The organism is Pseudomonas ceruminis (genome assembly GCF_021602025.1).
In the GTDB taxonomy this organism is placed as follows: Bacteria; Pseudomonadota; Gammaproteobacteria; order Pseudomonadales; family Pseudomonadaceae; genus Aquipseudomonas; species Aquipseudomonas ceruminis.
Map to the genome: position 1 here is coordinate 171023 of NZ_BQHW01000005.1, position 57082 is coordinate 228104.

The 57082-nt window shown below is 63.4% G+C and carries 51 protein-coding genes and 1 riboswitch (2 of these 52 cut by a window edge); of the genes, 22 read left to right on the forward strand and 29 right to left on the reverse strand.

Going from position 1 to position 57082, the window contains the following annotated elements; genetic code table 11:
• A protein-coding gene (locus L6D80_RS08290) for a DUF6543 domain-containing protein (protein ID WP_176512570.1) crosses the window boundary here: on the reverse strand, positions 1–3290 show its 5' portion. 1438 nt of this gene lie to the left of the window's left edge; the window shows 3290 of its 4728 coding nt (coding positions 1–3290); it begins with the start codon at positions 3288–3290; the stop codon falls past the left edge of the window.
• Positions 3291–3472: 182 nt separating this feature from the next.
• On the opposite strand from L6D80_RS08290, the gene L6D80_RS08295 reads away from it, so the two are divergent.
• Positions 3473–3892: a phasin family protein gene (locus L6D80_RS08295; RefSeq protein WP_054900335.1), complete on the forward strand. Its 420-nt coding sequence runs from the start codon at positions 3473–3475 to the stop codon at positions 3890–3892.
• 10 nt (positions 3893–3902) lie between these two features.
• The gene (locus L6D80_RS08300; RefSeq protein ID WP_176512569.1) at positions 3903–4673 is read left to right on the forward strand and encodes a phasin family protein; all 771 of its coding nucleotides are present in this window, start codon (positions 3903–3905) and stop codon (positions 4671–4673) included.
• A gap of 118 nt (positions 4674–4791) precedes the next feature.
• Here L6D80_RS08300 and L6D80_RS08305 read toward each other — a convergent pair whose 3' ends face one another.
• From L6D80_RS08305 to gshB, 14 genes are all read right to left on the reverse strand, one after another.
• Positions 4792–5406 carry a TetR/AcrR family transcriptional regulator gene (locus L6D80_RS08305; protein WP_054900333.1) on the reverse strand — a complete coding sequence of 205 codons (615 nt, stop codon included), beginning with the start codon at positions 5404–5406 and terminating at the stop codon, positions 4792–4794.
• Positions 5407–5419: 13 nt separating this feature from the next.
• Positions 5420–7102, reverse strand: a complete 1683-nt coding sequence (phaC, locus tag L6D80_RS08310) for a class II poly(R)-hydroxyalkanoic acid synthase (protein WP_176512568.1) — start codon at positions 7100–7102, stop codon at positions 5420–5422.
• 54 nt (positions 7103–7156) lie between these two features.
• Positions 7157–8008 (reverse strand): poly(3-hydroxyalkanoate) depolymerase, encoded by an 852-nt coding sequence (gene phaZ / locus L6D80_RS08315; RefSeq protein WP_054900331.1) that lies wholly within the window; start codon positions 8006–8008, stop codon positions 7157–7159.
• Positions 8009–8067: 59 nt separating this feature from the next.
• The gene (phaC, locus tag L6D80_RS08320) at positions 8068–9747 is read right to left on the reverse strand and encodes a class II poly(R)-hydroxyalkanoic acid synthase (protein ID WP_176512567.1); all 1680 of its coding nucleotides are present in this window, start codon (positions 9745–9747) and stop codon (positions 8068–8070) included.
• 351 nt (positions 9748–10098) lie between these two features.
• Positions 10099–10476, reverse strand: coding sequence for a gamma-butyrobetaine hydroxylase family protein (locus L6D80_RS08325; RefSeq protein WP_054900329.1), 378 nt, complete (start codon positions 10474–10476; stop codon positions 10099–10101).
• 136 nt (positions 10477–10612) lie between these two features.
• On the reverse strand, positions 10613–11956 hold the full coding sequence (hslU, locus tag L6D80_RS08330) for an ATP-dependent protease ATPase subunit HslU (RefSeq protein WP_054900328.1): 1344 nt from the start codon (positions 11954–11956) through the stop codon (positions 10613–10615).
• A gap of 86 nt (positions 11957–12042) precedes the next feature.
• Positions 12043–12573, reverse strand: a complete 531-nt coding sequence (hslV, locus tag L6D80_RS08335) for an ATP-dependent protease subunit HslV (protein WP_054900327.1) — start codon at positions 12571–12573, stop codon at positions 12043–12045.
• A gap of 172 nt (positions 12574–12745) precedes the next feature.
• On the reverse strand, positions 12746–14017 hold the full coding sequence (locus tag L6D80_RS08340) for a dihydroorotase (RefSeq protein WP_054900326.1): 1272 nt from the start codon (positions 14015–14017) through the stop codon (positions 12746–12748).
• On the reverse strand, positions 14014–15018 hold the full coding sequence (locus L6D80_RS08345; RefSeq protein WP_008099987.1) for an aspartate carbamoyltransferase catalytic subunit: 1005 nt from the start codon (positions 15016–15018) through the stop codon (positions 14014–14016). Before L6D80_RS08345 ends, L6D80_RS08340 begins: the two co-directional genes overlap by 4 nt.
• A gap of 13 nt (positions 15019–15031) precedes the next feature.
• Positions 15032–15550 (reverse strand): bifunctional pyr operon transcriptional regulator/uracil phosphoribosyltransferase PyrR, encoded by a 519-nt coding sequence (gene pyrR / locus L6D80_RS08350; protein ID WP_176512566.1) that lies wholly within the window; start codon positions 15548–15550, stop codon positions 15032–15034.
• Positions 15551–15600: 50 nt separating this feature from the next.
• Complete coding sequence (ruvX, locus tag L6D80_RS08355) at positions 15601–16026, reverse strand: Holliday junction resolvase RuvX (RefSeq protein ID WP_054900324.1); 426 nt, start codon at positions 16024–16026, stop codon at positions 15601–15603.
• Positions 16026–16595, reverse strand: coding sequence for a YqgE/AlgH family protein (locus tag L6D80_RS08360; protein WP_054900323.1), 570 nt, complete (start codon positions 16593–16595; stop codon positions 16026–16028). The genes ruvX and L6D80_RS08360 overlap by 1 nt, the downstream gene beginning before the upstream one ends.
• Before the next feature lie 86 nt (positions 16596–16681).
• Entirely contained in the window at positions 16682–17587 is a 906-nt protein-coding gene (locus L6D80_RS08365) for an energy transducer TonB (protein WP_176512565.1), read from the reverse strand.
• 147 nt (positions 17588–17734) lie between these two features.
• Positions 17735–18688 carry a glutathione synthase gene (gshB, locus tag L6D80_RS08370; protein WP_054900321.1) on the reverse strand — a complete coding sequence of 318 codons (954 nt, stop codon included), beginning with the start codon at positions 18686–18688 and terminating at the stop codon, positions 17735–17737.
• Between the two features lie 241 nt (positions 18689–18929).
• Between gshB and L6D80_RS08375 the strand changes: the two genes are divergently transcribed.
• The 7 genes from L6D80_RS08375 (at position 18930) to trhA (ending at position 28489) form a co-directional block, all read left to right on the forward strand.
• A complete protein-coding gene (locus L6D80_RS08375) occupies positions 18930–19331 on the forward strand; it encodes a response regulator (RefSeq protein WP_054900320.1) in 402 nt (133 codons plus the stop codon).
• 47 nt (positions 19332–19378) lie between these two features.
• Positions 19379–19744, forward strand: a complete 366-nt coding sequence (gene pilH / locus L6D80_RS08380; RefSeq protein ID WP_054900319.1) for a twitching motility response regulator PilH — start codon at positions 19379–19381, stop codon at positions 19742–19744.
• Positions 19741–20295 (forward strand): chemotaxis protein CheW, encoded by a 555-nt coding sequence (locus tag L6D80_RS08385; protein ID WP_054900318.1) that lies wholly within the window; start codon positions 19741–19743, stop codon positions 20293–20295. Before pilH ends, L6D80_RS08385 begins: the two co-directional genes overlap by 4 nt.
• Before the next feature lie 47 nt (positions 20296–20342).
• Positions 20343–22367 (forward strand): methyl-accepting chemotaxis protein, encoded by a 2025-nt coding sequence (locus tag L6D80_RS08390; protein ID WP_220462373.1) that lies wholly within the window; start codon positions 20343–20345, stop codon positions 22365–22367.
• Between the two features lie 10 nt (positions 22368–22377).
• Positions 22378–27267, forward strand: coding sequence for a hybrid sensor histidine kinase/response regulator (locus L6D80_RS08395; RefSeq protein ID WP_176512564.1), 4890 nt, complete (start codon positions 22378–22380; stop codon positions 27265–27267).
• Positions 27260–27733, forward strand: a complete 474-nt coding sequence (locus tag L6D80_RS08400; protein ID WP_176512563.1) for a chemotaxis protein CheW — start codon at positions 27260–27262, stop codon at positions 27731–27733. The genes L6D80_RS08395 and L6D80_RS08400 overlap by 8 nt, the downstream gene beginning before the upstream one ends.
• Positions 27734–27871: 138 nt before the next feature.
• A complete protein-coding gene (gene trhA, locus L6D80_RS08405) occupies positions 27872–28489 on the forward strand; it encodes a PAQR family membrane homeostasis protein TrhA (RefSeq protein WP_176512562.1) in 618 nt (205 codons plus the stop codon).
• Here trhA and L6D80_RS08410 read toward each other — a convergent pair.
• Together L6D80_RS08410 and L6D80_RS08415 are read right to left on the reverse strand one after the other, a co-directional pair.
• On the reverse strand, positions 28486–29205 hold the full coding sequence (locus tag L6D80_RS08410; RefSeq protein WP_176512561.1) for a 16S rRNA (uracil(1498)-N(3))-methyltransferase: 720 nt from the start codon (positions 29203–29205) through the stop codon (positions 28486–28488). The genes trhA and L6D80_RS08410 overlap by 4 nt on opposite strands.
• A gap of 90 nt (positions 29206–29295) precedes the next feature.
• Complete coding sequence (locus L6D80_RS08415; RefSeq protein WP_176512560.1) at positions 29296–30702, reverse strand: adenosylmethionine--8-amino-7-oxononanoate transaminase; 1407 nt, start codon at positions 30700–30702, stop codon at positions 29296–29298.
• 281 nt (positions 30703–30983) lie between these two features.
• Here L6D80_RS08415 and L6D80_RS08420 point away from each other — a divergent pair, with 281 nt between their 5' ends.
• The 3 genes from L6D80_RS08420 to L6D80_RS08430 all read left to right on the forward strand — a co-directional run bounded on the left by L6D80_RS08420 (position 30984) and on the right by L6D80_RS08430 (position 34228).
• Positions 30984–32858 carry a flavin monoamine oxidase family protein gene (locus L6D80_RS08420; RefSeq protein WP_176512559.1) on the forward strand — a complete coding sequence of 625 codons (1875 nt, stop codon included), beginning with the start codon at positions 30984–30986 and terminating at the stop codon, positions 32856–32858.
• A gap of 205 nt (positions 32859–33063) precedes the next feature.
• Complete coding sequence (locus L6D80_RS08425; RefSeq protein ID WP_054900310.1) at positions 33064–33615, forward strand: cytochrome b; 552 nt, start codon at positions 33064–33066, stop codon at positions 33613–33615.
• 34 nt (positions 33616–33649) lie between these two features.
• The gene (locus tag L6D80_RS08430) at positions 33650–34228 is read left to right on the forward strand and encodes a YceI family protein (protein WP_054900309.1); all 579 of its coding nucleotides are present in this window, start codon (positions 33650–33652) and stop codon (positions 34226–34228) included.
• Between the two features lie 60 nt (positions 34229–34288).
• Here the strand turns inward: L6D80_RS08430 and L6D80_RS08435 are convergent, their stop codons facing one another.
• The 5 genes from L6D80_RS08435 to ahcY all read right to left on the reverse strand — a co-directional run bounded on the left by L6D80_RS08435 (position 34289) and on the right by ahcY (position 40813).
• Positions 34289–36184: an RNA helicase RhlE2 gene (locus L6D80_RS08435; protein WP_176512558.1), complete on the reverse strand. Its 1896-nt coding sequence runs from the start codon at positions 36182–36184 to the stop codon at positions 34289–34291.
• A 219-nt stretch (positions 36185–36403) separates the two neighbouring features.
• Positions 36404–37192 (reverse strand): substrate-binding periplasmic protein, encoded by a 789-nt coding sequence (locus tag L6D80_RS08440; protein ID WP_054900307.1) that lies wholly within the window; start codon positions 37190–37192, stop codon positions 36404–36406.
• Positions 37193–37238: 46 nt separating this feature from the next.
• Complete coding sequence (locus tag L6D80_RS08445; RefSeq protein WP_176512557.1) at positions 37239–38315, reverse strand: hypothetical protein; 1077 nt, start codon at positions 38313–38315, stop codon at positions 37239–37241.
• 94 nt (positions 38316–38409) lie between these two features.
• On the reverse strand, positions 38410–39255 hold the full coding sequence (gene metF, locus L6D80_RS08450; protein WP_054900305.1) for a methylenetetrahydrofolate reductase [NAD(P)H]: 846 nt from the start codon (positions 39253–39255) through the stop codon (positions 38410–38412).
• A 148-nt stretch (positions 39256–39403) separates the two neighbouring features.
• Positions 39404–40813 (reverse strand): adenosylhomocysteinase, encoded by a 1410-nt coding sequence (ahcY, locus tag L6D80_RS08455; RefSeq protein WP_054900304.1) that lies wholly within the window; start codon positions 40811–40813, stop codon positions 39404–39406.
• A 20-nt stretch (positions 40814–40833) separates the two neighbouring features.
• A riboswitch (S-adenosyl-L-homocysteine riboswitch) is annotated at positions 40834–40929 on the reverse strand.
• A 179-nt stretch (positions 40930–41108) separates the two neighbouring features.
• On the opposite strand from ahcY, the gene L6D80_RS08460 reads away from it, so the two are divergent.
• Positions 41109–41510, forward strand: a complete 402-nt coding sequence (locus L6D80_RS08460; RefSeq protein WP_054900303.1) for an acyl-CoA thioesterase — start codon at positions 41109–41111, stop codon at positions 41508–41510.
• A gap of 33 nt (positions 41511–41543) precedes the next feature.
• Here the strand turns inward: L6D80_RS08460 and L6D80_RS08465 are convergent, their stop codons facing one another.
• Positions 41544–42776: a cation:proton antiporter gene (locus L6D80_RS08465; RefSeq protein WP_054900302.1), complete on the reverse strand. Its 1233-nt coding sequence runs from the start codon at positions 42774–42776 to the stop codon at positions 41544–41546.
• A 198-nt stretch (positions 42777–42974) separates the two neighbouring features.
• Between L6D80_RS08465 and L6D80_RS08470 the strand changes: the two genes are divergently transcribed.
• Positions 42975–43808, forward strand: coding sequence for an EamA family transporter (locus L6D80_RS08470; RefSeq protein ID WP_176512556.1), 834 nt, complete (start codon positions 42975–42977; stop codon positions 43806–43808).
• Positions 43809–43840: 32 nt separating this feature from the next.
• Positions 43841–44227, forward strand: coding sequence for an MAPEG family protein (locus L6D80_RS08475; RefSeq protein ID WP_054900300.1), 387 nt, complete (start codon positions 43841–43843; stop codon positions 44225–44227).
• A 109-nt stretch (positions 44228–44336) separates the two neighbouring features.
• Here L6D80_RS08475 and mltA read toward each other — a convergent pair whose 3' ends face one another.
• Positions 44337–45488, reverse strand: coding sequence for a murein transglycosylase A (gene mltA, locus L6D80_RS08480; protein ID WP_176512555.1), 1152 nt, complete (start codon positions 45486–45488; stop codon positions 44337–44339).
• A gap of 116 nt (positions 45489–45604) precedes the next feature.
• Here mltA and L6D80_RS08485 point away from each other — a divergent pair, with 116 nt between their 5' ends.
• Positions 45605–46051, forward strand: coding sequence for a c-type cytochrome (locus L6D80_RS08485; protein WP_054900298.1), 447 nt, complete (start codon positions 45605–45607; stop codon positions 46049–46051).
• A 54-nt stretch (positions 46052–46105) separates the two neighbouring features.
• On the opposite strand, the gene L6D80_RS08490 is transcribed toward L6D80_RS08485, so the two are convergent.
• The 5 genes from L6D80_RS08490 to L6D80_RS08510 form a co-directional block, all read right to left on the reverse strand.
• The gene (locus L6D80_RS08490) at positions 46106–46498 is read right to left on the reverse strand and encodes a DUF1090 domain-containing protein (protein ID WP_054900297.1); all 393 of its coding nucleotides are present in this window, start codon (positions 46496–46498) and stop codon (positions 46106–46108) included.
• A gap of 124 nt (positions 46499–46622) precedes the next feature.
• Positions 46623–47018: a DUF1090 domain-containing protein gene (locus tag L6D80_RS08495; protein ID WP_054900296.1), complete on the reverse strand. Its 396-nt coding sequence runs from the start codon at positions 47016–47018 to the stop codon at positions 46623–46625.
• A gap of 120 nt (positions 47019–47138) precedes the next feature.
• On the reverse strand, positions 47139–48845 hold the full coding sequence (ligB, locus tag L6D80_RS08500; protein ID WP_176512554.1) for an NAD-dependent DNA ligase LigB: 1707 nt from the start codon (positions 48843–48845) through the stop codon (positions 47139–47141).
• A 143-nt stretch (positions 48846–48988) separates the two neighbouring features.
• Positions 48989–50179 carry a methionine adenosyltransferase gene (gene metK / locus L6D80_RS08505; RefSeq protein WP_054900294.1) on the reverse strand — a complete coding sequence of 397 codons (1191 nt, stop codon included), beginning with the start codon at positions 50177–50179 and terminating at the stop codon, positions 48989–48991.
• A gap of 19 nt (positions 50180–50198) precedes the next feature.
• Positions 50199–51191 (reverse strand): ArsR/SmtB family transcription factor, encoded by a 993-nt coding sequence (locus L6D80_RS08510; protein WP_054900293.1) that lies wholly within the window; start codon positions 51189–51191, stop codon positions 50199–50201.
• Between the two features lie 247 nt (positions 51192–51438).
• On the opposite strand from L6D80_RS08510, the gene tkt reads away from it, so the two are divergent.
• The 6 genes from tkt to fba form a co-directional block, all read left to right on the forward strand.
• Positions 51439–53436, forward strand: a complete 1998-nt coding sequence (tkt, locus tag L6D80_RS08515) for a transketolase (RefSeq protein WP_054900292.1) — start codon at positions 51439–51441, stop codon at positions 53434–53436.
• Between the two features lie 152 nt (positions 53437–53588).
• A complete protein-coding gene (gene epd / locus L6D80_RS08520; RefSeq protein ID WP_054900291.1) occupies positions 53589–54650 on the forward strand; it encodes an erythrose-4-phosphate dehydrogenase in 1062 nt (353 codons plus the stop codon).
• A gap of 12 nt (positions 54651–54662) precedes the next feature.
• Positions 54663–55826 carry a phosphoglycerate kinase gene (locus L6D80_RS08525; protein WP_176512553.1) on the forward strand — a complete coding sequence of 388 codons (1164 nt, stop codon included), beginning with the start codon at positions 54663–54665 and terminating at the stop codon, positions 55824–55826.
• 32 nt (positions 55827–55858) lie between these two features.
• Positions 55859–56077: a hypothetical protein gene (locus tag L6D80_RS08530; protein ID WP_054900387.1), complete on the forward strand. Its 219-nt coding sequence runs from the start codon at positions 55859–55861 to the stop codon at positions 56075–56077.
• Between the two features lie 110 nt (positions 56078–56187).
• Positions 56188–56517, forward strand: a complete 330-nt coding sequence (locus L6D80_RS08535) for an MliC family protein (protein ID WP_054900289.1) — start codon at positions 56188–56190, stop codon at positions 56515–56517.
• 100 nt (positions 56518–56617) lie between these two features.
• Positions 56618–57082, forward strand: partial view of a class II fructose-bisphosphate aldolase gene (fba, locus tag L6D80_RS08540; protein ID WP_008093958.1) — the beginning only. It continues 600 nt past the right edge of the window; 465 of the gene's 1065 nt are visible here — the first part of the coding sequence; its start codon is at positions 56618–56620; the stop codon falls past the right edge of the window.

Sequence of the window (57082 nt, forward strand, 5' to 3'; positions counted from 1 at the left end):
TGAACGCTCTCGTGATCCGATTGCTCCAACAGCCGGCGGAGCAGGAGGATGTCGTTTTCGATCAGCGTTTCGGACAGCACCCCCAGGCTGCGTCGGGCGGACCCTAGCGGGTCTAATCTGGCGAACTTAGGCTCCATCAACTGACGCAGGAGAGAGGCATTGCGCTGCAGCAGCGATGACTGTTTTTCCAGGCAGAGCGATATTGTCCGAATCTGCGGCAGAAGCACGATGCGCTGGGCAGTCAGATCCCGGCTCTGTTGGCTGAGCGCCTCGTCCATGGCTGCCGGGCCGCCCACCCTGGCCAAAGCCTGCCCGAAGGCATTCGCCTTGGCATCGTACTCGGCCATCAATTGCTGGTTCGCTTCCAGCAGCGGTTTAAGCTTTTTCAGTGCGGTGTGATTGGCCGACACGGCTTGGTTCAAACTGTCGAACTGCTGCTGGTTCTGCGCGATGATCTGCTGCCTGCTCCTCGGCATGCCCCCTGCCAGGGTGAGGTCCAGGACCCAGGTGTCGTTCCAGCGTGTCAGCCATGGGCCGTAACTGCGTTGACGGCCAACGATATGGTAGCCGTCCGGGTTGCCACCCCAGCGGGTTTGCCATTCATCCGCGCTTTGCGGCGGGCCGATGATGCGCAAGCCTGTTTCGCTTTCCAGCACCTCATAGGCGGCGCCATGCAATTTTACGTAGTAGCGGCCATCGATGGCATACAACCCGCGTAGCCGGCCCTGGCGTTGCGCCGTACGCCCCTCCAGTGAAATGGTGGCCTGCAGCTGGCCCAGTGCTTGCCGTGCAGGCGCTGGCAGGTTGCTCAGGCGTTGGTTGTCGCTCCAGTTCAGCAGGGTGACGTGGGTTTGGGTCGGTATCGGCGATCGCCATTCACCTTCGTTGGGTGCCTTGAGCAAGACGGTGGTAGGTGCCGGCCGGGTTTCCAGGCCCTCCAACCGTGGTAGCGGGCCTTGCAGCCGGGCCTGAGGTTGCTCAGGCGTGACGCCGCCCACCTCATGAATCAGCAGCATGGCGACACTGGCCAGCAAGTCAGTGACTGCCAGGGCCTGCTCTTGGGGTGTGCCTTCAGTGAGTGCGGACAGATCGTCGCTCATCTGTGTCACCGCAGCCACCACCCAGGCCACGACCGCAACCGGGCCCCGCAGCAGCGGCGTGGTGGCGTTGAACAGCATCCAGCCGAGCTGCCTGGCTAGCGCCCAGCGCTGTTGTGAGTTCGAGACTGTCTGGCGCGAGGCAAGCAGTAACAGCGCCTTGACTCTGGCTTCATGCAGCGCAATGTCCAGGTCGCCCTGCCAGGGTTCATCGGCAAGGGTCACCGGGGCACGCAGGGCCTCCAGCGCAGCGTCTGTCCACGCGGTGTCACCGCCCAGCCAACGCGCCAGCTTCGACATGCGCGGGTGCAGGTGAGGGCGGAGGAAGCCGCCGTTCTGGTAAATGGGCCGGTTTTCATCGTCTATCCAGTCAAGCACGTCTTGCTGCAGTTGCTGATTGGTCTGGATCTGCGCCATCAGGGCATCCAGGCTGGCTTGTTCGATCAAGGGTTGGTCGGCAAAAAATGGGCGGTAGAGCAGATAGCTGGCGCTGGCCCGGACATGTAGCAGGAACATGCCGTGCACCGTGTCGCCTTCGCAGCCTGCGAGCGGTTTGAGCGTCAGCGCCGAGAAGGTCAACGGCTGCGATGACCGCACGTTACCCAGGCAGAATTCGACCACCGCCTGGCAGGCAACCTCGCCAATCTGGCCGTCAATCTTCGCCTTGAGGGCCGAGAACGCCAGATTTCCACGCCATTCACTGGCAAAGCGCTGGACTTGTTCGGGCTCATGCTCGAATGCCCGCAACTGGGCGGCCACGTACAGGGGGTACTGGCCACCGATGTCCACGTCTGCGATCAATGCCTGGATGTAGTCGAGTGTCATCCAGGCCGGGTCCGGCTTGCGCCCCTGGTAGGTCAGGCCGGAGGCCACTTCGTTCATCTCGGTGTGCAGGCGTGCTACCGCCATTTCGGTAAGGGACATGCTCTTGAGGTAGGACAACTCGGCGGGCCCTGTCGAAGACAGCGGCACCACGACGGAGATCTCTATCATCAGCACATCAGGGTCGAGCGGTGCCTGGCCTGGGTGGGCGGCCTGCATTTGCTCGCGCAGGCGCCGCCTGGCATAAGCGTCCAACGACTCGATATCGTCCAGCGAGCCTTTGCTCGCCGCCTGCGCCTGGCGTGCGCAAAGCCGCAGTAACGCAGCGCTGTAACGCAGGCGGTCACCGGCAGTTGCCGACACCAGCCAGGCCGGTAGGGCGATGCCCGGTTGGCCATCATTCACCAGCGGTTGGCCAGAAATGCCGACGCTGGGGTCTGTCATGGCATTGAGCGTGTGTTCCAGCGCCTCGACGGTGCTGAGTGACGCGATATTCAGGCGGCCGAGGCGCTCAAGCACACCATTGAGCATGGCGGTGGCCTGGTATTCGAAGGGGTCGCCGACCACTGGGCGCTGTGCCCAGCTGAAGGCGTCGAAGTGATACCCGTGCGCCAGCTCGTCGCGCAGGGCGCTCGCGAAGGTGGCGGTGTCGCCGTAGCTGCGGACTGTGCCGCAAGGGCTGCACCACAGCACCTGACCCGGCTCGATGAGCAAAAGGTCGGCCAGGATGAACGATTGGATGTTGCCCGATGTGCTCAGTGCTATCTGCAGGCCGCTGACGGCTGGGGCTTCGACCCCTTCCAACAGGCGATAGAGCCTCTCTCTGGCGGTTTCATTCAGGCCTTGGCGTTCCACCCCGTTCAGCAGCGATGCTTTCAGCGTATGTGCCAGCCAGCGCAAGTTAGACACTTCGGCATTACCATCGCAGCCCGCCCAGAAGCTGATCTGCGCTTGCTGGAAAGCATCGCCGAGGGCGGGCAGCAGCGTGTCGAAGCCGTCGTTGAGTATTGCCATATCCAGCGCGATGCTGGGTTGCCTGCTGGGATCGGCGCCTTGCTCCTGGGGGTAAAAGGGCTCCGGTGGGGCGAGGCTGAGCTGATCCTCTGCGCTCAGCGCCTTGGGTTGGCCGCTCAGGTAGTGCTCCAGCAGCAACTGCACCAGTGGCTGTTGCGGCGGCTTGGACGGTTCTGCGTGGAGTACGGTGAAACGGTCGAGACCTTGAAGGTTCGGGTAGTTGCGAACGATCCAGGGGTAGCGGTCGGCGAGCACGCTGAAGCCTTCTTTAGCCAGCAGTTGCCGTAGCGTGGGGCGTGTGGCGAAGCGGGTGGCCACCAGCTGCCGATAGGTGGTGGTCGAGGAGGAAACCGCCATGTGCGTCGAGCTCCGGTTAGCAAGTGAGCGCGAACAATAGAAGTCGTGAGGGAGGCTGGTGGGGTAAATAGGTCATGAAGCGCGTTCTTAGGGTGTGGTTTCTAATTTTGTTCCCTACCTTAGGCATCAGCCCAGCTTCCATGGGCGCATCCTCCTCCACTGACGAATATGAGGCACAGAACATGGCCAAAGTGACTGTGAAGAAAAAGGAAGACGCCCTGGGCACGCTGGGCGAAGTGCGCGGCTACGCACGCAAGATCTGGCTGGCGGGCATTGGCGCTTACGCCCGTGTCGGGCAAGAGGGTTCCGACTACCTCAATGAGCTGGTCAAGGCCGGCGAAGGCGTTGAAAAACGTGGCCGCAAGCGCATCGACAAAGAGCTCGACGCCGCCAACCACCAGCTTGACGAAGCCTCCCATGAGGTAAGCCGCGTACGTGGCAAGGTCGAAGTTCAACTGGACAAGATCGAAAAGGCTTTCGACGCACGGGTTGGTCGCGCCTTGAATCGCCTCGGCATTCCGTCTAAACATGACGTTGAGGCGTTGTCCATCAAGCTTGAACAGCTGCATGAGCTGCTCGAGCGTGTCGCGCACAAACCATAAGGAGAGCAGGATGGCTGGCAAGAAGAATTCCGATAAAGAAGGCAGCTCCTGGGTCGGCGGGATAGAGAAGTACTCCCGCAAGATCTGGCTGGCAGGGCTGGGTATCTACTCGAAGATCGACCAGGACGGCCCGAAGCTGTTCGACTCGCTGGTCAAAGATGGCGAGAAGGCCGAGAAGCAAGCGAAGAAGACGGCTGAGGATGTGGCGGAAAACGCCAAGTCTTCGACCACTTCACGTGTGTCCGGCGTGAAGGACCGTGCGCTGGGCAAGTGGAGCGAGCTCGAAGAGGCCTTCGACAAGCGCCTGAACAGCGCCATCTCGCGCCTGGGTGTACCAAGCCGCAACGAAATCAAGGCGCTGCACCAGCAGGTCGACACCCTGACCAAGCAGATCGAGAAGCTTACCGGTGCTTCGGTCACGCCGATCTCGTCGCGCGCCGCGGCCAAGCCTGCCGCCAGCAAGACAGCGGCCAAACCGCTGGCCAAGGCGGCGAAATCTGCTGCGAAAACGGCGGCGGCCAAGCCGGCAGCCAAAGCTGCTGCGAGCAAACCTGCTGCCAAGACTGCTGCGGCGAAACCTGCAGCGAAACCGGCGGCCAAGCCTGCAGCGGCCAAACCCACCGCGGCGAAAAAACCTGCGGTGAAAAAGGCTCCAGCCAAACCCGCTGCCGCCAAAGCGGCACCGGCAGCCAGCAACGCACCGGCCGCTACTGCGGCGCCAAGCGCAGCGCCCGCCAGCAGCGCGCCGTCGGCACCGGGGAATTCGGCCTCTCAGGCCTGATACCGCGTCGGCCCTTCGCCGATGAGCCCGCGCCCACACCTACACGCTGCCTTGAAGGCAGCGCTGGCCAGGTGGAGGCGGGCCCATCGGCGAAGAAGGCATTGCCAAACCGGTAGGCTCACCCCTCCAGATACCGCTGCGCCAATTGCTCGGCCGCCCCCCGTGCCTGCGCCTGCAGATGCGGCGTCACCAGCATCATCACCTGATAAACCACGACCCCCACATCCCCCTCGCGCCCCAGGACCCGCTGGTAATCCAGCGAGAACATCAGCGTCAGGGTGATCTGTTCCACCAGTTGCCCCAATGCCTGCGTTTCACTGACCACCTGCCCCTGGCCCTTGAGGCTGGCCAGCAACGCCGCCAGCGTGCGCTTGAGCGCATTGATCAGGCTGCGCATGCCACGCGCCAGTTTCGGCAGGCGCCCGGTGAGGTTCGACAGGTCCTGGAACAGAAAACGGTACTGGGCCATGCGTTCGACGATCAGGTGCAGGAACAGCCAATAGTCCTCGGCGTCCAGGCGCACGTCCAGCGGCGGGTCAAGCAAGGGCATCAGCCCCTCCTCGAAGCGCTCGAACAGGCCGAGCACCAGTGGCTCCTTGCCGTGGAAGTGGTAGTACAGGTTGCCGGGGCTGATGCCCATCTCATTGGCAATCTCAAGGGTGGAAACATTGGGCTCGCCTTGCTGGTTGAACAGCTGCAGGGCGCATTCGAGGATTCGGTCGCGTGTCTTCATCCAGTCACTGCGCTCATCGGGTCAGGACATAGGTGCCTGGCGCGGGGCCCAGGGGTGGATACGTTGCGTTGCCCAGTTCCCGCCGCGGTGCCTTCAGCGGGCCGGAGCGTGGTGTGATCCACGCCAGCCACAACGGCCACCAACTGCCGTCGCTGCGTTGCGCATCATGGAACCAGGCGCGTGGGTCGCTGGGCAGCCTGGGGTTGTCCAGGTAGTACGCCTTGGGGTTGCCAGGCGGGTTGATGATGCTCTGGATATGCCCGCTGTTGGACAGCACGAAGCGCCGGTTCCCGCCCAGCAGCAGGGCGGAACGGTACACAGCATCCCACGGGGTGATGTGGTCGTTGCTGCCGGCCACGGTGAAACTGTCGAGGTCGACCTGGGTGAGGTCGACAGGTGTGCCACACACGTTCAGCCCAGTGGGGTGGGTCAGCGGGTTGAGCTTGAAGAAATCCAGCAGGTCACCGTGCAGGGCGGCGGGCAGGCGCGTGCTGTCGGCGTTCCAATAGAGGATGTCGAAGGCAGGTGGCGTCTTGCCCAGCAGGTAGTTGTTGACCCAGTAGTTCCAGATCAGGTCGTTGGGCCGCATCCAGGCGAAGATGCGCGCGACTTCGCCGCCGTCCAGTACCCCGCGCTGGTAGGACCGGCGTTTGGCCGATTCGATGGTCTGCTCATCAGCGAACAGGCTGGCGGGGCTGTCGAACGTGCTGTCGAGCAGGCTGACCAGGTACGTGGCGCTGCGCACTCGGCGCAGTTGGTGCTTGGCCTGCAGGTGGCCCTGCAGCGCGGCCATGGTCAGGCCACCAGCGCAGGCCCCCATCAGGTGGGGGTCGCGGCTGCCACTGATGCTGCGGCAGGCGTTGAGAGCCTCTTCCAGGGCCTGGACATAGCTGGACAAGCCCCATTCGCGGTGGCGTGGGTCGGGGTTGCGCCAACTGACCATGAACACCTGCAAGCCATGCTTGAGCATGTACTGGACGAAGCTGTTGGCCGGTTGCAGGTCGAAGATGTAGTACTTGTTGATCTGGGGTGGCACCACCAGCACGGGCCGGGCGTGCTGTTTCTCGCTCATGGGGCTGTACTGGATCAGCTCCAGCAGTTCATTGCGAAACACCACGGCGCCCGGCGTCGTCGCCAGGTTGCCGCCGACTTCGAAGGCGCGCTCGTCCACCTGGCGCGGCAGGCCGTCGTTATGGCGCAGGTCGTCGAGCAGTTGGGCCGCACCGCGCACCAGGCTTTGCCCGCCTGTGTTGAACAGCTCCTTGACCGCCAGGGGGTTGAGCAGTGAGTTGCTCGGCGCCAGGGCGTCGTTGATCAGGTTGAACAGGAAATGCGCACGGGCACGGTCATCGTCATCCAGGTGGCTTTCCTCGATCCACAGGCGGGTCTGCTTTTGCCAGGCCAGGTAGGCCTGCAGGCCGCGGCGGTAGAACGGGTTCTGGCTCCAGGTGGGGTCGGCGAAGCGGCTGTCACGCGGGTTGGGCTGGTAGGGGGTATCACCCAGCATCACGCGCCCCAGCTCGCCACTGAGGGCCAGCAGGTGGCGGGCTGTGTGCAGTGGGTTGCGCAGGCCGTGGCGGCCCACGTTGCGCAACGTGGAAATCAAGTCGCGTCCGCGCAGGCCAAGCATGGCGTTCTGCGCGTTCATGCGGGTGGCGGGGACCGTTGTCGTTCCTTTGCCTGGTTTGTCTTTCATGGCAACACTCCCTCGTCAGGCCATGGTCTGGTCAGCACAGCAACAGGCAGCACCCTAGCCGCCAGAGGCCGGGCGCGGGTGCATGACCGCGCGCTGACGCTCTTGCTGGAGGAACTTCATGATGATCGGGGCAACGGCCTCGGCCCGGGTGATCAGGAACAAGTGACCGTCGTCGATAATGTGTAGCTGGGCATTGGGAATTCGCCAGGCCAGCAGGCGCATGTTGATCAAGGGGATGAGCGGGTCATCATCGCCGGCCAACACCAAGGTTGGCTGCTGGATCTTGTGCAGCCAGTGGATGCTGGTCCAGCCCAGCCCGGCAAACAGTTGCCAGTAATAGCCCAGCTTACCGCCCGACCGCACCTTGGATGCGTGATGCATGGCCAGATCCGGGTCGCGGCGAAAGCCTCCGCCATAGATCAGCGGGGCAATGCGGATGACGTGTGACGGCTGCACGTAGCGCCGGGGGCTGGCCATCATCCACAGCACCTTAGGCTTGCCCGGCACCATCACCGCGCCGGCGGCAGTCGCTGCCAGCACCAGCTTCTTGCAGCGCTCTGGGTAGTCATGGGCGAACTGCTGAGCCAGGGCGCCACCCCAGGACACGCCGATCACGTTGACCTGGCCGTAATCCAGGTAATCGAGCATGCGCGCGGTGAGCTTGGCCAACCCGGGGAAGCGATAAGGGTGGCGTGGGGTGGACGAGCCCCCCACACCAGGCACATCGAACGCAATGACTTCCAGGTCCGGGTCCAGCGCTTCGATGAACGGGAAGACCAGCTCCAGGTTGGCGCCGATACCGTTGAAGATCAGCAGCGGCGTGAGGTGTGGTTTACCCGGGCGGACGGCGGTACGGATGGATTGGTCGTCCAGCTCGACGGTGCGGAAAACATAGGGTTGCGACATGCGCGTGGCTCTTTAGTGAAAAAAGCACCGTGGCGCACGAGTACGCCACGGCGTTGCAACTAGCGTTCGTGAACGTAGGTTCCAGGTGCAGCCTCGCCGGCCGCATAGGCGCGGTTGCCTAGCCGGGCGGGAGCCTTTTTCAGGTCGCCGGCGCGCTCGCCCAGCCAGCTCTGCCAGTGCAGCCACCAGGAGTCGGCATGCTTGTCGGCGTTCTCCTGCCAGGCCACTGGGTCGCCCGGCCGGTCCGCCCCGGTCATGTAGCGGGACTTGGGGTTGCCGCGCGGGTTGAGGATGCTCTGGATATGGCCGCTGTTGGACAAGACGAACTCGATCTTGCCGCCGAACAGGTGCGCCGAGCGGTAGCACGATTGCCAGGGAGTGATGTGATCGGCGGTGCCGGCGACACTGAAAATGTCGCACTGGACTTTCTTCAGGTCGATGGCGGTGCCGCACACCTCCAGCGCATCGGCGCGGGTCAACGGGTTGTTCTTGAACATCTCGATCAGGTCGCCATGGAAGGCTGCGGGCAAGCGCGTGGTGTCGTTGTTCCAGAACAGGATGTCGAACACCGGCGGCGCGTTGCCGAGCAGGTAGTTGTTCACCCAGTAGTTCCAGATCAGGTCGTTGGGGCGCATCCAGGCGAACACCTTGGCCATGTCGCTGCCTTCAAGCACGCCTGCCTGGTAGGAATGGCGCTTGGCGGACTCGAGGGTCTGTTCGTCGACGAACAGCGCTACCTGAGTGTCCAGGGTGGTGTCCAGCACGCTGACCAACAGGGTCAGGGCATTCACTTTCTTCTCGCCCAGCGCGGCATAGTGGCCGACCAGCGCGGTGCAGGTAATGCCGCCGGAGCAGGCGCCGAGGATGTTCAGGTCCTTGCTGCCGGTGATCGCCAGCACGGCATCCACCGCTTCCTTGAGCGCGTCGATGTAGGTCGACAGGCCCCACTCGCGCTGAGCCTTGGTCGGGTTGCGCCAGCTGATGATGAACGTCTGCTGCTGGGAGCGCAGGCAGAAGCGCGCCAGGCTCTTTTCCGGGCTAAGGTCGAAGACATAGAACTTGTTGATCTGTGGCGGTACCACCAGCAACGGGCGGGCATGCACCTGCTCGGTGATCGGGCTGTACTGGATCAGCTCGAGCACGTCGTTGCGGAACACCACCGCGCCCTCGCTGGTGCCGAGGTTCTTGCCTACCTCGAAAGCGTCCATGTTGACCTGGCTGGGCATGCCGCCATTATTGACCACGTCCTTGGCCAGGTTGGCCAGGCCATCGAGCAGGCTTTTGCCGCCGGTTTCAAAGAAGCGCTTGACCGCTGCGGGGTTGGACAGGGTATTGGTCGGTGCCATGGCTTCGGTCATCAGGTTGATGACGAACTGCCCGCGGCTGATGTCCTGAGGCGACAAGTCGCTGCTGGCGATCCACTCCTGCAGTTCCTTGCGCCAGGCCAGGTAGGTCTGCAGGTAGCGCCGGTACAGCGGGTTGTTGCTCCAGGCAGGGTCGGTGAAACGGCGGTCATCACCCTCAGGGGCAAGGCTTGATTTGCCCAGTAGCACATTTTTCAGCTCCAGCCCGAAGTGCGCCACGTGCTTGGCGCTGTGCAATGGCTGGCGCACGGCCTGGCGCAGCACGGTCCGCGCGGTACTCAGCAGGTCCTTGCGGCGGATACCAATGACCGGGTTAAGGCCCAGGGTGTTGTCCGAGGCTTGCCGCTGCAACTCATCGTTGTTCTTGTTACTCATCTACGACGCTCCGTTGTCCTGAGACGAGTACCGGTTTGCTGTGGCATAGGCACAGTCGACAGCCCGGTACTGTTACTCGGGTGACCAGTGATAAGGAACAGCGGTGCTGCGGCCGGATGCATTCGGCGATGAGCTGCGGGGAGTTCTGCGTGTGAAGACAGCCTGCTTTCGCTCGCGACCTCTGCAAACCAGCCATGCCCTGATGGCCTTAATGGCGATGCAGGGAACTTGCCAGCTCCATTGGTTACCCGACTTTCATGTAATGCGCAAGACAGCCCATCAATGAGCTGTCTGTAGGGCATTCAAGCAGATGAGATTAGAAAATGCGCTCTAAAGGCTGGAAGGGTTGCGCTAGAGCATCAGCTTGACGACCGACTCGGCCGGGTCGCGAGATTTGCCCGCCTTGTGCAGTTCGTCGAGGTACTCGGCCCACAGCTGGTCCTGGCGCAGGCAGAGCTGTTCGAGGTATTCCCAGGTGAACAGGCCGCTGTCATGGCCGTCGTCGAAGGTCAGTTTCAGTGCGTACTGGCCGGCGGGTTCGAGGCCGGAAAGCCCGACATTGACCTTGCCAAACTGCAGGATGGGGTTGCCGTGGCCTTGAACCTCGGCGGAGGGGGAGTGCACACGCAGAAACTCGGCGGGCAGGTGGTAGACCTCATCGGGTCCGTAGGTGAGGCTGAGGGTTTTCGAGGCTTTGTGCAGATTGATGGCGGTGGGCAGGCGGGCCATGGCTGGAATCTCTTCAGGGCGACAAGCTGCAAGCTTCCAGCTACAAGAAGTGATATTCAAGCCATGGTGGAAAAATCATGTATCGCAGTGCTGCAAGCGACGCTCAACAGCGTGTCGCTTGCAGCAGGCTTGCCGCTTACAGGATGTAACGCGACAGGTCTTCGTTCTGCGCCAGCTCACCGAGGTGGCCGTTCACATACGCCGCATCGATCTGGATCGGTGCTTCATCGTGGGCACTGGCCAGGTCACCGGCACTGAACGATACCTCTTCGAGCAGGCGCTCGAGCAAGGTGTGCAGGCGGCGAGCACCGATGTTCTCGGTCTTCTCGTTGACCTGGTAGGCGATCTCGGCCAGGCGCTTGATGCCGTCGCCGAGGAACTCGATGTTCAAGCCTTCGGTCTTGAGCAGCTCGCGGTACTGTTCGGTCAGCGAGGCGTGCGGCTCCTGCAGGATGCGTTCGAAGTCTTCCGGGGTCAGGGCCTTGAGTTCGACGCGGATCGGCAGGCGGCCTTGCAGCTCCGGCACCAGGTCACTCGGCTTGCTCAGGTGGAACGCACCGGATGCGATGAACAGGATATGGTCGGTCTTGACCATGCCCAGCTTGGTGTTGACGGTGCAGCCTTCGATCAGCGGCAGCAGGTCGCGTTGCACGCCTTCACGCGAAACATCGGCGCCGCCAACGTTGCCACGCTTGGCCACCTTGTCGATTTCGTCGATGAACACGATACCGTGCTGTTCGACCGCCTCCAGGGCCTTGGCCTTGAGCTCTTCCTCGTTGACCAGGCGGCCCGCTTCTTCGTCGCGAACCATCTTCAGCGCTTCCTTGACCTTGAGCTTGCGCGCCTTGCGCTTGCCCTTGCCCATGTTGGCGAACAGGCTCTGCAGCTGGTTGGTCATTTCTTCCATGCCCGGCGGCGCGGCGATTTCGACGCCTACCGAGTCGGCCACTTCGATCTCGATTTCCTTGTCATCCAGCTGGCCTTCGCGCAGGCGCTTGCGGAACAGCTGGCGGGTGTTGGAATCGCTGCTGGTCTGCGCGGCTTCCTCGCTGAAGCTGGTCACCCGGGCCTGGGGCAGCAGGGCATCGAGGATACGGTCTTCGGCGGCGTCTTCGGCGCGGTGGCGCACGCGGATGATTTCCTGCTCGCGCAGCATTTTCAGCGCGGCGTCGGCCAGGTCACGGATGATCGACTCGACATCGCGGCCAACGTAGCCGACTTCGGTGAACTTTGTCGCTTCGACCTTGATGAACGGCGCGTTGGCGAGCTTGGCCAGGCGACGGGCGATTTCGGTCTTGCCGACGCCGGTGGGGCCGATCATCAGGATGTTCTTCGGGGTCACCTCGGCACGCAGCTCGGCCGGCAGTTGCATGCGCCGCCAGCGGTTGCGCAGGGCAATGGCCACGGCGCGTTTGGCGTCGTCCTGGCCGATGATGTGGCGGTTGAGTTCGTGGACGATCTCGCGGGGGGTCATGGACATGATGAAAATGGTCCTCGAGCGGAGTGATCAGTGTGGAAAAGCCCCGGCTGGCTCTACTGAAGCAGGCGGGACGCCAAAACAACTGATCAGTCGGCCAGGTCCTGCTCCTCGATGGTCAGGTTGTGGTTGGTGAACACGCAGATGTCACCCGCGATGTTCAGGGCGGTCTCGGCGATTTCGCGGGCCGAGAGGTCGGTCTTGTTCAGCAGGGCACGGGCTGCGGCCTGGGCGTAGGCGCCGCCGGAACCCATGGCGATCAGGCCGTCTTCGGGTTCTACCACGTCACCGTTGCCGGTGATGATCAGCGATGCGTCCTTGTTCGCCACGGCCAGCATGGCTTCCAGGCGGCTCAGGGAACGGTCGGTTCGCCATTCCTTGGCCAGCTCGACAGCGGCACGTACCAGATGACCGGAGTGTTTCTGCAGTTGCGCTTCGAAGCGTTCGAACAGGGTGAAGGCGTCGGCGGTGGCACCGGCGAAACCGGCGATGACTTCGCCGTTGTACAGGCGACGAACCTTTTTGGCGTTGCCTTTCATGACGGTGTTGCCGAGGGATACCTGGCCGTCGCCGCCCATGACGACTTTGCCGTGACGGCGGACAGAAACGATGGTGGTCAAGGGGAGAGTCTCCACGCAGCGGGGCGAAAATGCCTGATGCAGACTCATATGGGGGTGGGGGGAAGGATTTCAACCGGGGGGGATGAATGGTCGTGCTTGGCGCGGCAAATTGTGCGGGCCCATTCGCGGGCTCGCCCCCGCGAATGGGCCGCCAATCGGCCCCTGGGTCTGTTCAGCCTTCGTGGCAGAGGTGCCCATCGACAAAGGTATACCGCACCGCGCCTGGCAGGCAGTGGCCGATGAATGGGCAGTTCTCGCCACGTGAGAACCACTGCTCGCCAGCAACGGTGGAGGCTTGCGGGTCGAACAGCACAAGATCGGCCGCGCCACCGACTTTCAGCTCACCGGCGGGCAGGCGCAGTGCCGCCGCCGGGCCGCTGCTCAGACGGGCCAGCAAGGTCGGCAGGTCCAACAGGCCATCGTCGACCAAGGTCATGGCCAGCGGCAGCAGCAGTTCGACGCTGCTGATGCCTGGCTCGGTGGCACCGAACGGGGCCAGCTTGGCATCGCGCTCGTGGGGCTGGTGGTGGCTGGAAATCGCCTGGATCACACCCGATTTCACGGCTTCACGCAGGCCATCGCGATCGGCTGCGCTGCGTAGCGGCGGCTGGACGTGGTAGAGACTGGAGAACTCACGCAGCGACTGGTCGGTGAGAATCAGCTGGTACAGCGCCACATCGGCAGTCACCGGCAGGCCGAGCTGCTGGGCCTGGGCGATCAGCCGTGCGCCGCGGGCGCTGGTGATCTGGGTGAAGTGCGCACGCACGCCGGTCTGCTCGACCAGCAGCAGGTTGCGCGCCAGGGCCACTGTCTCTGCCGTTTCCGGGATGCCGGGCAGGCCGAGGAAGCTGGCCATCGCGCCTTCATGGGCCAGGCCGCCCTGGGCCAGGTCACGGTCCTGGGAGTGGAACACCACGGTCAGGTCGAAGGTAGCGGCGTATTCCAGGGCGCGGGCCAGGGTGCGGTTGTTGGGGATTTCCTTGAGGCCGTTGCCGAAGGCAACGCAGCCGGTATCGCGCAGGGCCACCAGTTCGGCCAACTGTTCGCCTTCCAGGCCCTTGGTCAGGGCGCCGATCGGGTAAACCTTGCTGTTGCTGGCTTCACGGGCGCGGTCAAGGATCAGTTCGGCCACCGCTGAGGTATCGAGTACCGGCTTGGTTTGCGGCGGGCAGCACAGGCTGGTCACGCCACCGGCCACTGCGGCTCGGGTTTCGCTGGCGATGCTGCCCTTGCGGCTGTAGCCCGGTTCACGCAGGGACACCCCGAGGTCGACCAGCCCAGGTGCGGCGATCAGGCCGTCGGCCTGGATCGTGCGGCTGGCACGCAAGCCAGCCGGTGCGGCGCCGATGGCGGCAATGCGGCCGCCGTCCAAATGCAGGTCGGTTATCTGGTCCAGGCCACTCTTGGGGTCGATGACCCGGGCGCCAAGAATGCTGATGGTCACTGGGCGTTCTCCTGGTCGAATTGACGTTGCGCGTTCTGCCCGCTCATGGCCATGGACAGCACGGCCATGCGCACGGCGATGCCATAGGTGACCTGGTTGAGAATCACCGAGTGTTTGCCGTCGGCCACCGCCGATTCAATCTCCACGCCGCGGTTGATCGGCCCCGGGTGCATCACGATCGCATCAGGCTTGGCCCCGGCCAGGCGCGCGGTGGTCAGGCCGAACAGGCGGTAGAACTCGCCTTCGCTGGGCAGCAGGCCGCCCGCCATGCGCTCACGCTGCAGGCGCAGCATGATCACTACATCCACGTCCTTCAGCCCTTCGGCCAGGTCGGTGTACACCTTCACCCCATACTGTTCGATACCGATCGGAATCAGGGTTTTCGGGCCGATCACACGGATGTCGGGGCAGCCCAGGGCCTTGAGCGCGAGCATGTCGGAACGGGCCACACGCGAATGCAGGATATCGCCGACGATCGCTACCGAAAGGTTTTCGAAGCTGCCTTTGTGGCGACGGATGGTCAGCATGTCGAGCATGCCCTGGGTCGGGTGCGCATGGCGGCCGTCGCCGCCGTTGATTACCGCCACATCCGGGCACACGTGCTCGGCGATGAAGTGCGCGGCGCCCGAGTCGGAATGGCGCACGACGAACATGTCGGCCGCCATGGCCTCGAGGTTGCGCAGGGTGTCGAACAGGGTTTCGCCCTTGCTGGTCGAGGACGTCGACACATTCAAGCTGATCACATCGGCCGAGAGGCGCTGGGCCGCCAGCTCGAAGGTGGTGCGGGTGCGGGTGGAGTTCTCGAAGAACACGTTGCACACGGTCTTGCCGCGCAGCAACGGGACTTTCTTGACGGCACGGGCGCCGACTTCAAGGAACGAGTCGGCGGTGTCGAGAATCTCGGTGAGCAGTTCGCGGGGCAAACCGTCGAGCGAGAGGAAGTGGCGCAGCTGGCCCTGGTCATTGAGCTGCAGCGGGCGCTTGGCGTCGATTGGCGTCATCGCGAGGGGACTCTTAAAGGGCGGAAGCGGTGGCGAGGTCCTGGCGCTCGAGGGCGAGCGGTGCGGGTCCGGTCAATTTTACCCGTTCATGGGCAGTCAGCGACAGGGTAGCGCCCAGTACATTCGGACGGATCGGCAATTCGCCGGCATCCAGGTCGAGCAGGCAGACCAGGCTGACGCTGGCCGGGCGGCCGTAGTCGAACAGTTCGTTGAGGGCGGCGCGGATGGTACGACCACTCATCAGCACGTCATCGATCAGCACCAGGTGCTGGCCCTCGACCTCGAACGGCAGCTCCGACGGGCGCACTTGCGGGTGCAGGCCGTTCTGGCTGAAGTCGTCGCGGTAGAAGGAAACGTCCAGGGCGCCCAGTGGGCTGCTGTCGCCCATCTCCTGCTGCAGGGCCTGGGCTACCCAGACGCCGCCGGTGCGGATGCCGATGAACCGCGGTTCGGTGATGCCGCGGCGGGCCAGATCGGCGCGAAGGTCGACAGCCATCTGCCGGATCAGGTCGGCGGGATTGGGTAGGCTCATTGCGTGTCTCCTGGAGGGCGCCGGGTTGGCCCGACGGCAAGGCGTAAAATTCAGGTGTTGGCCTCCAGCCAGCCTTGCAGCAGCAGGGCGGCGGCGATGGCATCGACCGGGTTGTCGCGGTAACTGCCGCGCTGGCCGCCACGGGCCAGGCGTTCGCCCTTGGCCTCGAAGGTGGTCAGGCGTTCGTCGTGGGTGTGCACCGGCAGGTTGAAGCGGCCGTTGAGGCGGCGCGCGAACTTTTCGGCGCGGGCGCTCATTTCGCTGGGTGTGCCATCCATGTTCAGTGGCAGGCCGACGACGATTGCGTCGGGCTTCCACTCAGCGATGAGTTTTTCCACCTGGGCCCAATCCGGCACGCCGTTCTGCGCCTTGAGGGTACACAGTTCGCGGGCTTGGCCAGTAACCACCTGGCCCACGGCCACACCGATCTGTTTGCTGCCGTAATCGAAACCCAGCAGCAGGCGTAATTCGGCCATCAGGCGTGACCCGCCTGGCTGGTCAGCAGGCTGAGGTTGATCCCCAGGCTGGCGGCTGCGGCGTTCAGGCGCAGGTCGCTGGCCAGGCCAAAGATGATTTGCGCGTCGAACGGGCAATTGAGCCACGCGTTGTCGGCAAGCTCGGCCTCCAGTTGCCCGGCTTCCCAGCCCGCATAGCCCAAGGTGATCAGGCTTTTCTGTGGGCCCACGCCCTCGGCGATGGCGAACAGCACGTCCTGGGAGGTGGACAGCGACAGGCCCTCCAGCTCGACAGTGGCCTGGTAGCTGCATTCGCTGCTGTGGAGCACGAAGCCGCGGTCGGTCTGCACTGGGCCGCCCTGGTAAATCGGCACCTGCAGGGTGCTGGCAGGGGGCTCTTCGTCCGGGCGCAACTGCTCGAGAATATCCGCCAGGTTCAGTTCCTGAGGTCGATTGACCACCAGGCCCATGGCGCCATTGGCGTTGTGCTCGACGATGTACGTGAGGGTCTGGGCGAAGTTCGGATCGGCCATGTGCGGCATGGCGATCAGGAACTGATGCTTGAGGTAGCTCGGGGCGAGGGTTTTCATGGGGGATAGTGTGGCGCCAGGTGGCGAGGCTGACAAGGTGCTGTGCATGGCTTGCGCGCCCCCACCGGGGCAGCGCCGGCTGCAGATCAGTTACTGGAAAGCCGGTCCCCACGGGCAAACCGCCAGGTGCGGATGATCTCCAGACGGTCGTACTCGGCCAGGTCCCCGGTAAACGGTGCAAACGGCGCCGCCAGCCGCACGATGCGCTGCGCCGCCTGGTCCAGCACCGGCTGCCCGGAGGACTCCAGCACCAGCACCTCATAGAGCGAGCCATCGCGGTTGATCGACACCATCATCCGCAAGTTGCCGTAGATCTGTTGCCGACGGGCTTCGTCGGGGTAGTTGAGGTTGCCCACCCGCTCGACCTTCTTGCGCCACTCCTCCTTGTACCAGGCACCCTTGTCGCGCATGGTCGAGGCCGCGTTCAGGCGGTGGATACGCGGGCGCTTGGCGTACATCTGCTGTTCGTTGGACAGCTCGGCCTCAAGGCTGGCGATCTGGCTCGACAGCTGCGAGCTGTCGAATTCTGGCGTGGCGGCGGCAGGCTTGGGCTGCGGCTTGCTTTCCCTGGGCTTGGGTTCGACCTTTTGCGGTTTGGGCGCCTTGGTGGTCACCGCGGACTTGTGCGGCGTCGGCGGTGGCGCGACCTCGGGCTTGGCCGCTGGTGGCGGGGTAACCTTGTTGATCTTGCTGTCCTGGAACGGCGCGACCTCGGTGGTAGTGGGCACCGCCTTTTTATCCAGGGTGCCGCTGCCCTGCTGGTTGTCCTGGGCCTGAAAATCCGCCTTCTCGGGTGCTTTCTCGCTCTTGAAGGTGGCCAGGGTGATGTCCATGGTCTGGCGGATTTCAGCCGGCTTGACCACGGTAAAGCCCACGCCCAGGATCAGCGCCAGGTGCACCAGGGCAGCCAGGAAGAGGGTAAAGCCAAGCCGGTCCACCGGGCGGACGCGGGGTGGCAACAGGTCGGCAGGGATGTCGGCGGGCAGCGTCATCGGGTATCCACGGTCAGCTTCAAGCTACAAGCCGCAAGCTGCAAGAAAGTGCAGATGGGTGCATGCCGGCAGTTTATTGCGGCTTGCAGCTTGGAGCTTGCGGCTGCGCATCATAACCCACTCCGCGCGTTTGCTCCGCGTCCGCGGTCAGCGTGCCTGCAACTGGCGATCAATGGCATCCATCAGCTTGCCACCGATATCGGTGTTGTAAGCAGCATCGATCTCGCGGATGCAGGTTGGGCTGGTGACGTTGATCTCGGTGAGGTAGTCGCCGATCACGTCCAGGCCGACGAACAGTAGGCCCTTTGCACGCAGGGTGGGGCCGACCTGCGCGGCGATCCAGCGGTCACGTTCGCTCAGCGGCCGCGCTTCGCCACGGCCACCGGCGGCCAGGTTGCCGCGGGTCTCGCCGCTGGCGGGAATGCGCGCCAGGCAGTAGTCGACCGGCTCGCCGTCGATCATCAGGATGCGCTTGTCGCCGTCCTTGATGGCCGGCAGGTAGGCCTGGGCCATGATCTGCTGGGCGCCCAGCGCGGTCAGGGTTTCCAGGATCACCGAGAGATTGGGGTCGCCCACACGGTGGCGGAAGATCGAGGTACCCCCCATGCCGTCCAGGGGTTTGAGGATCACGTCGCCATGCTGGGCGGCGAACTCGCGAATGATGTCCGGGCGACGGCTGACCAGGGTGGGGGGCGTGCACTGCGGGAACAGGGTGGCGAACAGTTTTTCGTTGCAGTCGCGCAGGCTCTGCGGGCGGTTGACCACCAGCACGCCGTCGGCCTCGGCCTGTTCCAGCAGGTAGGTGCTGTAGACGAACTCCATGTCGAACGGCGGATCCTTGCGCATCAGGATCACGTCGAGTTCGGCCAGGGTGCTGTCCTGTTCTTCGCCCAGTTCGAACCAGCGCGCCGGGTCGGCGAAGACCTTGAGTGGGCGCATCCGTGCGCGGGCCTTGCCTTGGCCCTGATACAGGTCGCGCTGCTCCATGTAGAACAGGCTCCAGCCGCGGGCCTGGGCGGCCAGCAACATGGCCAGCGAGCTGTCCTTCTTGTAGGAGATGGACGCAATAGGGTCCATGACAATGCCGAGGCGAACGCTCATGGGGGTGGTTCCTCTTGGCGGCGTGTGGCCGCGACGAATCGAAAGAAAAGTGGCTCAGGGTGGCGCCGCGAACGCCGCGGGTCAAGGGGCGTGGTAGATGGAATGGCCTCCCGGAGTGTGCTAAAAATGCAGCTGCAAGCCTTGAGCCACACGCGTCAAGAAAGACCAGCCCTGCGACGGGCTGCTTTTGCTTGCAGCCTGGCGCTTGCAACTTGCTGCTAATTTCCTCTGGTAGGCATCTATGGAACAACCCCTGAAGGTGATGGTGATCGACGATTCACGCACGATCCGCCGCACCGCGCAGATGTTGCTCGGCGAAGCAGGCTGCGAGGTGATCACGGCCAGCGACGGCTTCGATGCCCTGGCCAAGATCGTCGACCACGCGCCACAGATCATCTTCGTCGATGTGCTGATGCCGCGCCTGGACGGCTACCAGACCTGCGCCGTGATCAAGCACAACAGTGCATTCAAGGACATCCCGGTGATCCTTCTGTCATCACGGGACGGGCTATTCGACAAGGCCCGAGGCCGGGTGGTTGGCTCTGACCAGTTCCTGACCAAACCATTCAGCAAGGAAGAACTGCTCGATGCGATCAGGGCCCATGTGCCCGGGTTCGCCGTGCACGAACAAGACGTACCCTGACCGCGCCCGAGGTGGTGCGGCCTTTATTTTCCTGACGGGGAAACAGCATGGCCCGAGTTCTGATTGTCGACGATTCGCCGACAGAGATGTACAGATTGACCGAATGGCTCGAGAAGCATGGCCACCAAGTGCTCAAGGCCAACAACGGTGCCGACGCTGTGGCCTTGGCTCGCCAGGAAAGGCCCGACGCGGTGCTGATGGATATCGTCATGCCCGGCATGAATGGTTTCCAGGCCACCCGGCAATTGAGCAAGGACCCAGAAACCAGCGCCATCCCAGTGCTCATCGTCACCACCAAGGATCAGGAAACCGACCGGATTTGGGCCCAGCGTCAGGGTGCGCGCGGTTTCGTCACCAAGCCGGTGGAAGAAAACGCCCTGATCGCCAAACTCAACGAAGTGCTGGGCGCTTGACCACCCGCCCCCAGGGCGCGTCGCTGACCGCCTTCGAGTTGTTGCTGGACATCGACCGGCGCTGCCGCCTGCTGGTAGCCGACCAACCGCCGCAGGGTACGCGCCCGCAGCAATGGAGCGGTATCGGTTTTCGCATTGCCGGGCAGTGGTTCGTTGCGCCCATGGGCGAGGTGGCTGAGGTGTTGCGCGAGCCGCGCAGCAGCCGCGTACCGGGGGTACAGCCCTGGGTCTGCGGGGTAGCCAACCTGCGCGGGCGGCTGCTGCCGGTGATGGACCTGAGCAGTTTCTTTGGCCTGGGCCCGGTGGCACCGGGCAAGCAGCGGCGTGTGCTGGTGCTTGACCACGAGGACCTGTTCGTCGGCTTGCTGGTCGATGAAGTGCTGGGCCTGCAGCACTTTGCCCTGGACAGCCTGGAGCTGTCACCGCCGCAGCCGCTGATTCGCGCCGCAGCGCGGTTCGTGCAGGGGCATTTCCTGCGTGAGCGCAGTTGGGCGATCTTCAGCCCCTTCGCCCTGGCCCAGGCGCCGGGCTTTCTCGACGTGGCGCTATAGGACTTTCGAACGTGAACAAGCCAGCCACCAATGTCGCGCCTGCCAGCATGACCCCGCGCACCCGCAGTATCGTGCAGATCACCGTGCTGTTCGTGGTGCTGATCCTGTCGATCATCCTGCTGTTCGCCAATTTCGCGTATCTCAACACCCAGTCCAATCACGACAAGCAGTACATCGGCCATGCCGGCGAGTTGCGCGTGTTGTCCCAGCGGATTGCCAAGAACGCTACCGAGGCAGCGGCCGGCAAGGCCCTGGCATTCAAGCTGCTGTCGGATGCGCGCAACGACTTCGAGCGGCGCTGGAGCTACTTGCGCGAAGGCGACAAGTCCACCGGTCTACCGGCGGCGCCGGCCACCGTGAAGGATGAAATGGAAGCGGTGCGGCAGGATTGGGAAAACCTGCGCAAGAACACCGACACCATTCTTGCCAGCGAACAGACCGTGCTTTCGTTGCACCAGGTGGCAGCCACGCTCGCTGAAACCGTGCCGCAACTGCAGGTCGAGTACGAAAAGGTGGTCGAAATCCTGCTGCAAAGCGGCGCCCCGGCCAATCAGGTAGTGGTGGCCCAGCGCCAGTTGCTGCTTGCCGAACGCATTCTTGGCTCGGTCAATACCGTGCTGGCCGGCGACGATACCGCCGCGCAGGCCGCCGATGCCTTCGGTCGCGATGCAAACCGCTTCGGCCAAGTGCTCGAGGGGATGCTCGGGGGCAACCCGGCCATCCAGGTCACCCGGGTCGAAGACGCCGACGCCCGGGCCCGTCTGGCCGAAATCGCCGAGTTGTTCCAGTTCGTTGCAGGCTCGGTGGATGAAATCCTCGAAACCTCGCCAGAACTGTTCCGCGTGCGTGAAGCGGCCGGCAACATCTTCAGCCTGTCGCAGACCCTGCTCGACGAAGCGTCACACCTGGCCAACAGTTTCGAGAACCTGGCCGCCGGGCGCACCCTCGATACCGTCGGTGGTTATGCCCTGGGCCTGCTGGCGCTGGCCTCGATCATCCTTATCGGCCTGGTAATGGTGCGCACCACCCACAGGCAACTGCACGAAACGGCTGAGAAGAACGAGCGCAACCAGCAGGCGATCATGCGCCTGCTCGATGAAATCGAAGAGCTCGCCGACGGTGACCTGACCGTGACCGTGTCGGTTACCGAGGACTTTACCGGTGCCATCGCCGACTCGATCAACTATTCCGTCGACCAGTTGCGCGACCTGGTGGCCACCATCAACCACAGTGCCGAACAAGTGGCGGCGGCCGTGCAGGATACGCAGAACACCGCACGCCAGCTGGCCAAGGCTTCGGAACACCAGGCCGAGCAGATCAGCGAGGCGTCCGAAGCCGTGGGTGACATGGTCGAATCGATCGACCGGGTGTCGGCACATGCCTACGAGTCGGCCAAGGTGGCCGAGCGTTCGGTGGCGATCGCCAACAAGGGTAACGAGGTGGTGCACAACACCATCAATGGCATGGACAACATTCGCGAGCAGATCCAGGACACCGCCAAGCGGATCAAGCGCCTGGGTGAGTCTTCGCAAGAGATCGGCGACATCGTCAGCCTGATCGACGACATTGCCGACCAGACCAACATTCTTGCCCTGAACGCGGCCATCCAGGCATCGCTGGCAGGTGAGGCAGGCCGAGGGTTTGCCGTGGTCGCCGACGAAGTGCAGCGTCTGGCAGAGCGTTCGTCTTCGGCGACGCGGCAGATCGAGGCGCTGGTGCGGACCATTCAGGCCGACACCAACGAGGCGGTGATCTCGATGGAGCAGACCACCGCCGAAGTGGTCCGTGGCGCACGCCTGGCGCAGGATGCCGGGGTTGCACTGGCCGAAATCGAAGGGGTTTCGCAAACCCTCGCCGAACTTATCCACAGCATCTCCGACGCTGCCCAGTTGCAAACCTCCTCGGCAGGGCAGATTTCCCACACCATGGCGGTGATTCAGCAGATTACTGCACAGACCTCCGCCGGTTCTGGCGCCACGGCCGATAGCATCCGCCACCTGGCACGCATGGCCAGCGAAATGCGCCGGTCGGTGTCCGGTTTCACCTTGCCGGCACCCGCCGAGCGGCGCTGAGGGATCATCCATGGCTTCAGCAGCAGTAAGCCCCGAACGCCACGACACGGTCGCCCTGGCCTGGACCAGGGCGGCGATCCTCGATTGCCTGGGCCAGGCACGTCAGGCCCTGGAGCGCTTTGCCGGGGAGACGGGCGACCTGTCGATACTGGCGTTCGTGGTGGATAACCTGCACCAGGTGCACGGCTGCCTGCGCATGCTCGAACTGCGCGGTGCCACGCGCCTGGCCGAAGAACTGGAACTGTTGGCCAGGGCCATGGCCGAGGGCCATGTCAGCCCGCGCGGTGATTGCCTGGGCCCACTGTTTCGCGGCCTGGAGCAGTTGCCGTCGTACCTGGAGCGGTTGCGCGGGGCGCGTCATGACCTGCCCTTGGTGATGCTGCCATTGCTCAACCAGCTGCGCGCCTGTCGCGGGGTCGAGCCCTTGGCCCAGGGCAGCCTGATCAGTGGCGCAGCCCAGCGCTTTGCAGGCTCCGACGACCTGGCCAACCTTGACCTGTCGCTGGGGAATTGGCGCGAGCAGATTCAGGCAGGGCCGGGCCGCGATGCCCTGCGATCGGTCGTCACTGCCTTGTGCGACGACCTGATGCGGATCAAGGAGCGCCTGGACCAGTTCGTGCGGGGTGACCGCCAGCACAGCGAGCAGCTCGACAGCCTGCTGGCGCCCCTGCGCCACGTTGCCGACACCCTCGCGGTGCTGGGCTTTCAGCAACCACGGCGGGTCATCATCGACCAGGTACTGGCCCTGCAAGCCCTGGCCCAGGGTGAACGCTCCGTGGATGACGCGGTGCTCATGGATGTGGCCGGTGCCCTGCTGTATGTAGAGGCCAGCCTCAATGGCATGGTTGGCCCGCTCGACGAGGGTGGGCAAGGTGGCCTGCCAGGCTCTGACCTGGCCGAAATCCGGCAATTGGTGCTGAGCGAAGCCTTGGCCGTGCTGCAGCAGGCCAAGGACTTGATCGGTGATTGCCTGGAGTCGGGCTGGCCGCGCCAGCGTCTGCAACCACTGCCGGGGCTGTTGCAGCAGGTGCGCGGGGCGCTGGCGATGCTGATGCTGCCGGCCGCTGCTGAGGTGTTCGCAGGCTGTGCTGGCTATGTGCAAGGCTGGTTGCAGCACCTGGAAACCGAGCCCCCGGCAGATGAACTGGACCATTTGGCCGAGGCCCTGAGTGCTGGAGAATGCTACCTGCAATGGCGGGTAGCAGACCCGTTGGCAGATGGCCAACCCTTCCTCGACATGGCGCGCGCCAGCCTGGCAGCACTGGGCGTGCAATGCGCGCTTGGCGATACGGCCCACCTGCAGGACGGCGGCGATGGTATCGATGATCAATTGCGCGAGGTGTTCCTCGAAGAGGCGAGCGAACTGTTGCCGGAGATCGAGCGCCACTGGTTGCGCTGGCGCGCCGACAATTCACTGCGCGATGCCCTGGTAGAGGTGCGCCGCGACTTGCACACGCTCAAAGGCAGTGGCCGCATGGTCCATGCCGAAGCGGTGGCCGAGCTGGCCTGGGGCGGCGAGCACCTGCTCAACCGGGTGCTGGAAGGGCGTATCGCGCTGGCGCCCGAGGCCGTGGTGGCGCTGCAGCAGGTGGTCGTGCATTTACCCGATCTGCTGGCAGATTTTGCAGCAGGCCAGATGCCACAAGTGACCGAAATCGAGCAACTGGCCAGCCACCTGCATGCCTTGGCAGAGAACGATTCACTGGCGGGTAGCGAGATCGATGGCCTCGACCCACGCTTGCTGGAGATTTTCCGCACCGAGGCCCAGGGCCATCTGGCCAGTCTGGAGGCATTCCTGCAGGCTGCCGATGGCCACGACACGCCGGTCAGTGACGGTCTGCAGCGCGCTTTGCACACACTCAAGGGCAGCGCCGCCATGGCTGGGGTCATGCCCGTCGCCGAGCTGGCCACCGCCTTCGATCGACTGGTGCGTGAGTACAGAGGCCACCAGGTGCCGTTGCAGGGGGCTGAACTGGAATGGCTGGAAGCGGCGCGGGCCTTGTTCCACCAAGGCCTGGCGCAGCTTGGCAGCACGCCGCTGGCGGCCCTCCCTGGCGCGGCGTCGCTCATCGAGCAGGTCGGCGAGGCTGTGGATACTCGCCTGGCAAGCTTGCATGACGCCACGCAGCCGGTACGCCGGGGCAAGCGGGACCCGCAACTGATCGCCAGTTTTCTTGCCCAGGCCATGGACATCCTGCTGGATGCCGAGTCGCTGCTGTCGCGCTGGCAGGAGCAGCCGGGCCAGCGCCAGTCACTGGAGACGTTGCTGGATGAGTTGACCACGCTGTGCCATGGCGCACACCTGGTCGACTTGTGGCAGCTGGACGATGTCTGCGAGGCGCTGCTGGACCTGTATGGCGCGGTGGAAGAGGGCAGCCTGGGCGCCGATATGCACTTTTTCGCCCAGGCTCGCCAGGCCCACGAGGCGCTGCTGGACATGCTCGACGAGGTCGCCGCGGGTCAGGAGCCGACGCCGCGCCCAGATTGTATCGAGGGCTTGCGCGGGCTGCTGGAGGGGGCGCTGGCGCCGGATGCCACCGGCCTGGTGGCACCTGGCTCGGTGACCCCCTTGCCAGCATCGCTGGGGCTGGTTGATGAGGCTGACAGCCCTGGCGACAAAGAGCTGCTGGAGGTGTTCCTCGAAGAAAGCTCCGACATCGTGGAAAGTGCCGCCGCCGCACTGGCGCGCTGGCAGGCCGACCCACGCAACAGTGTCGAGGTCGAGAACCTGCTGCGTGACCTGCACACGCTCAAAGGTGGCGCTCGCATGGTCGAGATCACCGCCATTGGCGACCTCGCCCACGAGCTGGAATTCCTTTACGAGTTGCTGGCTGCCGGGCGTTTGCCGCCGAGCGCGCCGCTGTTCGCCTTGTTGCAGAACTGCCATGACCGCCTGGCGCACATGCTCGATGCCGTGCGCCTGGGCCAGCCGCTGCATGCGGCCACCGCCTTGATCGACTACATCCGCAACTTCAGCAGTGCGGCCCTGACCGACAGCGCCGCCGGCCAGGCTCCGGCGGAGGCAACCCCTGCGGAGGTGCCTGCTGCAACGCCGGAGCGTGTCGCCGGGGATATGGTCAAGGTTGACGCCGAACTGCTCGACGACCTGGGCAACCTGGCGGGCGAGCATTCGGTGATCCGTGGGCGCATCGAGCAACAGGTCAACGATGCCCAGTTCGCCCTGAGCGAAATGGAAACCACCCTGGAGCGTATGCGCGACCAATTGCTGCGCCTGGATATCGAGACCCAAGGGCGGGTCAGCAGCCGGCAGCCGTTCGAGGGCGATGCGTACGAAGACTTCGACCCTCTGGAAATGGACCGGCATTCCCAGTTGCAGCAGTTGTCGCGGGCGCTGTTCGAGTCGGCATCGGACTTGCTCGACTTGAAGGAAACCCTGGCTCAGCGTGCCCAGGAAGCGCACAACCTGCTGCAACAACAGGCGCGGGTGAACAGCCAGCTGCAGGAAGGCCTGACCGCCACCTTGATGGTGCCGTTCGAACGCCTGGTGCCCCGTTTGCAGCGGGTGGTGCGCCAGGTGGCGGCCGAGTTGGGCAAGCAGGTCGAGCTGGTGGTGGGCAATGCCGAAGGTGAGCTGGACCGCAGCGTACTGGAGCGCATGGTTGCGCCGCTCGAGCACATGCTGCGCAATGCCGTCGACCATGGCCTGGAGGCCCGTGAGGCACGCCTGGCGGTCGGCAAGCCGGAGCAAGGCATCATCCACCTGAATTTGCTGCACGAAGGCGCCGACATCGTCATCGAGATGACCGACGACGGTGCAGGCGTGCCATTGGAGGCGGTGCGGCGCAAGGCGATCAAGCGCGGCCTGCTGGACCCGCAGGCGCACCTGAGCGACCACGAGATTCTGCAGTTCATCCTGCGCCCAGGGTTTTCCACTGCAGAAAAGATCACGCAGATTTCTGGCCGTGGCCTGGGCATGGACGTCGTGCACGAAGAGGTCAAGCAACTGGGGGGTTCGATGAGCATCGAGTCGGCCCAGGGCAAGGGGGCGCGCTTCCTGATTCGCCTGCCTTTCACCGTGTCGATCAACCGTGCGTTGATGGTGCACCTGGGTGAGGAGCAGTACGCGATCCCGCTCAATACCATCGAAGGCATCGTGCGCGTGCCGCCGGCCGAGCTGGCCGCCTGCTACCAGCTGGAAACGCCCCGTTATGTGTATGCCGGCCACGCGTATGAGCTGCGCTACCTGGGTGAGTTGTTGCAAGGTTTGCCACGGCCAGGCCTGCTTGGGCAGAGTGTGCCGCTGCCGGTGTTGCTGGTGCATTCCCAGGAACAGTCGTTCGCCATTCAGGTGGACAGCATGTCGCCCAGCCGCGAGATCGTGGTCAAGAGCCTGGGCCCGCAGTTTGCCGCAGTGCCCGGGCTGTCGGGTGCGACCCTGCTGGGTGATGGCCGGGTCGTGCTGATTCTCGACTTGCTGGGGCAGTTGCGCGGCCAGCAGCGTCGCCTGGCGCGCCTGCCCGGCGGAAGCGGGGTGCAGCGTACGCTGTTCGGGCCGGCACCGCGGCGCGCGACACTGGTGATGGTGGTGGATGACTCGGTGACCGTGCGCAAGGTCACCAGCCGCCTGCTCGAGCGCCACGGCATGACGGTACTGACGGCCAAGGATGGGGTCGATGCCATGACCTTGCTGGAGGAGCACCGCCCAGACGTGTTGTTGCTGGATATCGAGATGCCGCGCATGGACGGCTTCGAGGTGGCCACCCGCATTCGTCGCGATGAGCGGCTGAAAGACTTGCCGATCATCATGATCACTTCACGTACCGGCCAGAAGCACCGCGACCGGGCCATGGCCATCGGCGTCAACGACTACCTGGGCAAGCCGTATCAGGAATCGGTGCTGTTGCAGAGCATTGCCCACTGGAGCCACGCCCATGCTTGAGTTGATCGCAGGCCAGCGCAGCAGCCTGACGGGCCTGTTGCTGCCATTGGGGGACCGCACGCTGGTGCTGCCGAACGTGGCCGTGGCCGAGTTGATTGGCCAGCGCAATTTGCTCTGCCAGCCAGGGGAGCTGCCCTGGCATCTGGGGTGGATCGACTGGCGCCAGCAACATCTGCCGCTGATCGGTTTCGAGGCTGCTTGCGGCGGCCAGACGCCCTGCGGCGAGCGTGCGCGAATCGTGGTGCTGAATGCCTTGGGCGATACTGGCCTGCGCTACCTGGCCGTACTGCTGCAGGACATTCCACGCTCGTGCAAGCTCGACAGCCAGCTCAACTATGTGGATGTGCCACTGGGCAGCTTGGAACTCGCCGCTGTACAGGTGGGCGAGCAGGTGGCGCGGGTGCCGGATTTGGTCGGGCTGGAACGGCTGGTGCGAGACGCGCAACTGCAACCTGTCCGTGGTTAGGATGTGCAGTTGACGGCCGCTTCGCGGGTACACCGCTGCCGCGAGATAAGTGGCACACCGAGGGGGCGGGGTTACCCGCGAAGAGGCCGCAACTGACTACAGAAGGAACCCAGCCCACTCAAGGAGGTCTGTGTTTGCATGTATTACGGTGAACGCTTCAACGCCTGGACCCACCTGATCGGTGCCGTCCTGGCCTGTATTGGTGGCATCTGGCTGATCGTGGTCGCGGGCCTGCAGGGCGACCCATGGAAGATCGTCAGTTTCTCTATCTACGGCGGCACATTGCTGCTGCTCTACAGCATTTCCACCCTCTATCACAGCACCCGCGGCAAGGCGAAGGTGATCATGCGCAAGCTCGATCACCTGTCGATCTACCTGCTGATCGCAGGTAGTTACACACCCTTTTGCCTGGTCAGCCTGCGTGGGCCTTGGGGCTGGAGCCTGTTCGGCGTGGTCTGGGGCCTGGCCGTGATCGGCATGCTGCAGGAAATCAAGCCGCGCTCAGAGGCGCGCATCCTCTCGATCATCATCTATGCGGTGATGGGCTGGATCGTCCTGGTAGCAGTAAAACCGCTGCTGCAAAGCCTGGGTACTGCCGGTTTCGCCTGGCTGGCGGCCGGTGGCGTGTTCTACACGGTGGGTATCATCTTCTTTGCGTTCGACAGCCGCTTCCGCCACTGGCATGGCATCTGGCACCTGTTCGTGATTGCCGGCAGCCTGATGCACTTCGTGGCGGTGTCGCTGTACGTGCGTTAGAAGTCGCCCCACAGCTGCTGCGCAACCGACAGCGCCACCACGGGCGCCGTTTCGGTGCGCAATACGCGCGGGCCCAGGCGTGCGGCGTGGAAGCCAGCGGCCTTCGCCTGTTCGACCTCGGTGTCGCTCAAACCGCCTTCGGGGCCGATGAGAAAGGCCAGGCGCGCCGGCTTTTCATGGCGGGTCAGGGGCTCGGCGACCGGGTGCAGCACCAGCTTCAGGTCGGCTTCGCTGCCCTGCAGCCATTCGGCCAAGGTCACGGGTGGATGGATGATCGGCAAGGTCGAGCGGCCGCATTGTTCGCAGGCGCTGATGGCCACTTGGCGCCAGTGGGCGAGGCGTTTGTCCGCGCGCTCGTCTTTTAGGCGCACTTCGCAGCGTTCGCTGACGATCGGGGTGATTTCATTGGCGCCCAGTTCGGTCGCCTTCTGGATCGCCCAATCCATGCGTTCGCCGCGGGACAGGCCCTGGCCGAGGTGGATATGCAAGGGTGAGTCCGCCTGACCGGCGAGGGCCTGGTCGAGACTCACGCGCACGCTTTTTTTACCCACTTCGAGCAACTGGCCAAGAAACTCCTGGCCGCTGCCGTCGAACAGTTGCACGGCATCGCCGGGTGCCATGCGCAATACGCGGCCGATGTAATGGGCCTGGGCCTCGGGCAGCTCGTGCTCGCCAAGGCTCAGGGGGGCGTCGATGAAGAAGCGGGACAGTCTCATGGTTTTGCTCGGTAAAAGAGGTACACAGATCCCCTGCAGGGACAGGCAAGCCCGCTCCGGCAGGGAAAGTCGCGTGACGCGCTTTCGGGCCTAGCCCGGGTCGCGGAAATCGGGGTGGAAGTTGGCCGGCACGGCGACACTGACGCTCTCGCGGGTGGCGATGTCGATGCCTTCGCTGGCGACATCCGCCAGGAAGTTGATCTGCTCGGGCGTGATCACATACGGCGGCAGGAAATACACCACGCTGCCCAGCGGACGCAGCAAGGCGCCGCGGGTCAGGGCATGCTCGAATACTTTCAGGCCACGGCGCTCCTGCCAGGGGTAGGCCACCTTGCCGGCCTTGTCCTGTACCATTTCGATGGCCAGGGCCATGCCGGTCTGGCGGATTTCCGCGACGTGGGCATGGTCGGCCAGGTGCGCCGTGGCACTGGCCATGCGTGCGGACAGCGCCTTGTTGGCCTCGATCACGTTGTCCTGCTCGAAGATGTCCAGGGTCGCCAAGGCGGCGGCGCAGGCCAACGGGTTACCGGTGTAACTGTGCGAGTGGAGGAACGCCCGCAGGGTCGGGTAGTCGTCGTAGAACGCCTGATACACGGTGTCGGTTGTCAGGCAGGCGGCCAGCGGCAGGTAGCCGCCCGTCAACGCCTTGGACAGACACAGGAAGTCGGGGCGGATACCGGCCTGTTCGCACGCGAACATCGTGCCGGTGCGGCCGAAGCCAACGGCGATTTCGTCATGGATCAGGTGTACCCCATAACGGTCGCAGGCCTCGCGCAGCAGCTTGAGGTAGACCGGATGATACATGCGCATGCCTCCGGCGCCCTGGATCAACGGTTCGATGATCACCGCCGCGAGGGTGTCGTGGTGTTCGGCCAGGGTCTGTTCCATGACCGCGAACAGGTTGCGCGAGTGTTCTTCCCAACCCATCCCTTCAGGGCGCAGGTAGCAGTCCGGGCTGGGGACCTTGAGGGTGTCGAGCAGCAACGCCTTGTAGGTTTCGGTGAACAGCGGTACGTCGCCGACCGACATGGCAGCGATGGTTTCGCCGTGGTAGCTGTTGGTCAGGGTGACAAAGCGTTTTTTGGCCGGTTTGCCGATGTTCTGCCAGTAGTGGAAGCTCATTTTCAGCGCCACTTCGATGCACGACGAGCCATTGTCGGCATAGAACACCCGATCCAGCCCGGCCGGCGTCATGGCCACCAGGCGCTCGGACAGCTCGATCACGGGTTGGTGGCTGAAACCGGCGAGGATCACATGCTCGAGCTGATCGACCTGGTCCTTGATGCGCTGGTTGATGCGCGGGTTGGCATGGCCGAACACGTTGACCCACCAGCTGCTGACCGCATCCAGGTAGCGCTTGCCCTCGAAGTCCTCGAGCCATACCCCCTCGCCGCGCTTGATCGGGATCAGCGGTAGCTGCTCGTGGTCTTTCATCTGGGTACAGGGGTGCCACAGGACCTTGAGGTCACGTTGCATCCACTGATCGTTGAGGCCCATGGGCACTTCTCCTGGCGTTGCGGCTTGGGTAGACCGCGTAAGCCTAAGCAATGCCGGGAGGCAGGACAACCGCTGGTGGTCGCAGGCGACCTGTCGGGCAAGCGGATCAGAAGGTCATGGCGGCCCTTGGCCAGGCCGATGACAAAAATACCTGTTGCCAAAGGCACTTGATATCGCTGTGCTGGCAGGGTCTGCAGACCTGACGTATTCTTAACGCATTGTCGCTCGGGGCGTTTCTGCCTCTTCCCATTTCTGTAACGTCTGACTCGGAGTTCGCCATCATGGCTGCTGCTTGGGTGCGCCTGTGCGCGTTGGTATTGATCGGTGTGTCCAGCGGCGCCGCGCTGGCAAAGGACAAGACACCTTCGGCAATCGTGGTCGGAGGTGGCCTGGCAGGCCTGACCGCAGCTTACGAACTGCAGAACAAAGGCTGGCAGGTTACCCTGCTGGAGGCCAAGTCGGGCATGGGTGGGCGCTCGGGCCTGGCCACCAGCGAATGGATCGGCAACGGCAAGGCCCAGCCGGTACTCAACCAGTACCTGGACCGCTTCAAGCTTGAAACACTGCCTGCGCCGGAGTTCGTGCGTACCCCAGGCTATCTGATCGACGGTGAATACTTCAGCGCCACCGACCTGGCCACCAAGCAGCCGGCGACGGCCGAAGCGCTCAAGCGTTACGAGAAAACCCTCGATGACCTCGCCCGCTCGATCGATGACCCGCTCAACCCGCAGGCAACCAGCACCCTGTTCGCGCTCGACCAGATCAACGTGTCTTCCTGGCTCGACAAGCTGCAACTGCCAGCCACCGCGCGGCAATTGATCAACCAGCAGATTCGTACCCGTTACGATGAGCCTTCGCGCCTGTCGCTGCTTTACTTCGCCCAACAGAACCGTGTGTACCGCGGTGTCAGTGACCGCGATCTGCGTGCGGCGCGTTTGCCTGGCGGCAGCCCGGTGCTGGCCCAGGCCTTCGTCAAGCAGCTCAAAACCATCAAGACCAGTTCACCGGTCACCGCCATCGTCCAGGACAAGGACGGTGTGACGGTCAAGGTCGGCAGTGTCGGTTATCAGGCCGATTACCTGGTGATGGCGGTGCCGCTGCGTGCGCTGGCCAAGATCCAGATCACCCCGGGGCTGGACAACCAGCACCTGGCGGCGCTCAAGGGCACCAATTACGGCTGGCGCGACCAGTTGATGCTCAAGTTCAAGCAGCCGGTGTGGGAGAGCCGGGCGCGCATGTCTGGTGAAATCTTCAGTAACGCCGGCCTCGGAATGCTGTGGATCGAGCCGGCCCTCAAGGGCGGCGCCAACGTGGTGATCAACCTGTCTGGCGACAATGCCCGCCTGCTCCAAGCCTTTGGTGACAAGCAGATGGTCGACCAGGTGCTGATCCGTCTGCACGCGTTCTACCCCCAGGCTCGTGGCGCGTTCACCGGTTATGAGGTCAAACGCTACAGCACCGACGCTGGGACAGGCGGTGCCTACCTGGCGTATGGCCCAGGGCAGATCAGCAAGTACTGGCGCCTGTGGGAGCGCCCGGTGCAGCGTATTGCATTTGCCGGTGAACACACCGACGCACTCTACCCAGGCACGCTGGAGGGCGCCCTGCGCAGCGGCCAGCGGGCGGCCAGCCAGGTGCAGGACCTGCTGGCCGGCAAGTCCTTCGACCCGGCCAAGGCGGCGCCCGTGGCAGCTGCGGCGGCAGCGGGTGCGGTGGCCGCGAAAGACAAGGGCGGGTTCTTCTCCAACCTGTTTGGTGGCGCGTCCGACAAGGGTGACAAGACCGAGAAAGCGCCTGTGAAAGCAGCACCTGCGAATGCCGAAGAAGCCAAGCAGGACAAGCCTGGCTTCTTCTCGCGTCTGTTCGGGGGGGCTGACAAGCCTGAGGCCAAAGCCGCGCCGGTTGCCAAGGCCGAGGATGTGGCGCCAGTGCCTACCCCTGCCGCCCCGCCAGCGCCAGCGCCGGTTGCGCCGGCAGCGGTCGCCCAGCAAGCGCCTGCCAAGCCGGCCGCGACCAAGGCCGCACCTGCCAAACATGCGCCGGCGCACAAGCCTGCGCCCAAGCAGACGCACAAGCCGGCCGAGGCCAAGAAGGCCAATGCCAAGTCAGACCCCGCCAAGAAGCCAGTGACCGACGCTCAGGCCAAGGCCAACTGAGGTCTATCATGACCCTGCCGCCGCAAAAAGGCGGCAGGGTCATGACCTGACAACTTACAATTCCCCGCTATTGTTAATGTTTCCTTAATAGCAAACTCACACACTAAATATCGGATTTCTCGATAATCCGAAGCAATTTTTTCCGCTTTTATTCGATACGTTACGCGTTAGTCTGTGCACAGCTTTCACGGGGAAACACGTCATCATGCAACTGCGTAATTCAACTTCTCGTTATGGCGTGGTCAGCATTGTTCTGCACTGGGGTGTGGCGCTGGCGGTCTTTGGCCTGTTCGGCCTGGGTTTGTGGATGGTCGGCCTCGACTACTACAGCCCCTGGCGCAAGGCCGGCCCGGACCTGCACAAGAGTATCGGCCTGGTATTGTTGGCGGTCATGCTGCTGCGCGTAGTCTGGCGTTTCATCAGCCCGCCACCCCCGGCACCGGCCAACCACGGGGCATTCACCCGTGTGGCAGCCAAGCTGGGCCACCTGGCGTTGTACCTGGGCCTGTTCGCGGTGATGATCGCCGGCTACTTGATCTCCACCGCCGACGGTGTCGGTATTCCGGTGTTCGGCTTGTTCGAAGTGCCGGCGCTGATCAGCGACATACCCGATCAGGCTGACCTCGCGGGTGTGATTCATCTCTGGCTGGCATGGGGCCTGGTGATTTTCGCCGTGCTGCATGGCCTGGCCGCACTCAAGCATCATTTCATCGACCGTGACGCGACCCTGACCCGCATGCTGGGCCGCAAAGCTTGACTCTCAACCTCAATTGCAAAGGAAGGAAGTAAGGATGTTGAAAAAGACTTTTGCCGCTCTGGCGCTCGGTACCGCTCTGCTCTCCGCTGGCCAGGCCATGGCCGCCGAGTACAAGATCGACAAGGAAGGCCAGCACGCGTTCGTCGACTGGAAAATCAGCCACCTGGGCTACAGCTTCATCCATGGCACATTCAAGGACTTCGACGGTAACTTCACCTGGGACAGTGCCAAGCCTGAAGCCAGCAAGATCGCCGTCGACCTGAAAACCGCCAGCCTGTGGTCGAACCACGCCGAGCGTGACAAGCACATCGCCAGCGCCGACTTCCTGGACGTGAAGAAATACCCGGAAGCCAAGTTCGTCTCCACCAGCGTCAAGTCCACTGGCGACAAGACCGCTGACGTGACCGGCGACCTGACCCTGCACGGCGTGACCAAGCCGGTGACCTTCAAGGCCACCTTCAACGGTGAGGGCAAGGACCCATGGGGCGGCGAGCGTGCAGGCTTCAACGCCACCACGACCCTGAACCTGAACGACTTCGGCATCAAGGGCCCTGGCCCAACCTCGCAGACCCTTGATCTGGATATCAGCGTCGAAGGCGTGAAGCAGAAGTAATCCATTGCTCAGGCAATAAAAAACGCCGCCCATGGGGCGGCGTTTTTTATTGCGGCTGCGTTACGAGCCCTTGCGGGTCAGCAGCGCAGGGCGCTCACCGCGCGGGCGGCTTGGCAGGTCGTCCAGTTGCTCGGGTGTCGGGTAGCGGTCGAGCTTGGATTCCTTACGGATGATCACCGGCTGGTTCTGCGGCTCGCGCGAGCTGCGCACGGCCGGTTCCTGGCGCGACGCATCATCACGGCCGCTCGAACGGTTGCGGCCACCGCCGTTGCCATCACGGCGCGCGCCACCACCATTGTTGTTGCGCGGCGGACGCTTCTCGCCACTGGCGTTGCGCGGCTGGCCGCCATTACGGCCCTGGCCACCGCCGTTGCTGCGTTGCCCGGTACCTTGGCCTTGCTGGGCTTGGCCGGTGCCACCACCTGGGCGGCGGTTGCGCCCCTGATTCTTGGCATTCTGGTACGGGCTGACGTAGTCGGCACGGTTACCGAAGTTGTCGATTTCGTCGTCCAGGAATTCATCCGGCGCACGGTCGGCGGGTGCTTTAGGGGCGGCGTTCTGGCCAGCCTGCTGCTGACGGGGTTTCTTGTCCCGGGGCTTGCGCGGTTGCTGCTGCTTTTCGCCGGCCTTTTCTTTGTCGGCCGGCTTATCGGCAGCCTGCTGCTTGGCCTTGCCTCTGTCCTTGCCTTTGTCTTTGCGGCCACCGCTGCCGTCTTTGCCACCGTCGCCACGCGACTGCTGATTACGGCCACCGCGGCCGTTGTTCTGCGGGCGTTCGCGTACTTCAGGCTTCTCGGCTTCCACCTGGCTTGGGTCGAAGCCCATCAGGTCGCCGTCGGCGATTTTCTGCTTGGTGACCCGCTCGATGCTCTTGAGCAGCTTCTCTTCATCTGGCGCAACCAGGGAAATGGCCTCGCCCGAGCGCCCGGCACGGCCGGTACGGCCGATACGGTGAACATAATCTTCTTCGACATTCGGCAGCTCGAAGTTGACCACGTGCGGCAATTGGTCAATGTCCAGGCCGCGGGCAGCGATGTCGGTCGCCACCAGCACTCGCACATTGTTGGCCTTGAAGTCGGCCAGTGCCTTGGTGCGTGCATTCTGGCTCTTGTTGCCGTGGATCGCGGCGGCGGTCAGGCCGTGCTTTTCCAGGTACTCGGCCAGGCGGTTGGCGCCGTGCTTGGTACGGGTGAACACCAGGACCTGTTCCCAGGCACCGAGCGTGATCAGGTGTGCCAGCAGTGCACGCTTATGGCTGGCGGGCAGGCGATAGACGCGCTGCTCGATACGTTCGACCGTGGTGTTCGGTGGGGTGACCTCGATGCGCTCCGGGTTGTGCAGAAGCTTGTCGGCCAGGTCGGTGATGTCTTTGGAGAAGGTGGCCGAGAACAGCAGGTTCTGGCGTTTGGCCGGCAGGCGGGCGAGGACCTTCTTGACGTCGTGGATGAAGCCCATGTCGAGCATGCGATCGGCTTCATCAAGGACCAGGATTTCCACGTGGGCGAGGTCGACGCGACCTTGCCCGGCGAGGTCGAGCAGGCGGCCCGGGCAGGCCACCAGGACATCCACGCCCTTGGCAATGGCCTGGATCTGCGGGTTCATGCCAACGCCGCCGAAAATGCAGGCACTGACCAGCGGCAGGTCGCGGGCATATACCTTGAAGCTGTCATGCACCTGAGCCGCCAGTTCGCGGGTCGGGGTCAGCACCAGCACGCGCGGTTGGCGCGGGCCGTGGCGTTGGGACTTGTCGGGGTGGCCCGCCGGGAACAGACGCTCAAGGATCGGCAAGGCAAAGCCGCCGGTTTTACCGGTACCTGTCTGTGCGGCAACCATCAGGTCGCGGCCTTGCAACACGGCGGGAATCGCCCGCTGTTGCACCGGAGTCGGCTGGGTATAGCCCGCTGCCTCGATAGCGCGGACAAGAGCCTCGGAGAGACCGAGGGAAGCAAAGGACATGGGCAATCCTGTTCTCGTGTGGGCTGGGCCCGTAGGGATATTCTGCCTGGCGCGACGGGCATCGGTGGGATGCGATCGCGTCCGGTCCAGCTGGGCTTTCACTGCACATCCGGAAAACGCAGGGTGGACGCCAAAGGGGCGTCGATGCTGATCGGGATGCCTGTTGCGAGGCCGAGCGTCCGGGCGTGAGCCGGGCGGGAAGGCCCGAGTATAACAGAGCTATCGCAACGTGCTGCTTTCCTGCTGCTCAACGGCGGCGGGAAGATGGCTAGCGTCGTTGACATAGCGTTGGATTATGGTGGTGAATGCCGCCTCCTGCTTGAAACGCCGCAGCTCCTGGGTAAACGCCTGGGCCAGTTCCTCGCGCCCGGGTTTGCGGGTCAAACCCAGGTATTGCGATTGTCGGCTGACCACCAGCGGCAGTTCTTCTATCTGCTGCTCAAGGCCCAATTGCTTGCGTAGGTAGCGGCCGACCAGGCGGTCGGTGATCAGCAGGTCGATACGCCCAAGCATCAGCTTGCCGAAGTTGGCTTCCTGGCTGGGCGCCGCTTCACGCCTGAAACTGGACGCCTCATTGAATTCGGCGCTGTAGGCATAGCCTGGTGACGTGCCCACGGTCAGGTCGGCGAGGTCGCTGAGCTGGCCGATGGCGTGGCGGCGGGCGGAGGCCTGGTACAGCACGAACTCGACATTGGACATCGGCTCCAGAGGGTAGATCAGGTACGCCTTACGCGTATCGACCTGGAAGATGTCCATGATTCCATCGGCCAGCCCTTGCTCGATCATGGCCAGACAGCGTTTCCAGGGCAGGAATTGCCACTCCACCTCGACGCCCAGGCGCCTGAACACTTCAGTGGTGACTTCATAGTCGATACCCTTGGCCTGGCCTGCATCCTGGTAGATGTAGGGCGCCCAGTCGTCGCTTACCAGGCGCAGGCGTTCGCCCTGCGCCATGGGGCTCAGGCAGGCGAGCAGCAGGATGCAGAACAGGCGGGCGATGTGCGGCATGGCGCGAGATTACGCGCAAGGCAAACCCAAGGCCAGAGCCTGCGGTTCAGGATTGGGAGGCTCTCAGCAAATGTGCCTCGATATCCTTGCGTCGTGCACCGAGCGACAGACGCAGGCCTGGATGACGCAGGCACTGGCGCAGCCGGTCGGGCTCGATGTGGCCGTACCGTTCGTTGAGGTTTTGCAGCGCTTTGTCCCACCAGGCCGGCGCGCAGGCGCGGTCGAACTCGTTGGGGTAGGGGTAGCAGCCATACAGCAACTCGCGGGCAAACTGACGTTCGCGGCTGGGCATGGTCAGGCTTAAGGCCTTGTAGCCCAGGCGTTGCAAGGTGGGCGGCCGCGGCAGTTGGTCGTTGACCAGGGCGACATCCGCCAGGGCTGCCTCACTGAGCAGGTCGTCGGCGTGCTTGCGCAACCAGGCCTGGATCTTGGCGCGAAACTGCGCCTTGCGGCTCCAGTAATGGTGAATGACGTCGGGGCACTGGGCCAGTGCCAGCTTGCGGTAGGCAGCCACCGCAAGGCAGAACTCCTCCAGGGTGTAGGCAGAGCGTGCCAGAGGGTGAAACTCGTCCATCATGGCAATGGACTGCTCCAGTGTTCCGGCGTCTGCGGCGGTCAGCCCGATGACCCCTGAATTGATCAGCGGCATCCGGCAGTCGGCCAGGCCACGTTGCTGGAGGAGGGTGAGCAGGTTTTTATACAGCAGGCACTGCTGGTTGGCCCCGTAGCGCGAACCGATCATGTTGCACAGCAGGTGGCCAGGTCGTACGCGCTGGAACAACTGCATCGGCGAGGTGCGGAAAAAGGTGTCGGTATCGATCAGCACGGCAAGCGGGTGCTGCTGCAGCACTTGGCGCAACAGCACGTGCTTGCTGCGAAAATGGTAGCCATGGGGTGCGTTCCAGGCCTGGCGCGTGGCCTCATCGAGCAGGTGGACGGTGACCGGTAGCTGGGCGTAGGGCTCGGCAGTGTCGGTGTAGACCTGGATGTCCATGGCCTGGCCTGCCGGCGAGCCCAGATGGGCCAGGGCGCTGACGATGCTGAAGCAGGCTTCCTGATGGTAGGTGGCTGGGCCGAAGGCCAGGTAGACCAGCTGGGGGCGCGAGGGTGGGGGCAGTTGCATTGCAGGCAATGACCTGTTGAACCAGAAAATGAATAAGGCCTTAGTCTATGACTAAAGCCTTAAGCATTTCTGAATAGGATATTGCCAAAAGATTTCAGCGAGGCAGCTTCAGGTTGTTCCAGATCGCCAGGCTCGCTTCGGCCTGGTTCAGGGTATAGAAGTGCAGACCTGGCGCGCCGCCTTGCAGCAATTGCTCGCACATGTGGCTGATCACTTCCTCACCGAAGGCTTGAATGCTGGCGGCATCGTCGGCATAGGCTTCCAGTTGCTTGCGGATCCAGCGCGGGATCTCGGCACCGCACGCGTCGGAGAAGCGCGCCAACTTGTTGTAGTTGGTGATCGGCATGATGCCGGGTACCACTGGAATATCCACACCCAGCTTCTGCGCGCGCTCTACGAAGTAGAAGTAGCTGTCGGCATTGAAGAAGTACTGGGTGATGGCACTGTCGGCACCGGCCTTGACCTTGTGCACGAAATTGGCCAGGTCGGTCTCGAAGTTGCGAGCCTGCGGGTGCATTTCCGGATAGGCCGCCACTTCCAGGTGGAAGTGGTCACCGGTTTCCTGGCGGATGAACTCGACCAGGTCGCTGGCGTAACGCAGTTCGCCACTGGCCATGCCCATGCCTGACGGCAGGTCGCCACGCAGGGCGACGATGCGCCTGATGCCGGCAGCCTGGTACTGGGCGAGCAGGGCGCGCAACTCTTCCTTGGTGTCACCCACGCACGACAGGTGCGGCGCGGCAGGGACTTTGGCCTCGCTTTCCAGCTGCAGCACGGTATTGAGCGTGCGGTCGCGGGTCGAGCCACCGGCACCATAGGTGCAGGAGAAAAAGTCGGGGTTATAGGTCGCTAGCTGACGGGCGACGGCCATCAGCTTCTCGTGACCGGCATCGGTCTTGGTCGGGAAAAATTCGAAACTGTAACGGCGGTCTTGTGACATTGGTCGTTCCTCAAGCAGCACGCTTCACGCTGCAAGTAAAAGCCAGATCGGTGATGGCCGATCTGGCTTGGGCATCGTTCAAGATCCTGGGCGCCTGAACCTCAAGCGACAACGGCATGGTTGTCGCTTGAGGCTGCAAGCTTGCCGCTTAGTAGCGGTAGGCGTCCGGCTTGAACGGGCCTTCGACGGTCACACCGATGTACTCGGCCTGTTGCGGGGTCAGCTGGGTCACCACGCCACCGAAGCCGCGGACCATTTCCAGGGCCACTTCTTCGTCGAGTTTCTTCGGCAGTACTTCCACGGTCAGGCGCTCAGCCTTCTTGGCGGCAGGCAGTTCGGCGAACTTCTGCTCGAACAGGAAGATCTGTGCCAGCACCTGGTTGGCGAACGAACCATCCATGATGCGGCTCGGGTGGCCGGTGGCATTGCCCAGGTTCACCAGGCGGCCTTCGGCCAGCAGGATCAGGTAATCGTCGTTCTGCGGGTCGAAGGTGCCAGCGCCGGTACGGTGGATCTTGTGGACCTGCGGCTTGACCTCTTCCCATGCCCAGTTCTTGCGCATGAAGGCGGTGTCGATCTCGTTGTCGAAGTGACCGATGTTGCAGACCACGGCGCGCTTCTTCAGGGCCTTGAGCATGTTGGCGTCGCAGACGTTGACGTTACCGGTGGTGGTGACGATCAGGTCGATGCGGCCCAGCAGGTCGGCATTGATGCCGGCCTCGGTACCCGTGTTGATACCGTCCTTGAAGGGCGAGACAACTTCGAAGCCGTCCATGCAGGCCTGCATGGCGCAGATCGGGTCGACTTCGGTGACCTTGACGATCATGCCTTCCTGGCGCAGGGACTGGGCCGAGCCCTTGCCCACGTCGCCGTAGCCGATCACCAGGGCCTGCTTGCCCGACAGCAGGTGGTCGGTACCGCGCTTGATCGCGTCGTTCAGGCTGTGACGGCAGCCGTACTTGTTGTCGTTCTTGCTCTTGGTGACCGAGTCGTTGACGTTGATGGCCGGGACCTTCAGCTCGCCTTTGGCCAGCATGTCCAGCAGGCGATGCACGCCGGTGGTGGTCTCTTCGGTCACGCCATGGATCTTGTCCAGCATGGCCGGGTATTTCTTGTGCAGGATTTCGGTCAGGTCACCGCCGTCATCCAGCACCATGTTGGCATCCCATGGCTGGCCATCCTTGAGGATGGTCTGCTCGATGCACCACTCGTACTCTTGCTCGGTCTCGCCTTTCCAGGCGAAAACCGGGATACCGGCAGCGGCGATGGCGGCAGCGGCCTGGTCCTGGGTGGAGAAGATGTTGCACGACGACCAGCGTACTTCGGCGCCCAGGGCGACCAGGGTCTCGATCAGTACTGCGGTCTGGATGGTCATGTGGATGCAGCCGATGATCTTGGCGCCCTTGAGCGGTTGCTCGGCTTGATACTTGCGGCGCAGGCCCATCAGCGCGGGCATTTCCGATTCGGCGATGATGACTTCCTTACGGCCCCAGTCGGCCAGGGAGATGTCGGCGACCTTGAAGTCGGAAAAACCTGCAGGCGTGTTTACAGCGCTCATTAGAGCCTCCATTCGTAGTGTGCGAATGGGCGCCGTTGTGCGTTAAGCGTCCGCGGGAGCGGACAACGCCCCATCCGAGCCTGACAGGATGACCTGCTGCAGCGCCCCTCGGACGGGTGGCGGGCATGGCACCGCTAATGGCTACCATGTGAATCGGCAGGGATTATAGCCGTGGCTGTGTGACACACCCAAGGCTTTCTGTCGATTTATCGCGACGATAGTCGATGTTCAATGGAGTGGCGGCGGCCGCTCTGCCATCATGGCTACACGTTAGCCAAGCAGGTCAGGAGTACAGATGAACTTTCACACCCGCAAATGGGTAAAACCCGAAGACCTCAACCCCAACGGCACCCTGTTCGGCGGTAGCCTGTTGCGCTGGATCGACGAAGAAGCGGCGATCTACGCCATCGTCCAGCTGGGCAACCAGCGGGTGGTGACCAAGTACATGTCGGAGATCAACTTCGTCAGCGCCTCGCGTCAGGGCGACATCATCGAGCTGGGCATCACCGCGACCGAATTCGGCCGCACCTCGATCACCCTGCGCTGCGAAGTGCGTAACAAGATCACCCGCAAGAGCATTCTCACGGTTGACCGTATGGTCTTCGTCAACCTTGGCGAGGATGGCCTGCCGGCACCCCACGGGCGGACCGAGATCAAGTACGTGCAGGACCAGTTCCCGGACTCCGCGGTGGAGTGACTGGCCATTGGGCCGCGAAGCGGCCCTGGCCTTTCAGGGTGCGCTGACCTTGCGCACCACCCGCCCAATGCTCAGCCCCTGCACCAGGATCGAGGACAGCACCACGATGTAGGTGATCGACAGCAACAGGTCACGTTCCTCACCCAGCGGCAGCGACAGGGCCAGCGCCACTGACACGCCGCCACGCAGGCCACCCCAGGTCAGAACCCGCACAGTGCCTTTGGGCACACTGCGCCAGCGGCGCAACAGCAAGATCGCCGGGGCGACAGTCAGCAGTCGAGACAGCAGCACCGCCAGCGCCAGCACACCCCCTGCTGCCAGGTGCATCCAGTTGAACGGCAGCAGCAACAGCTCAAGGCCGATCAAGGCGAACAGCAGCGCGTTGAGCATGTCGTCGATCAATTCCCAGAAACCGTCCATGTAGCGACGGGTCATGTCGTTCATCGCCAGGTTGCGCCCCAGGTTGCCGATGATCAACCCCGCCACCACCATGGCGATCGGCGCCGAGACATGCAGTTCGTAGCACATCGCCGAACCGCCGATAACCAGCGCCAGGGTCAGCATGACCTCGACCTGGTATTGCTCGACGCTCTTGATCATGCGGTAAGTGGCATAGCCGATCACGCCACCGAACACCACGCCGCCGATGGCTTCATGGGCGAACAGGATCGCCGTGTCGGTGATGCTGGGCGTTTCACCCAACTGCACGATGCCCAGCAGCACGGTGAACACCACGACCGCAGTGCCGTCGTTGAACAGCGATTCACCTACGATGGTGGTCTTCAGCGGCTTGGAGGCGTTGGCGGTACGCAGCGCGCCGAGCACGGCGATTGGGTCGGTGGGCGAAATCAGCGCACCGAACAACAGGCAGTAGATCAACGGTACATGCCAGCCGAACAGCGCGAACACCCAATGCGACAGGTAGCCGATCACCACGGTTGCAATCAGCACCCCCAGGGTTGCCAGCAGGCCGATCGGCCAACGATAGCTGCGCAAGTCGGTGAGGTTGACGTGCAGTGCGCCGGCGAACAGCAGAAACGCCAGCATCCAGTGCATCAGCAGGTCATTGAAATCGATCTGGTTCATCAGCCCTTCGACGCGTTCCTCCAGTCCGGGGAAGCCGATCAGGCTCAAGCCCTGCAAGATGAGGGAAAACAGCAGCGCCGTGACCATCACGCCAATGGCAGGTGGCAGGCCGATGAAACGGTAATTGACATAGGTGAGGAGGGTAGTGAGGCAGATAAACGCGGCAACTAATTCAAGCATCCCGAATCCTGTAACAGTGGCTTCCAAGTCGTACCCGAATGGCTCGGGCAGTTCTTTGATGACCTGGCGAGGGGTTCGGGACACAGCATTTGACCGATAATGTCGGAAACGTTCAGGAACGCCTGCCATTTGCAGCTGCCGCGCCACCCTTGGAAGGCTATATAGTCACCGCTGGAAACGTGACAAGGACCTGAACGCGTGTTGGCAACTTCCTTGGTACTGGTCGCCGCCCTGCTGCATGCGACCTGGAACACCCTGATCAAATTCAGTGGCGAACGCGTGCTGGTGATCGCCAGCATGGACACGGTGGCGTTGGCCTTCGCGGTACTCGCCGTGGGCTTCGTCGATGTCCCTCCGGCTGAAATCTGGCCTTGGCTGCTGGCCTCGGCGCTGGCCGAGCAGTTGTACCGGTTCCTGCTGATCCAGGCCTACCGAGTCGGTGATCTGGGGCTGGTCTATCCTCTGATGCGCGGCCTGTCGCCGTTAGTGGTGCTGGGGCTGACCCTGGCGTTCGCCGGCGAGACGCTGAGCCAGCAGCAGATCATCGGCATCCTGTTGATCCCTTGCGGTATGGCTTGCCTGCTGTGGCAAGGTGGCGGCGGAGACCGTTTGCCTTGGTCAATGCTGCCGGTGGTGGCGCTGATCGGCCTTTGCATCGGCTGCTACACCTGGTTCGACGGGCAGGCAGTGCGGCTGTGGGGCAAGCCCTGGGATTACCTGGTGTGGCTGACCTTGCTCAGTGCCTGGCCATTTCCGGTTCTGGCCAGTGTGGTGCGGCGTGCACCCTTCGTGTTGTTCTGGCGCACCCAATGGCGCCTGGGCCTGGCGGTAGGGTTCTGCGTGCTGTTCAGTTATGCGCTGGTGCTATGGGCCATGCACCTGGGCTCGGTGGCCGAGGCGGCGGCCTTGCGCGAACTGAGCGTGATTCTGGTGGTATTGCTGGGCATGCGTTACCTCAAAGAACCTTTTGGCGGACCCAGACTCCTAGCTTGCGGGCTTGTGCTGGCAGGCATGCTGGTGATGAAGCTCTAACCCGAACATTGATCGAACGAGGAACCCTGTCCATGACCGTTGCCCTGTGGTGCATCCTGATCGCGTTGGTCTTGCCGCCGCTGTGTGCCTTGATCGCCAAGGTGAGCAGTGGCCGTTTCGGCCTGAAGGACAATCATGATCCGCGCGCGTTTCTGGACACCCTTTCAGGGCTGCCACGCCGCGCGCATGCTGCGCAGCAGAACAGCTATGAGGCGTTCCCGGCATTTGCCGCGGCAGTGCTGGTCGCCGATATCGTCGGTAACGCCGAGCAAGTGACGCAGGACGTGCTGGGGGTGTTGTACATCACCAGCCGTTTGCTCTACATCATTTGCTATCTGGCCGATTGGGCGGCGTTGCGCTCGGTGGTGTGGTTTGCCGGTTTGGCGCTGATCGTGTCGTTCTTTGTGGTTTCGATCTGATAACCCGACTCGTGGGGGCCGGCTTGGCAGCAACGCCGGCTCCCACCAGGTCCCTGCTGGACCATCGAGTTGTGGGAGCGGGGGCGCCTGCGAAGCATTCAGCTCCGTGTCACAGAACTTTCGGCACTTCCGGCAGCGGCTTGCCTTTAGGCCAGAGCATCCAGATCTGCCCCTGCTGCTTCATGTTGCCTGCCAGTTCACCGGCCTCTGGCCCGGTGCCCCAGAACAGGTCCGCTCGCACTTCTCCGGTAATTGCACCCCCCGTGTCCTGGGCACCCACCGGGCGAATCACCGGCGAGCCGTCGGGGCGTGTGGTGGACAGCCACAGCAGGCTGCCCAGTGGGATCACCTTGCGGTCGATGGCAACGCTGTAACCGGCGGTAAGGGGCACGTTGAGCGAGCCGCGCGGGCCTTCGTTGCTGTCTGGTCGGGTGCTGAAGAACACATAGCTGGGGTTGCTCGCCAGCAGTTCAGGTACCCGCTGGGGGTTGGCCTGCGCCCAGGCATGGATGGCACCCATGCTCACGTCTTCCTTCTGCAATTGGCCCTGTTCGATCAGCCAGCGGCCGATGGGCCGATACGGGTGACCGTTCTGGTCGGCATAGCCCAGGCGCAGTTGCCGGCCATCTTCCAGTTGAACCCGGCCGGAGCCCTGGATCTGCAGGAATTGCAGGTCCATCGGATCGGTCAGCCAGGCCAGTACCGGTGCCTTGGCGCCGTCACGGTAGATGACTTCGGCCGTGTCGTAGGGCTTGAGCACGCGGCCTTCAAGGCGTCCGCGCAGGCGCTTGCCCTTGAGCTCGGGGTAGAGGCTTGCCAGGTCGACCACGATCATGTCTTGCGGGATGCCATACACGGGCACGTGCGCCGCCTCGGTGCGTTTCAGGCTGCCGGGGTAGACCGGTTCGTAGTAACCAGTGATCAGGCCATTGGCATTGTTGTCGGAGGCGCGCAGGCCGTAGACCTGCAGTTGTTGCTGCAGGAACGTGCGCACCTGGGCCGCATCCTGCGCGATCGGCATCGCCGCTTCGCAGGTGGCGGCCCATACCGGGTCACGCCTGAGCTTTTCACAGCCAACGCGCCAGGCGTTGAAACCTGCCAGCAGGTCGCTGTCGCTGACACTGGGCAGGTCGTCCCAGGCCGCTGGGGCATAAGTGGCAATAGCATGGGGTTCGGGCTTGGCGTTTTCGCCGCCGTTGCAGCCGGCCAGCAAGGCCAGGGCTGGTAGCGCCCAGGCGAGATGGCGCAGAGCAGATTTCATGGCTGAATCCTTGGAGGGCAGCGGCGGGTGGCTGCCCATAGTGTTCGTAAGGGTATTGGTCTTTGTCGAGCAGGCGAGGATACTGTTGGCCCTTTCCCTCTGCCAATGTGACCGTGATGTTCAAATGTTTCACAGCCGTGCTGCTGGTCAGCCTGTCCCTGGTGGCCTGCGACCGTGTCGATCCTAACTCACCTTTGGGCCAGCGCAAGGCGATCTTCAAACAGATGCTCAATACCAGCGAAGACATGGGCGGCATGCTGCGTGGGCGTTTGCCGTTCGACGGGGCGAAATTCGCGGAGCAAGCGCAGAGGCTCGATGGCCTGGCTCATGCACCTTGGCAGCATTTCCCGCAGATCAGGGACGAGGGTCAAAGCAGTGCGCGCCCTGAAGTCTGGGAGCGCCAGGCGCGCTTTCATGAGTTGGCGCAACAGTTGGAGGGGGTGACAGGTGAATTGCTGGCGGTCACGCGCAAGCAACCGTTGGACGTCGCGACGCTCAAGGCACCGATGGACAAGGTCGAGGCAGCCTGCAAGGCCTGCCACACGGAGTTTCGCAACCACTGACGGCGCCAACCAGCGGCTGCAGGCCGCTGGTTGGCTGTGTGTCGAGCGCTGTGTTTATTGGGTCAGTTCGGCTTTGGCGTGCTCAAGCTCTGCCTTGGCCTCGGCCAGTTTCTTCTCGCGCTTGGCAATCTTGCTCTGGTCGCCTTTGGCCTGCGCCTCTTTCAGGTCTGCTTCGCGCTCCTGCACCTCGGCTTCGGCCTTGCGCACTTTCTGCTCGCGCTCCTGTTTCAGGCCTTCATCGGTGCAGTGCTCTTTATTTTCCTTCAGGGCCCTCTCCAGGCCGCTGATTTGGCCCGCGTTGTTGTGAGCCTTGGCGTATTCAAGCTGGTGTTCAATGGCGCTGCGCTTGGCAGCGCAACCGGTCAGCCCTGGTGTGGGCTGAGCCGCCCCAGCAGTGGCGCTGACGCTGAAAATGGCCAGCAACGCGAAGTAAGAAAGAAGTTTCATGGGTGCCTCCTTGTAGGGGCATATGGCAGTAAGCGCTGCGATATTGCCCTTTCCTTACGACTGGGTGAAATCTCTAGCGGCTAATTTCAGAAAAATCCTACAAGCAACCTGCGCCTAGTCGCTGTCACCGTTCTAGATCGTCGACGGCTTCCTGCAGTTCCTTTTTCGCTTCGGCAAGCTTGTCTTTGCGCTTGTTGATGCGCTCCGAGTCGCCCTTCTTCATGGCTTTGTCCAGGTCCTTGGTGCGTTGGTTGACCTCATGACGCGCTTCCAGCACTTTCTGCTCCCGCTCTTTGCGCAGGCTCGCGTCGGTGCAGTGCGCCTCGACTTCGGCAAGGGCTTTTTCCAGGCCCGCCTGTTGGTCACTGTTGGCGTTGGCTTTGGCCTGGTCGATCTGTGCGCTGATGGCCTGACGCTTGGCGGCGCAACCGGTGAGGCCAGGTTCTTCTTCGGCGGCGTGAATGGCCTGGGTCGACAGGCCTAGGGTTGCCAGCAGGAACAGCGTGGTAATGCGTTTCATGAAAAAGCCTCCTGAACGGGGCGGGGCAGCAAAAATTGGGGAAATCCTGCCTTGGTTTTGCCGAATTAGAAACCCTTGATGGATTTTTCTGGCTGAGATTCAGCATTGCCTTGTACGCGTTCAGGGCGTGATCTGTTGCAAGTGGGGGGTATCGGCCATCTGGAAGCCGTCGACCCCGCTGCTTGCCAACTGGGTGGCAAGGCGTTGCACCTCAGCACTGGCGAAAAAACTCGCAAGCTGCCTGGCGCGTGTTTCACCGATGCCGGGCAGAGTCTGCCAGTCGCTGACGGACCGGCCAGCAAGCGTCAGCCAGTGTTCATCCGGTGGCACGTTGCCGGGTGCGGGTACGCCGAGCCCTTTCAGCCAATGGCCGAACGGCCGGGTGCGGGCCAGTTGGAAGCTGCGCTGCAGACGCCTGGCGCTTGTGTCGCTGATGCCCGGCAGGGTCACCAATTGCCGGGTATCAAGTGCCAACCAGTCCGTCATCGATGTGACCAGCCCGGCTTGTACCAGCCGCCGCCAGGTAGCGGGGCCGGTGCCAGGCATGGCCAGCCCGTGCTTGCCGCTAAGCCATACCAGGCGGGCGACAAATTGCTCTTCGCAGCCGTCACTTGCCTGCCAGCAACTATGTGGCCCATAGCGGCCGGGTTCGGGGGCGGCTACTGGCTGGCGCTCGCTGGCGCGGTGAACCACCTGCTCGAAGCGCGGGATGGTCAGCCCGGCAAGGCTGATTGCCACGTGGTCGCCGGGACGAATGTCGAGCGCCTGCCAGCGGGCCAAGGAGCCGAGGCTGACCTGGCTGATCCGGCGGTCATCCAGGGCCACCGGGTACAGCTTGAGCAGTGGCGTGACCCTGCCGGTGCGGCCAATGACGAAACGTACATCACGCACCTGTGCCAGCGCCTGGGCAAAGGGGTATTTCCACGCCGCGATCCAGTAGGGCGCATGGGGCTGCCAGCGCTCGGCCGCCGGGCGGCTGTCCTGGCGCAGAATCACCCCATCGGTGGCGAACGGCAGTGGCGAGCGGTACCAGTGCAAACGCCAGTGCGCGGCTTCATCTGGGGTGTTGATGGCGGTGCTGTAGCGCTGGCTGTCTGGGAAGCCCAGCGTCGCCAACTGAGCCAGGCGCTCGGCCTGGTTGTCCGGCCCCTGCGGCCAGTCCCAGACGAACAGGCCGATCGCTGCGCCTTGCTCGCTGCCCAGTTGCTTGCGCGCCAGCAAGCCGGCCACGGTACTGCGGGCGTTGGCGCTGCCATCCTGGGCTTGCACATGGTTTTCAAGGCGCAGATACAGCTCGTCTTGTACAACCAGGTCCAACGGCTGCGATAGCTGCCGGTTGACGGTGCCCAGGGCCGGTATGTGGCGGCTCCAATCATGCCCGTGAGCACCGTCCCCGCGGCTGAGCAGTTGCACCAGCCGGCCTTGGCGGTAGATCAGCGTGGCTGCCACGCCGTCGACCTTCGGTTGCAGCCAAAGGCCGCTTTTACCGGCCATCCAGCGAGCTACGGCCTGGGCATCCGACAGCTTGTCGACGCCCGTGTGGGGGATCGGATGGGCGACCGGCCCGCGGGCGCTGGCCAGCGGGTTCTGTTCGCCTGCGAGCGCAAAGCACCGCTGCAACTGTTGCAGGTGCTGACGACTCTGGTCGTAAAGCTCGTCAGCCACCCGCGTTTCACCCAGGCGGTGATAGTGGTCGTCCCATTGGCCAAGGGTTTCGCGCAATCTGGCGACCTCCGTGGTGGCCCGGGCGGCCGACCAGGCCGGGCAGTCGGAGGCCTGAGTGGTATGAACGTGGAACAACAGGGCAACGAGCAATAGCAGCGGCATGGCCAGCATCCTTGCATGGCGGGTGGAAGCCTCAGCCTAGGCAATGTTGCCTGCGGGTACGGTGTGCAGTTGTCAGCCGATATGTCACAAAAAAGCCCCTGCCGATCACTCGGCAGGGGCTTTCGTTTACCGCTGTAGGGCAATTACAGGCCGGCAGCGTCACGCAGCGACTGGGCGCGGTCGGTGCGCTCCCAGGTGAAGGTGGTGAAGGTGTCGTCGCCGACCGTCTTCTGCTGCGGGGTGCGGCCGAAGTGACCGTAGGCAGCGGTTTCCTGATACATCGGGTGGAGCAGGTCGAGCATCTTGGTGATGGCGTACGGGCGCAGGTCGAAGCACTCGCGCACCAGCTGGATGATCTTGTCGTCGGAAACCTTGCCGGTGCCGAAGGTGTTGATCGAGATGGAGGTTGGCTGGGCTACGCCGATGGCGTAGGACACCTGGATCTCGCAACGCTCGGCCAGACCGGCGGCCACGATGTTCTTGGCCACATAGCGCCCGGCATACGCGGCGGAACGGTCGACCTTGGACGGGTCCTTGCCGGAGAACGCGCCACCACCGTGGCGGGCCATGCCCCCGTAGGAGTCGACGATGATCTTGCGACCGGTCAGGCCGCAGTCGCCCACTGGGCCGCCGATGATGAAGTTGCCGGTCGGGTTGATGTGGTACTGGGTGTCCTTGTGCAGCAGCTCGGCCGGCAGGGTGTGCTTGACGATCAGTTCCATCACCGCTTCCTGCAGGTCTTTTTGCGAGACCTCAGGGTTGTGCTGGGTCGACAGGACCACCGCGTCGATGCCGACGACTTTACCGTTCTCGTAGCGGCAGGTGACCTGGGACTTGGCGTCCGGGCGCAGCCATGGCAGCAGCTTGGACTTGCGGGCTTCGGCCTGGCGTTCGACCAGACGGTGCGAGAAGCAGATCGGCGCTGGCATCAGGACGTCGGTTTCGTTGCTGGCGTAGCCGAACATCAGGCCCTGGTCGCCGGCACCCTGGTCTTCCGGCTTGGAGCGGTCGACACCTTGGGCAATGTCCACCGATTGCTTGCCGATGATGTTCATGACGGCGCAGGTGGCACCGTCGAAGCCAACGTCGGAGCTGTTGTAGCCGATGTCGATGATGACCTTGCGCACCAGGTCTTCCAGGTCAACCCAGGCCGAGGTGGTGACCTCGCCGGCGATGATGGCGACACCGGTCTTGACCAGGGTTTCGCACGCCACACGGGCGTATTTGTCCTGGGTGATGATGGCATCAAGGACCGCGTCCGAAATCTGGTCGGCGATCTTGTCCGGATGCCCTTCGGACACGGACTCGGAGGTGAAAAGGGAGTATTCGCTCATCTCGACGGGTTCCTAAAATTTACCGATGGTGTGTGTCGCCAGTCGTCCGCTGAAAATGGCGGACCTGTATCTGGAAACCGTTACGCAAGCCTACGTAGAGGCTGTCCCCCGGGGCCAGCCCGGCAGCGTTGGCCCAACGGGCCAGGTCGTCCTGTTCAAAACCAAGCCAAAGGTCGCCGCAGGCTTCCCGCGCCCAGCCCTGGTCATGGCTGCACAGTTCGGTGACCAGCAGGCTGCCGCCTGCCTTCACCCGTTTGGCCAGCAGGCGCAGGGCCAGGGCCGGGTCGCTGAAATGGTGCAGCACCATGTTCAGCACAACGCAGTCGGCTTCCACATCCGTTGCACCCAGTGCATCGGCCAACTGCAGGTTTACGTTACCCAGGCGTTCGCGTTCGCACACCTGGCGCGCCAGCTCGAGCATGGTCGGGCTGTTGTCCAAGGCGGTCACGGTGGCAAAGCGCCGGGCCAGGTCGGGCAGAAAACCGCCGTCACCGGGGCCGACTTCCAGTGCGCTGGCGGTCGGGTCGAAATTCAATGTGTCGAGCAGCGCCAGCAGGCTTTCGCGGTACTGCGGCAAGCCGGCGATCAGGTCTTGCTGGGCGCGGAATTTCTCTTCCACCCGCAGGAAGAAGTCCTGGCTGGTGGCAGCGCGGCGTTGCTGCACCTGGGCGATGCGGGCCTGGACGTCGTGCGGCAGGCTCAGGTCGTCGACCTCTTCGAGCAGCGCCGTGTGCAGGCGCCCGCCCAGGCGCTGGCTGTCAGGCAGGGCGCGGCGGTAGAAGATCGCGTTGCCTTCGCGGCGGGTGGCCACCAGTTCGGCCTGGGCCAGCACCTTGAGGTGATGGCTCATGCCCGATTGGCCGATGCCGAAAATCTGCGCCAGTTCCAATACGCCGAACGAATCGCTGGCCAGGGCACGCAATACATTCAGGCGCAATTCATCGCCACTGGCTTTGCACAGGGCAGCCAGGGTGTCGCTTTGCTGGGGAATGGGTTGCGCGCGAAGGTTCATGAGGCGGCAGTCTAGACAGGCATCGTTGCCCTAGCAAGGCCAATATCAAAAAGTTTTGATATTGGCGATGAGCTGCGAGCCATAAGCTCAAGGCTGCAGTAATAGAGGGGCTTGGCGCGCAGATCGGCTTCGTCTGGCAACGTAAAGCGTGCCGCCAGCAGCTTAAATGTTTGCCCCCAGCTCCCCAGTGGGGGAAAATGGGCGCCTTTTTCGTAACACCACCTATTCAAGCCCCAGGAGATAAGCGATGCCCAGCCGTCGTGAACGTGCCAACGCCATTCGTGCACTCAGCATGGATGCCGTGCAAAAGGCCAACAGCGGCCACCCAGGTGCCCCCATGGGCATGGCGGATATCGCCGAAGTGCTTTGGCGCGATTATCTGAAGCACAACCCGAGCAACCCGAACTTCGCCGATCGTGACCGCTTCGTGCTGTCCAACGGCCACGGCTCGATGCTGATCTATTCGTTGCTGCACCTGACCGGTTACGACGTCACCATCGACGACCTCAAGGCCTTCCGTCAGCTGCACAGCCGCACGCCGGGCCACCCGGAGTTCGGCTACACCCCGGGCGTCGAAACCACTACCGGCCCGCTGGGTCAGGGCCTGGCCAACGCTGTGGGCTTCGCCCTGGCCGAGAAAGTGCTGGGCGCCCAGTTCAACCGTGAAGGCCACAACGTCGTCGACCACAACACCTACGTGTTTCTGGGCGATGGCTGCATGATGGAAGGCATTTCCCACGAAGTCGCCTCGCTGGCCGGTACCCTGGGCCTGGGCAAGCTGGTCGCCTTCTACGACGACAATGGCATCTCCATCGACGGCGAAGTGGAAGGCTGGTTCACCGACGACACGCCCAAGCGTTTCGAAGCGTACAACTGGCAAGTCATCCGCAACGTCAACGGTCACGATGCCGATGAAATCAAGATGGCCATCGACACCGCTCGCAAGAGCGAGCAGCCGACCCTGATCTGCTGCAAGACCATCATTGGCTTCGGTTCGCCGAACAAGCAGGGCAAGGAAGACTGCCACGGCGCGCCACTGGGTAACGACGAGATCGCCCTGGCCCGCAAGGAACTGAACTGGAACCACGGCCCGTTCGAAGTGCCTGCCGACATCTATGCCGAGTGGAACGCCAAGGATGCAGGCGCCAAGGCCGAAGCCGAGTGGAACAAGCGTTTCGACGCCTATGCTGCTGCCTTCCCTGAGCTGGCCGGCGAACTCAAGCGCCGCCTGAACGGCGAACTGCCGGCAGACTTCTCGGAAAAAGCCGCTGCCTACATCGCTGAAGTCGCCGCCAAGGGTGAAACCATCGCCAGCCGCAAGGCCAGCCAGAACACCCTGAATGCCTTCGGCCCTCTGCTGCCTGAGCTGCTGGGCGGCTCAGCTGACCTGGCCGGTTCCAACCTGACCCTGTGGAAAGGTTGCAAGGGCGTCAGCCATGAAGACGCCAGCGGCAACTACATGTATTACGGCGTGCGCGAGTTCGGCATGACCGCAATCATGAACGGTGTTGCCCTGCACGGCGGCCTGGTGCCCTACGGCGCCACTTTCCTGATGTTCATGGAGTACGCCCGTAACGCCGTGCGCATGTCCGCGCTGATGAAGCAGCGGGTCATCCACGTCTACACCCACGACTCCATCGGCCTGGGCGAAGACGGCCCGACTCACCAGCCGATCGAGCAGTTGGCCAGCCTGCGCAGCACGCCGAACCTGGACACCTGGCGCCCAGCCGACGCGGTCGAATCGGCCGTGTCCTGGAAGCACGCCCTGGAGCGCAAGGACGGCCCTTCGGCGCTGATCTTCTCGCGCCAGAACCTGCAGCACCAGGACCGTAGCGCTGCCCAGATCGCCGACATTTCCCGTGGTGGTTACGTGCTCAAGGACTGCGCCGGCGAGCCTGAGCTGATCCTGATCGCTACCGGTTCCGAGGTGGGCCTGGCCGTTCAGGCGTTCGACAAACTGACCGAGCAGGGCCGCAAGGTCCGCGTCGTGTCGATGCCGAGCACCAGCGTGTTCGATGCCCAGGACGCGGCCTACAAGCAGTCCGTACTGCCGCTGGAAGTTGGTGCGCGTATCGCCATCGAAGCCGCCCACGCCGACTTCTGGTACAAGTACGTCGGCCTGGAAGGCCGTATCATCGGCATGACCACCTACGGTGAATCGGCTCCAGCCAGCGCACTGTTCGAGGAGTTCGGCTTCACCCTGGAGAACATCCTGGGCACCGCCGAAGAGCTGCTGGAAGACTGATACAGGCAAAGTGAGGGCCGCAGGCCCTCATTCGCGGCGCAAGGCCGCTCCCACAGGATCTGCATACGCCGCAGTACCCTGTGGGAGCGGCCTTGTGCCGCGAATGGGCCGCACGGCGGCCCCGTTCAACCGCCGGAGTTCAAGAGCTACCTATGCCCCACCCGCGTCCCTACAAAGTTGCACTCAACGGTTATGGCCGCATCGGCCGCTGTGTCCTGCGCGCATTGTTCGAGCGGGGGGCCAAGGCCGGTTTCGAGATCGTTGCATTGAACGACCTGGCCGATCAGGCCAGCGTGGAATACCTGACACGCTTCGACTCCACCCACGGCCGCTTTCCGGGCGAAGTGCGGGTCGACGGCGATTGTCTGCATATCAATGGCGACTGCGTGAAGGTCTTGCGCAGTGCCACCCCCGAGGGCGTCGACTGGGCGGCCCTGGACATCGACCTGGTGCTGGAGTGCTCCGGCGCCTACCACACCCGCGCCGACGGCCAGCGCTTTCTCGATGCCGGTGCGCCACGGGTATTGTTCTCCCAACCCATGGCCAGCGAAGCCGATGTGGATGCCACGGTGGTCTACGGCATCAACCAGGATCGCCTGAGTGGCACCGAGCTGCTGGTGTCCAACGCCTCCTGCACCACCAACTGCGGCGTACCGCTGCTGCGGGTGCTGGACCAGGCGTTCGGCATCGAATACGTGCAGATCACCACTATTCACTCGGCAATGAACGACCAGCCGGTGATCGATGCCTACCACCACGAAGACCTGCGCCGCACGCGCTCGGCGTTCCAGTCAGTGATCCCGGTGTCCACCGGCCTGGCCCGCGGCATCGAACGCCTGCTGCCGGAACTTGCAGGGCGAATCCAGGCCAAAGCGGTACGTGTGCCGACCGTTAACGTCTCGTGCCTGGACATCACCCTGCAGACCGCCCGCGACACCAGCGCAGCCGAGGTCAACCGGGTACTGCGCGAGGCGGCGCTGGACGGCCCGCTGAAAGGCTTGCTGGCCTATACCGAGCTGCCCCATGCCAGCTGTGATTTCAACCATGACCCGCATTCGGCGATCGTCGATGCCAGCCAGACCCGCGTCTCAGGCCCTCGCCTGGTGAACCTGCTGGCCTGGTTCGACAACGAATGGGGGTTTGCCAACCGTATGCTCGACGTCGCCGAACATTATCTGCACGTCGTCCACTCCACCCGCACCAAACAGCCCTGAAGGACTGCATTCATGACCGTGTTGAAGATGACCGACCTCGACCTGCAAGGTAAGCGCGTACTGATCCGCGAAGACCTCAACGTGCCTGTGAAGGACGGTGTGGTAGCGAGCGACGCGCGCATCCTGGCTGCGCTGCCGACCATCAAGCTGGCCCTGGAGAAGGGCGCGGCGGTAATGGTCTGCTCGCACCTGGGCCGCCCGACCGAAGGTGAGTTCTCGGCCGAGAACAGCCTCAAGCCGGTTGCCGACTACCTCAGCAAGGCCCTGGGCCGCGACGTGCCGCTGGTCGCCGATTACCTCGACGGGGTCGAGGTCAAGGCCGGTGACCTGGTGCTGTTCGAGAACGTGCGCTTCAACAAAGGCGAAAAGAAGAACGCTGACGAGCTGGCGCAGAAGTACGCCGCGCTGTGCGACGTCTTCGTGATGGACGCGTTCGGCACTGCCCACCGCGCTGAAGGTTCTACCCACGGTGTTGCCAAGTTCGCCAAGGTAGCTGCTGCTGGCCCGCTGCTGGCCGCCGAGCTGGACGCCCTGGGCAAGGCCCTGAAAGCCCCGGCCAAGCCAATGGCCGCCATCGTTGCCGGTTCCAAGGTTTCCACCAAGCTGGACGTGCTGAACAGCCTGAGCGCGGTTTGCGATCAACTGATCGTCGGGGGTGGCATCGCTAACACCTTCCTGGCCGCTGCCGGCCATCCGGTCGGCAAGTCGCTGTACGAGCCGGACCTGGTTGATACGGCCAAAGCCATCGCTGCCAAAGTCAGCGTGCCGCTGCCTGTGGACGTCGTGGTTGCCAAGGAGTTTGCTGAAAGCGCCGAAGCCACCGTCAAGGCTATCGCCGACGTTGCCGCTGACGACATGATTCTTGATATTGGCCCACAAACCGCAGCCCACTTCGCCCAGTTGCTGCAGGCGTCGAAGACGATCCTGTGGAACGGCCCGGTTGGCGTGTTCGAGTTCGACCAGTTCGGCAACGGCACCAAGGTGCTGGCCGAAGCCATCGCCGGCAGCGCCGCATTCTCCATCGCCGGTGGTGGCGACACCCTGGCCGCCATCGACAAGTATGGCGTCGGCGCTGATATCTCCTACATTTCTACCGGTGGCGGTGCATTCCTCGAGTTCGTCGAGGGCAAGGTACTGCCTGCCGTGGCGATCCTGGAAGAGCGGGCAAAAGCCTGACAATGGCGGCGCCTGGCAAAGGGAGCGACCTGATGGTCAAGCAATTGCCTGTGATGATCCTGGCCGTCTTGCTGGGCGCCTGCTCCAGCAGCCGGTCCTCGGACGCCGACCCGGCACACCCGCCCAAGGGCGGGTGCTACCAGTCCGAGTGGCAGGCCGAGACCGTGCCGGTAATCAACAAGCGCCTGGGCCCGGTCGGCCTGGAAAAGTATGACGAAGAGCACCAGCGCCTGGCGCCAGGCTGCCCTTGATCGGCGGTTTGGCAACCAAGCGGTTGATTTGTGGTCTTGAGCACTGGGGCCGTACTTGGAGCCGGCTTGCCGGCGATGGGCTGCAAAGCAGCCCCTATCGGAGTAATTTAATGAAAGCGCTGATGGCCGCGATGGCCCTGGCGACACTGGCAGGATGCTCGCTGCTGCAGCCGGCGCAACCCGCCCCGGCAGACAACTGGACCCGCTGGGTCTGTGACAGCCAGGCCGAAGTGCTCTGGCGCTTCGCTGACGCGCAACAGGACTCGGTCGACGTGCGCCTGGGGGGCGGTGACCAGGTCTACCGGCTCAAGGCGGAGCCGAGCGCCTCGGGCGCGATGTACAGCGACAGCGTGCTGGCCTTCCATACCAAGGGCGATGAAGGCCTGGTGTACTGGGTGGCAACCAACGATCTGATTGGGCGGGGCTGCAAGGCACCGTGACTGGCCGGGCCGCGCTGGTGGCCCACACTACTTGAACAGCAACCGCCCCTGCGGCAGGCTTGCACGAAACAAACGACGCTTGTCGGGAGAGAGATACACAATGGCACTCATTAGCATGCGCCAGATGCTGGACCACGCCGCCGAGTTCGGTTACGGCGTTCCGGCTTTCAACGTCAACAACCTCGAGCAGATGCGCGCCATCATGGAAGCGGCCGACAAGACCGACTCCCCAGTGATCGTCCAGGCCTCGGCCGGCGCCCGCAAATACGCTGGTGCGCCGTTCCTGCGCCACCTGATCCTGGCCGCCATCGAAGAATTCCCGCACATCCCGGTGTGCATGCACCAGGACCACGGCACCAGCCCTGACGTCTGCCAGCGTTCCATTCAGCTGGGCTTCAGCTCGGTGATGATGGACGGCTCGCTGGGCGAAGACGGCAAGACCCCGACCGACTACGAGTACAACGTCCGCGTTACCCAACAGACCGTTGCCATGGCGCACGCCTGTGGCGTATCGGTGGAAGGCGAACTGGGCTGCCTGGGTTCCCTGGAAACCGGCATGGCCGGT

Bases quoted from the DNA above. Each gene is read 5' to 3' on its own strand.
- phaC (WP_176512568.1), bottom strand. From the start codon at position 7,102: ATGAAAGACAAACCAGGCAAAGGAACGACAACGGTCCCCGCCACCCGC.
- metF (WP_054900305.1), bottom strand. From the start codon at position 39,255: ATGTCACAAGACCGCCGTTACAGTTTCGAATTTTTCCCGACCAAGACC.
- pilH (WP_054900319.1), top strand. From the start codon at position 19,379: ATGGCCCGAGTTCTGATTGTCGACGATTCGCCGACAGAGATGTACAGA.
- L6D80_RS08365 (WP_176512565.1), bottom strand. From the start codon at position 17,587: ATGACGCTGCCCGCCGACATCCCTGCCGACCTGTTGCCACCCCGCGTC.
- L6D80_RS08435 (WP_176512558.1), bottom strand. From the start codon at position 36,184: ATGTCCTTTGCTTCCCTCGGTCTCTCCGAGGCTCTTGTCCGCGCTATC.
- trhA (WP_176512562.1), top strand. From the start codon at position 27,872: ATGTATTACGGTGAACGCTTCAACGCCTGGACCCACCTGATCGGTGCC.
- L6D80_RS08510 (WP_054900293.1), bottom strand. From the start codon at position 51,191: ATGAACCTTCGCGCGCAACCCATTCCCCAGCAAAGCGACACCCTGGCT.
- L6D80_RS08465 (WP_054900302.1), bottom strand. From the start codon at position 42,776: ATGCTTGAATTAGTTGCCGCGTTTATCTGCCTCACTACCCTCCTCACC.
- L6D80_RS08440 (WP_054900307.1), bottom strand. From the start codon at position 37,192: ATGCCGCACATCGCCCGCCTGTTCTGCATCCTGCTGCTCGCCTGCCTG.
- L6D80_RS08305 (WP_054900333.1), bottom strand. From the start codon at position 5,406: ATGAAGACACGCGACCGAATCCTCGAATGCGCCCTGCAGCTGTTCAAC.
- L6D80_RS08415 (WP_176512560.1), bottom strand. From the start codon at position 30,702: ATGGGCCTCAACGATCAGTGGATGCAACGTGACCTCAAGGTCCTGTGG.
- L6D80_RS08495 (WP_054900296.1), bottom strand. From the start codon at position 47,018: ATGAAACGCATTACCACGCTGTTCCTGCTGGCAACCCTAGGCCTGTCG.
- pyrR (WP_176512566.1), bottom strand. From the start codon at position 15,550: ATGAGCCTACCCAATCCCGCCGACCTGATCCGGCAGATGGCTGTCGAC.
- gshB (WP_054900321.1), bottom strand. From the start codon at position 18,688: ATGAGCGTTCGCCTCGGCATTGTCATGGACCCTATTGCGTCCATCTCC.
- L6D80_RS08375 (WP_054900320.1), top strand. From the start codon at position 18,930: ATGGAACAACCCCTGAAGGTGATGGTGATCGACGATTCACGCACGATC.
- L6D80_RS08460 (WP_054900303.1), top strand. From the start codon at position 41,109: ATGAACTTTCACACCCGCAAATGGGTAAAACCCGAAGACCTCAACCCC.
- epd (WP_054900291.1), top strand. From the start codon at position 53,589: ATGCCCCACCCGCGTCCCTACAAAGTTGCACTCAACGGTTATGGCCGC.
- L6D80_RS08535 (WP_054900289.1), top strand. From the start codon at position 56,188: ATGAAAGCGCTGATGGCCGCGATGGCCCTGGCGACACTGGCAGGATGC.
- L6D80_RS08345 (WP_008099987.1), bottom strand. From the start codon at position 15,018: ATGACGCCAATCGACGCCAAGCGCCCGCTGCAGCTCAATGACCAGGGC.
- L6D80_RS08295 (WP_054900335.1), top strand. From the start codon at position 3,473: ATGGCCAAAGTGACTGTGAAGAAAAAGGAAGACGCCCTGGGCACGCTG.
- ruvX (WP_054900324.1), bottom strand. From the start codon at position 16,026: ATGGCCGAATTACGCCTGCTGCTGGGTTTCGATTACGGCAGCAAACAG.
- L6D80_RS08325 (WP_054900329.1), bottom strand. From the start codon at position 10,476: ATGGCCCGCCTGCCCACCGCCATCAATCTGCACAAAGCCTCGAAAACC.
- L6D80_RS08530 (WP_054900387.1), top strand. From the start codon at position 55,859: ATGGTCAAGCAATTGCCTGTGATGATCCTGGCCGTCTTGCTGGGCGCC.
- mltA (WP_176512555.1), bottom strand. From the start codon at position 45,488: ATGAAATCTGCTCTGCGCCATCTCGCCTGGGCGCTACCAGCCCTGGCC.
- metK (WP_054900294.1), bottom strand. From the start codon at position 50,179: ATGAGCGAATACTCCCTTTTCACCTCCGAGTCCGTGTCCGAAGGGCAT.
- L6D80_RS08410 (WP_176512561.1), bottom strand. From the start codon at position 29,205: ATGAGACTGTCCCGCTTCTTCATCGACGCCCCCCTGAGCCTTGGCGAG.
- phaC (WP_176512567.1), bottom strand. From the start codon at position 9,747: ATGAGTAACAAGAACAACGATGAGTTGCAGCGGCAAGCCTCGGACAAC.
- L6D80_RS08445 (WP_176512557.1), bottom strand. From the start codon at position 38,315: ATGCAACTGCCCCCACCCTCGCGCCCCCAGCTGGTCTACCTGGCCTTC.
- L6D80_RS08400 (WP_176512563.1), top strand. From the start codon at position 27,260: ATGCTTGAGTTGATCGCAGGCCAGCGCAGCAGCCTGACGGGCCTGTTG.
- ligB (WP_176512554.1), bottom strand. From the start codon at position 48,845: ATGCCGCTGCTATTGCTCGTTGCCCTGTTGTTCCACGTTCATACCACT.
- ahcY (WP_054900304.1), bottom strand. From the start codon at position 40,813: ATGAGCGCTGTAAACACGCCTGCAGGTTTTTCCGACTTCAAGGTCGCC.
- tkt (WP_054900292.1), top strand. From the start codon at position 51,439: ATGCCCAGCCGTCGTGAACGTGCCAACGCCATTCGTGCACTCAGCATG.
- L6D80_RS08525 (WP_176512553.1), top strand. From the start codon at position 54,663: ATGACCGTGTTGAAGATGACCGACCTCGACCTGCAAGGTAAGCGCGTA.
- L6D80_RS08490 (WP_054900297.1), bottom strand. From the start codon at position 46,498: ATGAAACTTCTTTCTTACTTCGCGTTGCTGGCCATTTTCAGCGTCAGC.
- L6D80_RS08300 (WP_176512569.1), top strand. From the start codon at position 3,903: ATGGCTGGCAAGAAGAATTCCGATAAAGAAGGCAGCTCCTGGGTCGGC.
- L6D80_RS08475 (WP_054900300.1), top strand. From the start codon at position 43,841: ATGACCGTTGCCCTGTGGTGCATCCTGATCGCGTTGGTCTTGCCGCCG.
- L6D80_RS08430 (WP_054900309.1), top strand. From the start codon at position 33,650: ATGTTGAAAAAGACTTTTGCCGCTCTGGCGCTCGGTACCGCTCTGCTC.
- L6D80_RS08390 (WP_220462373.1), top strand. From the start codon at position 20,343: ATGACCCCGCGCACCCGCAGTATCGTGCAGATCACCGTGCTGTTCGTG.
- L6D80_RS08485 (WP_054900298.1), top strand. From the start codon at position 45,605: ATGTTCAAATGTTTCACAGCCGTGCTGCTGGTCAGCCTGTCCCTGGTG.
- phaZ (WP_054900331.1), bottom strand. From the start codon at position 8,008: ATGTCGCAACCCTATGTTTTCCGCACCGTCGAGCTGGACGACCAATCC.
- hslU (WP_054900328.1), bottom strand. From the start codon at position 11,956: ATGTCCATGACCCCCCGCGAGATCGTCCACGAACTCAACCGCCACATC.
- L6D80_RS08420 (WP_176512559.1), top strand. From the start codon at position 30,984: ATGGCTGCTGCTTGGGTGCGCCTGTGCGCGTTGGTATTGATCGGTGTG.
- L6D80_RS08425 (WP_054900310.1), top strand. From the start codon at position 33,064: ATGCAACTGCGTAATTCAACTTCTCGTTATGGCGTGGTCAGCATTGTT.
- L6D80_RS08395 (WP_176512564.1), top strand. From the start codon at position 22,378: ATGGCTTCAGCAGCAGTAAGCCCCGAACGCCACGACACGGTCGCCCTG.
- L6D80_RS08360 (WP_054900323.1), bottom strand. From the start codon at position 16,595: ATGAAAACCCTCGCCCCGAGCTACCTCAAGCATCAGTTCCTGATCGCC.